Source organism: Dyadobacter sp. CY312 (assembly GCF_021390535.1).
Taxonomy (GTDB): Bacteria; Bacteroidota; Bacteroidia; order Cytophagales; family Spirosomataceae; genus Dyadobacter.
In genome coordinates, this window is sequence record NZ_JAJUXG010000031.1 from 1 (window position 1) to 51,247 (window position 51,247).

Genomic DNA, 51,247 nt, shown 5'->3' on the forward strand with positions numbered 1-51,247 from the left:
ATACGCACCTATAAAAGAGAAAACCGTTACAAGAATAACCTTGCAACGGCTTAATTGTAATAACTTAACGAATCTTAAATCCGTATCGCTATTTTAGGACTAGTCAACATGAAATGCAATTAAGACTCTTCTACTATTAATACGATTCCATCTGCTCTTCGTATAACAACTTTACTTCCAGCGATAATTACCGTATTTGTAAGCGATTTTGCTTTCCATTCTGCACCGCGGTAATAAATTTTCCCGTGTCCGTTATTCGGTATGTCCCTGATCACCAAAGCCGTTTCGCCAACAAACTCATTGTATTCATGGTGTTTTCCACGATTGTCAAGAAGTCTTTTTGCATGCTTACGCAGGACGAACAACGAGACCAGAGATATCACAGAGAAGGCTATCAACTGTGATTCTATTGTGGGCAAAAGCCCAATACTGGCTAAAAGGGCTGTAAATAGAGCCCCAATAGCAAAAAACACAAATACCAACAGTACACTGACCAGCTCGACTAGCAGCATGATCAGGCCAACAATCAGCCATATTTGAGGAAGGGATAAATCCATAAGCTATTTTTTTACTTCCGTAGATTTTACAACAGTTAAAGCAGTAGCGATTAACGACCCCATATCCGCCATGTTTGCCGGAAGAATAAGTGTATTACCAGCCTTTGCCAGCTTACCAAACTGTTCAATATAATTTTCCGCCACTTTCAATTGAACTGCTTCGGAGCCACCTTCTTTTTGAATAGCCTCTGCTACCAGACGAATACTCTCGGCGGTAGCCTCAGCAACTGATTTCAGAGCAGACGCCTCACCCTCAGCCTCATTGATCTGCCGCAGGCGCAAACCCTCTGATTCCAGTACAACCTTTTGTTTCTGTCCCTCCGCCACGTTAATTGCCGCTTGTTTTTCACCATCCGATTGCAAAATCACCGCTCTTCTCTCCCTTTCCGCCTGCATTTGTTTCTCCATGGCGATCAATACACTTTGCGGAGGTGTGATATTCTTGATCTCATATCTCAACACCTTCACTCCCCAACCAATAGCCGCTTCATCTATACTTTCAACAACAGCACGGTTAATCGTCATCCTTTCCTCAAATGTTTTATCAAGGTCAAGTTTACCAATTTCGCTTCTCATCGTGGTTTGAGCCAGCTGTGTCACAGCAAAGGTGTAATCAGCAATACCGTATGCTGCTTTTTTAGGATCAATCACCTGAATAAAAATTACTCCGTCCATCCGTACCTGTACGTTATCTCTGGTAATACAGATTTGCTCAGGAATATCTACCGCAGCTTCCTTCAGTGTATATTTGTATGCAATACGATCGAAAAAAGGAATGATGAAATTGATACCCGGCTGCAAAACGGCATAGAACTTACCAAGCCTTTCAAGGACATAGGCAGTTTGCTGAGGTACAACTTTTACGGTCATCAGGACCGTCAGAACAACGAGAACGAGTAGGACAATTAATGGAGTCATAGTTAGCCAGGTTATGGTTATATGCGAAAATAACCATACCTGACCGGTGTTCCTATGGATGTGGTACCAACGAGCGGAAGTATTGCCTGTCGGCTAATAATGGTGATGAATGGCAGAAAGAGTGCTAACCTGCCAATATCTCTTTTGAAATAACCATCTTCTGAATTTCACTTGTACCCTCCCCGATCGTACAAAGTTTACTATCCCTGTAAAACTTCTCGACCGGATAATCTTTCGTAAAACCATATCCGCCAAAAATCTGAACGGCGTCATTGGCAACCCGCACTGCTGTTTCAGACGAATGGTACTTTGCAACAGCACTTGGAAGTGTTACCTTCTCTCCCCTGTCTTTCAGTTCAGCGGCATGAAAAGTGAGGAGCGACGATGCCTGAATGTCGGTGTACATATCTGCTAACTTAAATTGTATTCCCTGAAAGCCCGAAATGGATTTGCCAAACTGTTCTCTCTGTTTCGAATAGGCAAGTGCAGCTTCATAAGCGCCCTGGGCTGTTCCTACTCCCAGCGCGGCGATTGAAATACGCCCGCCATCCAAAACCTTCAATGACTGGATGAACCCATCCCCGATTTCTCCTATTCGCTGGCTGTCTGGCACGCGACAGTCCTGAAAAATGAGTTCAACAGTTTCAGATGCCCTCATTCCGAGTTTATCCTCTTTGCGTCCGCTGGTAAATCCTGTGGTTCCCTGTTCAATAATGAAAGCCGTCGCTCCATGTTTATCGCCCGGCTCTCCGGTTCTGGTTATCAAAACGGTAACATTTCCGCTCTTGCCATTGGTTATAAAATTTTTGGAGCCGTTGATAATCCAGTCATCGCCATCCCGCACCGCCACGGTTCGCATGTTTCCTGCATCCGAACCCGTATTCGGCTCTGTAAGTCCCCACGCTCCGATCCATTTCCCTGAAGCCAGTAAAGGAAGATACTTTTGCTTTTGCTCTTCGGTGCCAAACATCAGAATATGATTGGTGCACAGCGAATTATGAGCCGCCATAGAAAGGCCGATTGACGGATCTACTTTGGACAAGGCAACAATTGCAGTTACATATTCTTTATAACCGAGACCAGACCCGCCATAGCTTTCTGGCACAAGCATACCCATTAAGCCAAGCTCTCCCAATTGATTAAATACCTCGGTGGGAAAATGCTGCTTTTCGTCCCAGTCGCGGATGAACGGCTTTATATTTATCTCGGAAAAATCGTGTACAGTATCTTTAATTAACTTACACGTCTCTTCTCTATTAAGATCGGTTTCTGATGGTGTGCTATACATAAATGTTGATGATAAAAATTTGAATTGTTCAATAATAATAAGAAATAGACACATTTGAGCTACCGATCACAAACAAATCAGAAATAGTCCGGCAAGGATTCATTTAAAAAAATTACTTTTGCGCAGGATTTAATAAACCGGGCTTGGTTAAATACAATTTCCCATACCCCAGAATTTATATCATCACAGCTATATTGTTTTAATCACATTTATGAAAATTGCAGTTGTAGGAACAGGTTATGTTGGTTTGGTTACAGGAACATGTTTCGCTGAAACCGGCAACCAGGTAAAATGCGTAGATATTGACGTAAGAAAAGTGGAACGTCTTCAAAAAGGCGATATACCTATTTACGAACCAGGACTGGATGTACTTTTTGATCGTAACGTAGCAGAAGGCCGTCTTCAGTTCACCACCAATCTTGCAGAAGGAATCAAAGATGCGGAGGTTATTTTCCTTGCCTTACCAACTCCTCCGGGAGAGGACGGCTCAGCCGATTTAAAATACATCCTTAAAGTTGCTGATGATCTTGGTCACATTCTGGATCACTACGCAGTAATAATTGATAAAAGCACTGTACCAGTTGGCACAGCCGAAAAAGTACATGCAGCCATCGTTAAAAACATCAAAGTTGATTTCGACGTAGTTTCCAATCCTGAATTTTTGAGAGAGGGTGTTGCCGTTGAAGACTTTATGAAACCGGATCGCGTAGTGGTAGGTACCACTTCTGAGAAGGCTAAGAAAGTGATGGAGAAATTGTATGCACCATTGGTTCGCCAGGGTAACCCGGTGATATTTATGGATGAGCGTTCAGCTGAGATGACCAAATACGCAGCCAACTCTTTCCTTGCCATGAAAATCACTTTCATGAATGAGATTGCTAATCTTTGCGAGAAAGTGGGTGCTAATGTGGATGATATTCGTCGTGGTATTGGTACAGATAGCAGAATTGGTAAACGATTCCTTTTTGCTGGAATTGGTTATGGAGGAAGCTGTTTCCCAAAAGATGTACAGGCTTTGGCTAAAACGTCACAAGACTTCGATTACGATTTCAGGATATTGAAATCAGTAATGGAAGTAAATGAAGACCAGAAGAAGAAGTTATTGCCGATGGTAGATAACTATTTTAATGGTGATCTTAAAGGTAAAACAATTGCAGTATGGGGACTGGCTTTCAAACCTTATACCGATGATATTCGTGAAGCTCCGGCATTGGAAAACATCGAAGCGCTTTTGGAAGCAGGTGTAAATATTACGGTTTACGATCCTGAGGCGATGAATAACGTGAAGGATATTTTGGGCGACAAAGTTACTTTTTGTCATACGCCCTATGCCGCTCTTGACGATGCCGACGCATTGATGATATTTACTGAATGGCCGCAATTCCGTACGCCGGAATTTGAAAAAATGAGCAAACTGCTTAAAAACAAGGTAGTTTTCGATGGCCGGAACTTATATGAACTGGAACAAATGCGTGAAATGGGTTACACCTATTTCAGCATAGGAAGAGAAAAGGTTGTTCCAGCCTGATATTTTTAAAACAATTTTTATTTAATCATCTCACTATTAATGAAACGTGTCTTAATAACCGGAGCAGCAGGTTTTTTAGGTTCGCACCTGTGTGAACGATTCTTAAAGGAGGGTATGTACGTAATTGGGATGGACAATCTGATTACCGGCGACATGCGCAACATTGAGCATTTGATGCCAAATCCTAATTTTGAGTTCAATCACCACGATGTAACAAAATTTGTGCACGTTCCGGGTGAGCTCGATTACATCATGCACTTTGCATCTCCTGCCAGTCCTATTGACTATCTTAAAATACCAATCCAGACACTGAAAGTTGGTGCAATGGGAACCCATAATCTATTGGGTTTGGCGCGTGTTAAAAACGCACGTTTCATTATTGCATCGACATCGGAAGTATATGGAGATCCACTTGTGCATCCGCAAACGGAGGATTACTGGGGTCATGTAAACCCAATTGGTCCGCGTGGATGCTACGATGAAGCAAAAAGGTATCAGGAAGCCATCACAATGGCTTACCACCGCTATCACAACCTTGAAACGCGTATCGTTCGTATTTTCAACACGTATGGCCCAAGAATGCGCCTCAATGACGGACGGGTACTTCCTGCTTTTATTGGTCAGGCTTTGCGCGGCGAGGATATTACCATTTTTGGTGACGGATCGCAAACACGTGCATTCTGTTATGTTGATGATTTGGTTGAAGGAATCTATCGTTTGTTACTAAGTGACTACTCACTTCCGGTAAACATTGGCAACCCTTCCGAAATCACCATCAAGGAATTTGCAGAAGAGATTATTAAGTTGACCGGTACAGATCAGAAGGTTGTTTACAAGGATCTTCCACAGGACGATCCGAAACAGCGTCAGCCGGATATTACAAAAGCGAAAGAAATTCTGGGATGGGAGCCAAAAGTTACCCGTGACGAAGGACTACGCATCACTTACGATTATTTCCGCAACCTGCCGGAAGAAAGGCTGTATGAAGAATCAAACCACCGAGGTTTTGAGGGATTCAGCTCTGCCAGCAAGTAATTGATATTTTAAAATAGGTATAAAAAAATCCCGCCTTACAGCGGGATTTTTTTATGATGCTTTTGATTTATAATATTTCTCTAAGAAGCCTATCCAATTCCTGATCAGAAATGTTCTCACTTTCAGATTTGTCATATATAGACAACAAAACTACTTCTTCTTTTACCGCAACAACGAATGTTATAACCCTTGCTCCACCACTCTTACCTTTTCCTTTGCTCTTTATTGCCAGTCTGATTTTATAACAGCTTTTGCCAATTGGAGTCCCCAATGTTGGATGCTCTGTCAACTCTGCTATTAGCGTCCCTATTTCAGACCCTAAGGATTTATACTTCCTAAGCATCTTTTTGGCTTCTTTCTCAAAGTTTATAGAAGTCCGAACACTAGTCATAGATGTCCTTCACGCCTAAGCTCTTCCAAAAACTCAGAAGCTGGTCTGGTTTTTAACGTCCCATTTTGAAGGGCAATATAATCGTCTTTTAATCGGCTGAGAATCTCTTCTTTTGAAGGAGCTTCTTCATCTTCCTGTAATAAATCTGCCAAAATCTGGCGATCCCTTGCCGGCAATTGTTCTTTAAGGATCTGAGCCAGTTTACTTAAACTCACCGATGTATCAAAATGCAGAGTCGTTTCCATGATTATTAAATTTTCATCAGAAAAAATTCATTCGTAATTGTAATACAACGAAAATATGATTTAAGTGCAACCTAAACTTCCATGATCTCCTTTTCCTTGGCAGTATATATTTGTTCCACTTTAGAAACAAAACCGTCTGTAAGCTTCTGAACACGATCTTCGCTCAGTTTGACTAAATCCTCTGCAACACCCTCTTTCGTAAGTTTACGAAGCGAATTATTCGCATCCTGACGAATGTTACGAATGTTTATTTTAGCAGTTTCGATCTCGTTTTTAGCTCTTTTTGCCAATTCACGACGACGCTCTTCGTTAAGAGGCGGAACCGAGATGCGGATCATTTCGCCATCGTTGGACGGAGCAAAACCAAGGTTTCCGTTACGGATCGCCTTTTCAATATCGTTGATAATTTTTTTCTCAAAAGGGCGTATCGCTATTGTCCTTGCATCGGGCGTATTGATGGTAGCCACATTTTGTATTGGCGTCATCGACCCGTAATAATCTATCATAAGCCCTTCCAACATCTGAGGCGATGCTTTTCCAGCACGTATTTTACCCAATTCAATAATCAAGTGTTTAATCGCGCCTTCCATCGTTTCCTTGGCGTCGTCCAGATATAATTCTATTTCTTCCATGATTTAATGTAAGCTATTTATTTCTTTTAGTTTGATATCAATGTTCCTACTTCTGCACCCATCACCAGATCGTACAGGTTACCAGGTTTGTTCATATCGAATACGATAATGGGAACATTGTTTTCTTTACAAAGCGTAAAGGCTGTCAAATCCATTATTTTCAGGTTTTTGGACAGTGCTTCGTCAAAGCTCAGTTGGTTGTATTTTGTAGCGGTAAGGTCTTTTTCAGGATCGGCAGTGTAAACACCATCCACTCTTGTACCTTTCAAAACAACTTCGGATTCAGACTCAATCGCCCTTAATCCCGCCGTTGTATCCGTAGTAAAGTATGGATTTCCTGTTCCTGCTCCGAAAATAACCACACGTCCTTTTTCTAGGTGACGAATAGCCCGGCGGCGGATCAATGGCTCACAAACCTGCTCCATTTTGATCGCTGACATCAAACGGGTGTTGAGATTGTGCTTTTCCAGAGAACTCTGAATGGCCATTCCGTTGATAACTGTTGCAAGCATTCCCATGTGGTCACCTTGCACACGGTCAATTCCGGATTTCTCCACCGATGCGCCACGGAAAATATTCCCGCCACCGATTACAATCGCAATCTGTACGCCCACCTCAGCTATTTTTTTAATTTCTTTGGCATAGTTATCAAGAATATTGAAATCGATAACCTGTGCTTTGTCGCCTCCGTTAAGTGCTTCTCCGCTGAGTTTGAGAAGTATACGTTTATATTTTGGTTCGGGCATGATTGTGATGTAGGTGATTTTGTGCGTAAAAATACAAGTTGAAGGATTAGATAAACAAGTTATTTATTGAAACTCTAACATTACCTGATTTTTTTCAACGGTTTCTCCCGCACTTACTTTTAAAGATTTTACGATTCCGTCTCCCGAAGCCTTGATAACATTCTCCATTTTCATGGCTACCAACACCAGCAAGGTATCACCTTTACTTACCAGATCTCCTTCGGCTACGGAAATGGATTGGATAAGTCCTGGCATGGGTGCCTTAACGTGATTAATTTTTTGAGCTGCCTTTGTATGCATGCCCATTCCTTCAAGCAGGATGTCGATCTGATCTTTTGCAACAGTAGTATACTGCCTGCCATTTATTAGAATATGGAACGTCTTCTCTGTTAAATTCGCCTCTAAAAGCTCGACATTGTATGATTTATTATTCCATATAATGTGGTAATGATTTTCGGACAAACGTTCAATGTCCCCGTCAAAGAGCTTTTTATCTACCAGCCAGCTTTCGCCTTGCTGTTCAACATCGTAGGAATGCTGACCGCCGGGTACCGAATCATTATTTACCGTGATTTTTAACATACCGGCTCGCTGAATTCGTGGATAACCTCATTCAATATTCCATCCAGCTCTTCATATGACATTCCTTCAACAAGTCTCATTCTGAACGGTTTGAAGTTTTCCAATCCACGGAAATAATTGGTATAGTGACGACGCATTTCGAAAACTCCGGCAATAGGCCCTTTCCATCGTATCGAAAATTCCAGGTGCCTGCGGCAAACTTCAACGCGCTCAGCCACTGATGGCGGGGTGAGGCGTTCGCCGGTTTTCATATAATGTTTAATGTCATTAAAAATCCATGGATTACCTATTGTGGCACGGCCGATCATGATGCCATCCACGCCAAACCTGTTACGATATTCCAGTGCTTTTTCAGGCGTGTCAACATCCCCGTTTCCAAAAATCGGAATAGTAATCCTTGAATTTTCTTTAATTCTTGCGATCAGAGTCCAATCCGCCTCGCCTTTATACATCTGAACACGGGTTCTTCCGTGCACCGACAATGCCTGAATGCCTATATCCTGCAAACGCTCGGCAACCTCCTGCACATTCTTTGTGCTTTCATCCCAGCCTAACCTCGTTTTTACTGTAACCGGAAGATTTGTAGATTTTATTACGGCTTCCGTCATTTTTACCATTTTAGGGATATCCTGTAACAAGGCGGCTCCCGCGCCACGGCAAGCTACATTTTTTACCGGGCATCCATAATTAATATCAATCAGATCCGGATTCACCTTCGAGGCAATTTCAGCGCAGGAACCCATTGTTTCAATATCACTCCCAAAAAGCTGGATTCCAACCGGACGTTCGTATTCAAATATATCCAGTTTTTGCCTGCTCTTGGCTGCATCACGAATCAACCCCTCCGAAGATATAAATTCCGTGTACATCAAATCCGCACCATTTTCCTTGCATACTGCTCGGAAAGGCGGATCGCTCACGTCTTCCATTGGTGCCAGTAACAAGGGAAAATCTCCCAATTCTATATTCCCGATCTTAACCATTTATATCCTTTCGATTTTACCTTATAAGTCAATTTTGACAGTAGCTATTGCTCTCAATATCAGCTTATGCAGTTTCACCATTATTTTAAATTGACAATAAACTGTAAATTTACACCAATTATGCAAAAAAGTAATCTCAATTTGGTTGAATCCCGTGTACCAGGCACATGGGGAAGTTTGCTGGTTTTAATTGGTTTCCTGCTAATTGGCATGGCAGTTGGCAACATTCTTGCTCTGGGAATCCTCGCAATTTTCTTCGCTACCGACGCCAACAGTGTTCTGTTGATGCTTAATCAGCTTATATCAGATCCTGCGAGTGTACCCAACGGCTGGAATGCCATGATGATACTTCAGGGAACTGTACATTTCTTCTCATACCTTTTCCCTGCTTTGCTTTACTGGCTTTTCATAGAACGGAAAACACTCTCCGATTTCCAGGTTAAACATATCCCTGCACCAAAAACCTGGTTTTTAGCCTTGATGCTGGTACCTATTTTCATGCCTTTGAATAGTAAATTCATTGAGTGGAATGCGGCGATGACTTTCCCGGATTCCTTATCCGGACTTGAAATATGGATGCGCGAGAAAGAAGATCAACTGGCTATGCTTACCCAATTCCTGACCAATTATACAGGATTTGGCCAGTTACTAATCGCATTGTTTGTAGTAGCCTGGTTGCCTGCATGGGGGGAAGAAACGCTTTTCAGGGGGATAATACAGAGGAAATTAATGCAGAATTGGGGTAATGTGCATCTTGCCATTTGGGTTTCCGCAGCCATTTTCAGTGCCATTCATTTCCAGTTCTACGGTTTTATTCCACGCATGCTTCTTGGTGCAGTGTTTGGTTATTTGTATTATTGGACCGGAAGTTTGTGGATCGCAGTATTCGCACACTTTTTGAATAACGGATTTGTACTGGTCATGATGTATCTGTACAACATCAAAGTACTGACCATAAATATAGAAGAAACCAAAACAATGCCCTGGCTCATCGTTGTTTCTTCGCTTGTGCTTACCGTACTTATTCTTGCGACCATGAGAAAAGAAAATGATAACCGGGAACTCATTGGTTAAAAAATGTTAAAATCTTAAAAATCTAATTGTTGACTGATATGGAGGAAAGTTGGTTAAAAGTATTTCAAAGCGAGCAGATGATACAAGCCGAACTGGCACGAGAAACCCTCGACCAAGGCGGGATTGCAGCGGTAATTGTTAATAAAAAGGATAGCAGTTATCCTGTTTTCGGTGTGTGTGAAGTGCACGTACTTGCAAGTGACCTGGCTCAGGCTCAAACTATTTTAGCAAATGCAGAAGCGTTTAGACAAGCTTAATAATTTACAACAAAGAACAGTAACCGGTCTTGCCGGTGTATTTGTAATAATTGGGTGTATTCTTTACAGCGACTGGACCTGCCTGTTGCTTTTTTGCATGATCAGTTCATTGACCCAACTTGAATTTTACAAACTGCTGGGGCTTGATGGTAATCAGCCACTTACATATTATGGTACCTTTTGTGGCACAGTTATGATGCTTCTTGCGTATCTGATAGAAAAGGACATTGTACCATTTGAAAATTACTTCATCATCAGCCCGTTGCTGTCAATGATTTTTTTCATTAAACTATACAAGAAAAATGATCTTAAACCATTTACCAATATAGGTTTTACATTTTTAGGTATTATTTATGTTGCACTTCCTTTTTCACTTATTGTGGTGATGGCCATGCGGGGCGGAACATACAATTACGAAATCGTACTGGGCAGCCTTCTCCTACTTTGGGCATCGGATATAGGAGGTTATTTTGCAGGAACGAAATTTGGAAAAAGGAAGCTTTTTGAACGTATTTCGCCTAAAAAATCGTGGGAAGGTGCTATGGGAGGAGCAGCTTTCGCAGCATTGGTTGCCTTTGTATTAGGGCAATATTTCCTTACATTCGAGCCCTGGAAGTGGTATTGTATTGGTGCAATTATTGTGGTTGTGGGAACCTACGGCGATCTGGTTGAATCATTATTTAAAAGAAGTATAGCCATTAAAGATTCCGGGAGCAGTATTCCGGGGCACGGTGGTTTTTTAGATCGTTTTGATGGACTGCTGCTTTCGGCACCTTTTATCATTACTTTTTTAAAGTTATTCTCCTGAAAAACAGCCTTGTGTTGCAAAACAGGCAATGCTTCTGTTATAGAGTCGTTATCAATTCAGGAATGATTTTTTGACGGTTTTTGAGATGTTGTGTTTTCACGACAAAATAAGTAAGATAGTTGAATCCTAATAAAGACCGGAATTACTGGTCATCGCGTAACAATCCGGAACGAATGAAAAGGAGTTTTTTAATATTCATATTAGTACTGGCAGGAGTCGTTTTCAGCCTCGACAGCTTTGCTCAAGGTGAGAAGAAATCGATTATTTTCCAGGGGCTCGTTGTTGCCGGTAAAACCAGTGAGCGTCTGCCGGGAGCCTCAATTTACATTCCCAAGGCTGGACGGGCAACCCTGGCCAACTCACTTGGAGAGTTCACAATCGCAGTTTTTCCGGGAGATAGTATTGTTTACAGCTACCTGGGCTATAAAAAGCAGTATCATATTATTCCAAGAAGCTATAATTCCGACACGTATTCGGCCATTATTGCCATGCAGGAAAATGCTACACTTCTTACTGAGGTGAAAATTTACCCGTACTCTACCGAAGAAGAATTCAAAAAGGCGTTTCTGGCCTTACAGTTACCCGATCAGGCTGACCGGGATGCACTCGCGAAAAGTACTGATACCGATTACATAAACCGTATGGCAGCCTCGATGCCTAATAATGCTCAGACCAATTTTCGTAACACGATGGATCAACAGATCTTCGGCAGGGAATCCGCGGGTGGTAAAAACTTTGCAACAACATTCCCTTTCCTGAATCCGTTTGCGTGGAGCCGTTTTATAAAATCGGTTAAAAATGGAGATTTGAAGCAAAAAGATTATCGAAAAGACCTGGGTAACACTCCTCGTGAAACCATTACACAGCAGGATTTCGTACCATTTAAGGAAGAAGAAAGTAACAAGAAAAATTAACCGGGAATATTTTAATAGGATTCCAGGAAATGAGCTTTGACTTCTATTGAAAGATAGAATCAAAGCTTATTTCTTTTTCAGCCTTGAAAACTTCCGCTGGTTACCTTTCAAATTTTGTAAGTGCAAGCTGAACACCGTCAAATGCAGCAAAGGTTTGTAGCGTAACCCACTCTCCCAGATTAATGTAACGGCTATTTTCAGCAACTTTCAGATCCAGCGTCAGATGTCTGTGTCCAAATATATAGAAGTCATAATGACGTTGCTTTTCCACTTCCTTACAGTATTGTAGCAGCCACTCCTTATCTTCTCCCATAAACCGCTCCTCACCCTTGTTCACATTGGCCAACCTGCTACGCTTCGACCATTCCTTGGCTATCCAAATCCCCACGTCGGGATGGACGATCCTGAAAATGAATTGAAAAAAGGAATTCTCGAAGATCCTCTTTAAAAACTTATAAGTTTTGTCGCCGGGCCCCAGACCGTCACCGTGACCAACCAAAACCTGCGAAGTAAAGCCCTGATGATTTACAAATTCAAAATGAACAGGGTTTCTATGTATGGAAGCTCCTAATTCCTCCGTGAGGTAACCCGACATCCACATATCGTGATTGCCTGTAAAAATGACAAGTTCCACTCCACGGTCTGTCAGTTGAGCCAGCTTTCCAAGTAAGCGCACAAATCCTTTTGGAACGGCATGATTGTATTCAAACCAAAAGTCAAAAATATCGCCAACAAGGAACAGTATCTGAGCATCGTGTTCTATTGACTCTATCCATCTCACAATAAGTTTTTCACGTTCCTGGCTTTTGGTAATAGATGGCACGCCAAGGTGATAATCAGATGAAAAATAAGCCTTTTGGCCTTCCTTTAATAGTATTGTCTTTTTTTCGAAATGAAAATTCATGTGCTGTATTCAAATGCACTGCAATTTACGATCTTCCTTTTAAATGCTACTTGCCCGAAGCAACGTAATATTGAATTACCGTTAAATCAATTCATCTGGACTTAACCCAGAATTTAGAGTACGTTTACTTTTTTATGTAATCGTCAAAACAAACTCTAAAATGGAGAAAGCGATAAAAATCTACACGGCTATCCTGCTTGTATTATGCTCATCAATCGCTTACGCTCAGATACGCATTAATGAACCGGGGCGCGTTGTGGAGAGACAAGCAGAAAACCGCGCAAACCGCAAAATAGACCAGGCTGTTGACAAGGGTTTTGATAAAGTAGAAGAAGGTATCGGAAACCTGTTTAAGAAAAAAGACAAGAAGACAAAGGAGACAAAGGACACAAACACCGAACCTGGATCCAAACAGGCAGAAAATAATACAGAAGTCAGTGCAGCAGAACAAGCTACGGAAACCAGTACATCAGCTCCTGCCGGAAAAGCGAGTTTGAAATCATACAGCAAATTCGACTTCATTCCCGGCGAAAAAATTGTTGCCGTGGAAGACTTTGCACAAGATGCAGTCGGCGATTTTCCTGCAAAATGGAACACCAATTCTTCAGGGGAAATAGTGACCATAGAAGGAACCGAAGGCAAATGGCTCATGCTCGGCCCCGAAGGCGTTTTTTACCCTGAGTTCGTAAATAAGCTCCCCGAAAATTTTACGTTTGAATTTAATCTAGCCACAACTTCTGAATTCAGTTTCTATTCGGGACATCTGAGAACCAGCTTTGCACAAGTGGCAAATGCAAGTAAAGAGTTTGCCAACTGGCAATGGTTTGACGGCGCAAAAATAAACGGACTGGAAGTTTCCCTACATCCAAAAAATGCCGGTGGCGCTCAGGGAATGTCAGCCTTTAATGTGTTTGGTAAAGAACTTGGACAATCTCAGATGAAAAATGATAAGAGCTTTCCGGCCTTCCACGTACCAGAACACAATGTGGTGAAAGTTTCGATTTGGAGGCAAAAAACACGACTGCGACTGTATGTCGATGACTATAAGGTTTGGGATCTACCCAGAGCATTTGACCCCGAAACGAATTACAATTTTATTGGATTTGCAACACATAGCTATCACAATGAAAACGATAGATTCTTTATTTCTAACTTGAGGCTTGCCGTTGGCGCTCCAGACACAAGAAGCAAGTTGATCACGGAAGGCAAATTCTCTACGACAGGCATATTGTTTGATGTTAATTCTGCAACAATAAAACCGGAGTCTTTCGGGGTTTTAAAAGATATTGCCAATGTACTTACAGAAAATGCCACCGTTAAAGTGAAAATTATTGGTCATACCGACTCTGACGGTGATGACGCAGCAAATCTTGCATTATCTAAAAAGAGATCCGAATCCGTTAAAGAAGCGCTTTCCAGAGAATTTGGTATTGATAAAAACAGATTGGACACCGACGGCAAAGGAGAAGAAGTTCCCGCTGCTCCGAACACGAACGCGGAAGGCAAAGCCAGTAACCGCAGAGTCGAGTTTGTGAAATTGTAGTTGAACTTTTAATCGCGAGTGTCAGAAACGGTTAGTAATTTTACCTTCCGGTACTTATAGAGTACAGCGGCAAACTAACCAAAACGACTATGTTAAAAAAAGGTATATTTCTGCTAAGTGTTCTGCTAGTTGGAATTACTTATCTATCTAAGGCTCAAATAGTAAAGAAAATAGCACCCGATAAACAACGTGCTTTACAATGGAAGCCGGATAAAGGACAGTATTATTTCAGCCATGCTGTGGTAATGTCGTATGAGAATAAACAGGACAACACGAAGGGTGAAATAAAAATTTATTTGGATCCTGTAACAGGCACCATGTGTTTTAAAAAGGAGAGCAGCTTCAAAGAAAACGAATTTGACTTTATTGTCGCATTTCCGGATGGGCGGTACTTCCACTGTGGCACAGATGATAACGGCAAAAAGATACGGACTTCTGAAAAAGTAACTGATGTGAAACCTGATGCGGAAACGCAGGCGCAACAAAAGGAAAATTTCAGTACCTATTGTTTGCCAACTGGTAACAAAAGAATCGACTTCGGATTTGAAAGTATCGAATATGACTTGTCATACGCCACATCGGAGACCAAAGACAAGGTTTGGATAACTACATTGCCATTTAACGTTTATCCTATTTATGGTTTTGAACTCATTGAAGTTCCTGCAACGCTGCCGGCATCGCTGGATTACCTTTATCTGCTCGGACCAAATCAACTGATCTCCGAGATGAATTCGAAAGATATCTCACTGAAATTAACAAGTATCAATCCCGATCCATTTCTTGCTGTTACCAGAACGTATCAGGAAGTAAAAATGGATTAGACTGATACAACAAAAGGATCCATCCTCATTCTAAAACAATGTCAAGGATGGATCCTTTTGTCATGAATAGTATTTTGTAAAGCCTCTCTACTAAACCGCCTCGCCCGCAGCTTCACGTTCAGCCATTACTTCGGACAGAGGACGCATGTTGGCGGGAATTTCAACTTCTTCTTCCTCTGCCGAATATGGGAATACATCCAGAATCGGAGTCAAATTGATATCAGTAGTTTCGTAAGGAATCAGGAAATTCCGCATACTTTCTGTAATACGCTCCAATGCCTGGTCAATTCCGTCTGCATTCACGAGCATGTAGTTCACCACTTTCTTTTCTTTGCCGCTTTTCTCATCAACTGAAAAATAGATCACTTTACACTTGAACCACTTTTCTCCTTCTTCATAAGAAAAAAGATCAGCCAGACGCATTCTCGTGATACTGGCAACGCTAAAATCGGTGGCACCGGTAACAATTTGCTTGTATAACCTCGCTTCTGATTCTGTATATGAGATGGCATCAACAAGATAGACTTCATTGATCGTTTTAAGGCTTCCAGCCTCATCTTCTTTTTGATAACGTATTTTACCTAAATACCAGCTTGCCATGATAATGTGATTTTGAACAGACGTAAAAAATTAAGGCTGCAAAGGTATGCGCTAGTGATAAGTCATGCAAGCGCATACCGGTCGCTGATGCTTCTTTTAGCAGAAAGCCTGTTAATTGATTTCCTGGGTAAATTTGTGACCAATGGCCTTCTCAACGTCCAACGAAAAATACAACACAACGAATGATCCGCATCAGAAACGGCTGACAGAAAATTATCAAACCGCAAATAATGAAGCAACGCTGACAGCGTTGTGATACCATCTGTTTAACTTTGTAAAAAAATAATCTCCAATAATGAAAAAACATTTTTTATTCGCTGTAATACTATTCACTTCCACAATTGCTGCATCTGCGTTAATTATTAGCTGCGGAGTAGGCAAACAAGTATCCGAAGCAAAAACATTTGGTGAGTGCAAGTACGATCTTGCTTCTGTTGACAGCGTTTATATAGCGGGTATTGATATCCGTGAATTCAAAAACATCAAAAGTTTTAGCGATGTTGACTTGGCCAAATATCCGGGCGTTGCAATTGCACTATTGCGCAAGAATGTTCCCCTTGATCTGCGTGTGAATCTTGACATTACAAACCCAACCAAGAACAAGGCAGCAATTAATCAGCTGGAATACAAAGTTTTGCTAACTAAAAGTGAGATTTTCAGTGGTTTCCTAAGCCAGCTGATTGAAGTGATGCCGGGCACAGCGAGCACACGCGTTCCAATAAAGTTAAACGCAAACGTGTATCAGCTGTTAAACAACAATGACACTCGTGACGAGTTCGTAAATATGATCATGGCGCTGACAGGTAAATCGGGTTCGACACCATCCAAATTCACCGTTAAAGTGAAACCTACCCTTGATCTTGCCGGTAAAAGCATCAACTATCCAGGGTACATCACCTTTGAAAAAGAAATTAGCAGCAGCATGCTGACAGGAAATACCAAATAACATCATTGCCCCGCAAAAGAAGTTTCAATTTGCGGGGTATTTCTTTTTGATCATCCCGAAAATTTACCCCCGGTACCAAGCCGGATATCACTTAAACTCATCGATTTGGATAACGTTCTTCTTTACAACCCTTATTTGTTCGAATATTTAGGATTACTTATTTGCTTACTCCTACTGTTCGGAGCAACTTTTTTTAACGATAAACTATTGGCTATCAAACCATTTATAGGAATTGGTCTGATCATTACACCCATCGTTTATTTCTTTCTGATTCTGAACGCAAATCTTCTGAACATCCCTTTTACCGACGACTACAATCTTTTAGAGACTATACACAACTTTCGAAAAGAAACGGATTTTGTAAAATCCATGGAAATCCTTTTCGAGCAGGTCAATCAGCACCGGTTTCCTTTTGAGCGTAGTATTATGCTTATAATGGTATTCTTTACAGGCACGGTCAACATCAAATTGCAGATTCTGCTTGGTAATCTTTTTATGCTCGGAACGCTTTATCTGTTCTTCCTTTCGCTTAAAAAAGAAAGTATTTCCTGGTACTATTTCATTCCCGTGCCGTATATCCTGTTCAATCTTGTCTATTTTGAAAATGCTTTCTGGGGAATTGCTGCAATTCAGAACACCCCGCTTATTTTCTTCGCGCTTCTATCCGCTTATGGATTGGGTAGAAACGACAGCAAAGGTTGGATCATCGGCCTGCTTGCCGCAATTTTTGTAACATTTGTCAGTGGTAACGGCATGCTCGCCTGGATTATAGGAGGTGTGATTCTTACTCTGCAAACACGATATAAGTTGCTCATTCAGTGGGTCATCATAGCAACAGCAATCCTGTTGTTTTACTTTCTGTTTGACTATCAATTTATTACATCAGAAGCCGAAAAACCCTGGCGTCATCCCATATTCAACATGACGTTTCTATTGGGTTTCTGGGGTAACGCATTGTACCTTGACATCCCGCATCCTTCAATATCAGGGTTTTATACTGACATGATTCTCTGTGTCCTGGCAGGAATCGTGATCGCGCTGGCTTTTCTGGCTTGGTTTGCCCGAACTTTCAGCAACACCCGCCTCCAATGGAATCACTGGCTTATAATGGGTGCCTTCATGTTTATAATGGGCACGGGCTGCATGTTCGTAATTAGCCGCCCGATGAACACCTGGCTCATGCATGGCGGCAATATTTTTTCGAGAAGATACATGATCTTTGGTGTGGTGGCACTGGCAACCGCATACATGGCCATCATCATGCTGTTGAAGAGGTATGAACGTATTCAACTTGTGTCTGCTGTTTTAGGTATGGCTACCTTTCTGAGTTTGCATGTAACAAGCTATTACATGTCGCTGCCACAAATGAGAAGACAATACGAAGAGCTCGCTCTCGACGGTTACTTCTTCAAAAACTTCTCTACCTTTTTAACAACAGGTATAAAATTTGGTGACATTCCGTTTTGGAATCACCCTACCAGGATGAAAGAACTGGTACATACAGTTGAAGACAGCGGCCTAAGCAGGTTATTGGCATCCGATTCGTTTCCGGAACACAAAAAAGTCATTGAACAAACAGGAAACCAGTCTGAAGTATACAAGGGCGGAGCAGATATAAAAGTGGAAATCCGCAGGAATGAGCAGGGAAACCCGCCAAAATCAATCCGGTTTACGGCAGGTGAAGAAAATGGGATTAAGCCATCCTATTTCGTACTGGTTTCTGAAAATCATACGATTTTGCTACCCGCGTTACCTGTTCCTAATAACGTGGAAGATTTCATTAAGAAACGAACTTATTATAGCAAAACCTACCAATACACAGCGTTCAGAACCAAACTTCCGGCGGGAAGTTACGCGCTGTGGGTGATGTCGAAAAAGGATCCGTTTCAAGGGAAATGGGAATCCAAATTGACTGGAAAACGAATGCTTTTATACTGATTCAATTTTTATGCAGATACTTACATACAATCTCAACGGAATTCGCGCTGCCCTGAAAAACGGCCTGATCGAATGGTTAAGTGATAAAAGTTTTGATATACTTTGCTTTCAGGAGGTGAAGGCAACGCCCGATGTGGTAGATCTTTCCGGATTTGAAAAGCTTGGATATGAGCTGATCGGCTGGCATGCGGCAGAAAAAAAAGGTTACAGCGGCGTAGCCATTTTTTCTAAAATAAAACCAGATTTTGTTTCCATAGGTGCTAATCTGCCTGTTTACGACATTGAAGGCAGAATACTCCGTGCCGACTTTGGAGATATTACGCTATTAAATTGTTATTTTCCTTCGGGAACCAGCGGAGAGATTCGCCAGGGAGTAAAAATGAGTTTCCTTGCAGATTTTTACGAATGGGTGAATGAACTCAGAAAAGAGCGTCCCAATCTGATCATTTGTGGTGATTACAATATTGCGCATACCGAAAATGATATCCATGATCCTGTAAGAAACAAAAAGTCCTCGGGATTTTTGCCAGAGGAAAGAGCATGGATGACCAAATGGTTTGATAATGGATACACCGACGCATTCCGTTTCAAAAATCCGGATCTAAAAGAATACTCGTGGTGGACTTATCGTTCGGGAGCAAGAGCAAATAACAAAGGCTGGCGTATTGACTACATTTCAGTTGCCAATACCATTAAAGATCGTATTACAGGAAGCAGACAATACAACGATGCAGTGCATTCGGATCACTGTCCCGTTTGGCTGGAAATTGACTAAAACGGTTGGTGTTATATTTTCTGTATCCTGTTTTATTTTGTATTTTTGATCAGGTCTGTAAATAAACCAGGGAGTTATGAATATTGAAATGCCAGTGACATTGAAAATGGGCGAACTGATGAGCGGAGAAGAGTTTTTTCAGTTTTGCCAGATGAACGACACACTCGAGTTCGAAAGAGACTCAATAGGCAATATCATAGTTATGTCTCCAACAGGATCATTTACAGGAAATTTCAATTCACGAATATCGGGTCATTTGTTCATCTGGAATGAGAGTACAGGTTTAGGCGAAGTTTTCGATTCTTCCGCTGGTTTCACGCTGCCGAACGGCGCCGTTCGTTCTCCTGATGTTTCCTGGATCAAAGAAGAAAAATGGGCTTCACTTAGTCAGGCTGATAAAGAAAAATTTGCCCCGGTTTGCCCTGATCTTGTGATTGAAATCCGCTGCAAATCTGACGATATTAAATATCTGCAGGATAAAATGGGTGAATATATTGACAACGGTACGCAACTTGGCTGGCTGATCGATCGCTTTGATAACAAAGTCTATATTTACAGTTCCAGAAAAACCATGTTTGTCCACGACACACTGGACTTAAAATTGTCTGGCGAGGCTGTTCTTCCCGGCTTCGTACTCGATCTGGGTTCATTAATGAAATAAAAATCAGAGCCAATACGCGCTCCATTCCAGTTTAATTTTGTTCCGATACTTTCTTATTTACAAGCCTTTTGGCATGCTTTCGCAGTTTACCCGCGAAGGCGAGCATACCACTCTTGCTGATCTGGAATTCGATTTCCCAAAAGACGTTTATCCTGTTGGCCGGCTGGATGCCGACAGCGAGGGTTTGCTCCTGCTTACGAATGATAATTTTCTCAAAACCAAGTTGCTCGAACCTCGAAACAAGCATAAACGCACCTATTACGTACAGGTTGAAGGCATGGCAACGCAGGAAGCTTGTCGGGAACTTAGCGCAGGTGTGACAATTTCTATCAACAGTAAGAGTTACCGTACCTTACCGGCAGAAGTTTCTCTCATAGAAGAACCTGCTCTGCCAGACAGAAGTCCACCGATCCGGTTCAGAAAAAATATCCCTACTTCCTGGATGTCGGTGATATTACATGAAGGAAAAAACCGGCAAGTCCGAAAAATGACGGCGGCTGTTAATTTTCCTACGCTGAGGCTTTCGCGCTGGGCAATCGGCAGTCTGTCCATAGCAGATTATCCTGGCAATATCGCTCCCGGATCCGTTTGGGAAATCAAAGGTTCCGAAATAAAACGCCTGCTCCAATAACTGAAATTAGATAGATTTTCAATAAGCTCCCGAACATCTTGACAAACCGTTAAGAAGCGTTATTTTTGCAGATACCCGGTATTTTTAAATACTGACAATGTCCACCTATTGCTGCATTCAGCCTGGCTGTTATCCGGCATACCTTTAACTTAAAAATACTTGGCAAAGGAACGTAAGGAAACCCCGCTTAACAAACAATATAACCAGATCAAAGCCAAATATCCAGGTGCATTACTGCTATTCAGGGTTGGCGATTTTTACGAAACCTTTGGCGAAGATGCCATCCGTGCATCAAAAATTCTTGGCATTGTACTCACACGAAGAAATAATGGAGGTTCGCACGAAGAACTGGCCGGATTTCCTCATCATTCCCTGGATAACTACCTGCCCAAACTGGTGAGAGCCGGCGAACGTGTTGCCATTTGTGACCAACTTGAAGACCCGGCAGCAGCAAAAGGTATTGTAAAACGCGGTGTAACCGAACTTGTAACTCCCGGTGTTTCATTAAACGACAACGTGCTGGATGTCAGAAAAAACAACTATCTGGCCGCGGTTCACATAGGTTCGGATGATCTTTATGGCGTTGCTTTTCTGGACATATCAACGGGTGAATTTATGACATCACAGGGCAATGCTGCCTATGTTGATAAAATGTTGCAGGGATTTGGACCGGCGGAAGTATTATACTGTAAAAAAACCAAACAGGAATTCAACCAGCTCTTTGGAGGAAAATATCATACGTTTCAGCTGGAAGACTGGTGTTTTGGGTATGAATACGGCTATGATCAGTTGATTTCCCATTTCCAGACTACTACGCTGAAAGGCTTTGGTATAGAAAATCTCCCGATGGGGATCATTGCTGCGGGTGTGATCTTACATTATCTGCGGGAAACTGAGCATAAGGAAGTAAGCCATATCAGCCGCGTTACCCGTTTGGAAGAAGAAAAATACGTTTGGCTGGATCGATTCACTGTTCGTAACCTTGAACTGGTGTATCCCCAACAGGAAGGCGGTGTTCCGCTTATTCAAATTCTGGATCAAACGGTAACGCCCATGGGGGCGCGATTGCTCAGAAAGTGGGTGGTTTTGCCGTTAAAGGACAAACTTCCGATAGAAGAACGGCTCAATACCGTTGAACACTTTTTGAAGCGGGAAGACTTTCATGATTCTGTCACTCAGTATCTCAAACAAATTGGAGACCTTGAAAGATTGATTTCCAAAGTTGCGGTGCGCCGTATTAATCCTCGCGAACTGGTTCAACTGAAAAAATCGCTGAAACAAATCGGGCCGATCAAGGATCTTTTGGCCGGACTCGTTGAGCAAGATAAAAAAGCCAAATCAAAAGAATCCGGACTGGCTTACGCCATTCTGAATAAATATTCCGATCAGCTCAATCCATGTAATTTCCTTATCGACCAGATCGAGACGAAATTGCGGGACGACGCGCCTGTACTTTCCAACCAGGGGCGCATGATCAAAAGCGGTGTGGATCCTGAACTGGATGAACTGCATGCCATTTCTTACGAAGGCAAAGATTATTTGCTAAAACTTCAAAATCGTGAAATTGAACGAACCGGTATAGGCTCGCTCAAAATCGCCTACAATAAAGTATTCGGGTATTATCTGGAAGTGACTCATGCACATCAGAACAAGGTACCAGCCGACTGGATCCGTAAACAGACGCTCGTAAATGCTGAACGCTACATCACGCCCGAACTCAAAGAATATGAAGAAAAAATTCTGAATGCCGAGGATAAAATCTCTACCATTGAATTTAGGATTTTCAACGAAATAGTGCTTACAGCTGCTGAATATGTAGGTACAATCCAGCAGAACGCTATCGTGATTTCTACGCTGGATGCATTGGGTTCGTTCGCGGCTATTGCCAGAAAGAATAATTACGTCAAACCTGTCATTACAGAAGGTAAGGAACTGGACATTAAGGATGGGAGGCATGCCGTGATAGAACAACAACTTCCTCTGGGTGAAGCTTATGTGCCGAATGATCTTTATCTGGACGACACAACACAGCAAATCATCATTATTACGGGACCCAACATGGCGGGTAAGTCGGCCTTGCTGCGCCAAACTGCACTGATCGTACTCATGGCACAAATGGGGAGTTATGTTCCTGCAAAAGCTGCAAGTATAGGGCTTGTTGATAAAATATTCACCCGGGTTGGAGCAAGCGACAATTTGAGCAGAGGAGAGAGTACCTTTATGGTGGAAATGACTGAAACGGCCAGCATTCTCAATAATCTAAGTGACAGAAGTCTGGTGTTGATGGATGAAATCGGGCGCGGTACAAGCACCTACGATGGCGTTTCCATTGCCTGGGCAATTACGGAATACCTGCACAACCAACCGAGTTACAAGCCAAAAACATTATTTGCAACTCATTATCACGAATTAAATCAGCTTGCAGATGACTTTCCCCGCATCAAAAACTTTAATGTTGCAGTAAAGGAAGTTGACAACAAGGTGATATTTCTTCGCAAACTGAAACCAGGCGGAAGCGCTCATAGTTTTGGTATTCATGTTGCTCAAATTGCCGGTATGCCCCAGCCCATCGTTTTAAGGGCCAGTGAAATTATGCAGCATCTTGAAAAGGACCATGTAACCGAAGCACATAAAAAGCGGGTGAAAGAAATTCCAAAGAATAATTTTCAGCTTAGTATTTTTGAACCGGCAGACCCAAGACTTGAAGAGTTGAAAGAAAAGCTAACGCTCGTGGATGTGAATACGCTTTCACCGATTGAAGCACTTTTGAAATTGAATGAATTTCAGAAAATGATTAAGAAATAAAAGAAAGATCACAGCAAATTGTAACCAAAGGTTATCTATTAAAAATACCGATTAATTTTAGACTTTTATTAACCTAATCCCGCTAATGAAGAATACAACGCGTTTTCAATTGATGGCTATGATGTTCCTCCTGTATTTTATATGGGGGTCGTGGTATGGCCAAATGAGTAAATACATGTTCACCGCACTTGGTGCAACCGGCGCACAAGTCGGGAATGCTTATGCGGCATTCTCAATCGCTATGATCATTGCACCGTTTTTTGTGGGAATGATTGCAGATCGATATTTCGCAGCCCAGAAAGTGCTCGGTGTATTCAGCCTTGTTGGAGCTGCTTTGCTTTATGTGATAACAGGCGTAACCGATCCGGATACGTTTTTCTGGGTGATACTGGCCTATTGTATCACGTTTGCTCCTACCATGGCACTCACTACATCTATAGCGATGCAGCATGTAAGAGATTCCGAAAAGGATTTTCCACCTATTCGTGTAATGGGAACCGTAGCGTGGATCGTTGTGTCAAATATCGTAGGATATTATGGTTTTGGAGACAGTGTAATGATTTTCAGACTATCCATGTTTGCGGCGGCAATTCTGGGCGTTTATTCTTTCTTTTTACCCAACACCCCGCCAAAGCCAAGCACTAGTACATCATTTTCTGACATTTTAGGTCTCGATGCGTTTAAGTTATTTAAAGACCGGTCATTTGCTGTTTTCTTTTTCTCATCGCTGTTAATCTGCATTCCGTTGTCCTTTTATTATGCAATGGCGAATCCGTCACTCACGGATACAGGTATGACAAACGTTGAAAATAAGATGTCGCTTGGCCAGGCTTCTGAATTTGTATTCATGCTGCTTATTCCTTTTGCGTTCAGAAAATTCGGTGTTAAATGGATACTTATTGTAGGATTGGTAGCCTGGATCATACGTTTTATGGCTTTCGGTTATGGTAGCATTGAAAACGAATGGCTGCTGTATATCGCCATTATTCTGCATGGTGTTTGTTATGATTTCTTCTTTGTTACAGGACAGATTTATACCGATAGCAAAGCAGGCGAAAAATACCGCTCATCTGCTCAGGGTTTGATCACATTGGCTACGCTTGGTATCGGAATGGGAATCGGATCCTGGATTGCAGGTATGGTTGCCGATATGTATACGGTCAACGGCGTGAAAGACTGGACTTCGATCTGGATGATTCCTGCGGCGATTGCAGCAGTGGTACTGGTGTTATTGGTTTTGTTCTTTAAAGACAACAAGGTCAAGGCTACTTCTTAACAAAGCAGGTGGATATAAAATAGAAATGGTCATGAAGCCGGGCTTCATGACCATTTCTATTAAAAGTATATTTTTTACCAATCGTCTCTGTCTCTGCTATCACCTCTTCTGGAACCGCCGCCTTTTTTATATTCACCTCTTCCACCTGAGCGGTCGCGGTCATAATCTGACTTTGGTTTTCCACCGTAGCCACCGCTTCCACCTCCATAACCACCACCACTGTAACCGCCACCGGCTGGTTTGTCTTTACCAAAACTTCTCGGCGCATCGCTGCGAGGTCTGCCACTGTCAGCGGTTCTTGGAGCCGCATCTTTTTTCTGCGATTCATTCACAACCAGTGGTCTGCCATACATTTCCTGTCCATTCAATTCACTTATAGCCAGCCTTGCCTGCTCTTCGTCAGGCATTTCTACAAATCCGAATCCTTTGCTTTGACGCGTGATTTTGTCAATAATTATTTTTGCGGAGCTCACTTCACCAAATTTTTCGAAAGCTTCACGCAACTCGCTTTCCTTTAACTTAAAAGAAAGACTCCCAACAAAAATGTCCATGGAAATGCCTGTTTTTTTAGATTGATTAAGTTATAAATATATTTATTTTAACTGATAAGCAGCAACACTGTTTTTCATAAATGTGGGCACATACACAATTTTCTTGATCGGATCATAACCAATATCCGCAGAGTTAATTTTGTCAGCACTGGTGTCCAGCAATTTCTCTGCTCCTTTATCAGTCACATAGTATACCACACCAGCCCAGCAGGACATAATGTATTCTCCCGGCCTGACCTGTTCAATCCCGTCTGTACTTTTATCCATTCCTTCGGCAATGACCGTGATTTTTTTATCACTGCTCAATCTTTTCAGTGCACCACTGTCTGCGATCAGCAGATCAGACCCGACGGCAAGCAGACCGTTCGGTCTGGTAAGATCTTCAAAATACGTAGAGATTTTACCGTCTTTAATCAGGTGAACTTTCTTCATATCCGAATCAGAAACATAAATGTTCCCTTTCGCGTCGATTGTAAGATCATTCAAAAATTTGGCACCTTCAACCTCATGTTTTTTGATGATCTTACCACTTTTGATGTCAATTTCAACAACCGCTGTCACATCGGCAACATATAGCTTATTGCCAATTTTCCCCATCCCTTTTGGAGCGTCCAGCCCTGTAATCCAGTCTTGAGCAATAATTTTCCCATCCAGACCTACCTTCGCGATACCACCTTTTCCATCCTTCTCTCCCGATTTCCCATCGATTTGAGCCACGTATAACAGTTTATCTGTCGCGCTGTATAGCACCGATTCAGGAATTGGAAGTGATGCTTCTGTTTCCCACAGCTTTACCAATGAATGCTGCGCCTGCGCGTACATGGTGGTGAATGTGGTCAAAGCTGCGCCGAGTAATAAATGCCTGCATTTCATGTTGTATCCTATTTTTTCATTTAAATTAATGAAAGCTACTTCAAGAGAATTTTATACTATCTATTACAGAAAAAAATATGCCCACGATTATTATAGAAGGCCAATATTCAAAACAAAAAGACCCGAACAGTTTTTTAGATCTGCCGGGTCTTTCGAATACAATTTATTGATTCTATTTTTTCTTCTTCGTGTTTTTAGGAGCCTTCATTTGAGCCGGACGTGCAGCAACTTCGTTCAGATCTTTGATGCGAATATTCCTGAATTTGAGTGGCGAGCCATGTCCCAGGAAACCAAGGTGTCCTTTGATTCTGCTCAAACCAGGATGCTCTCTTTTATCAACCGTTCCATTTTTGCTTGCCTCTGCAAGATCACCATCCAGAATTACGGTTCCGTTCAAAGTCACCTTAATTTTTGAACCCTGTACACGCACTTCTTCATAATTCCACTCACCAACTGGTTTTAAGAAACCGCGTTTGGCCGGAATGATGCCATATGCAGATCCATGGTACTGATATTCTTTCAGGTTTTTATAAATATCAGCGTCATTGTCGAGTATCTGAATTTCAGTTCCTACGTAAGCTGCATCCCCTTCCAACGGTGTACGAATTCCCAACCCATTGTTAGCACCCGGGGTTAGCTGGAATTCAAAGCGGAAATCGAAGTCGCCGTATTCCTCTTTTGAGTAGAGGTTTCCGTTACCTCCTCGTTTAGGATCTACCATCATTACACCATTCTCGATAAAATAAGCTTTGGTATTGCCTATCCATTCGTGCATGTTGGTTCCGTCGAAGAGAATTTTGAAGCCGTCGTTCTTCTCGGTCTCAGACAGTATGAAAGGTTCTGCCTGCGGTATTTCTCTAACATAGATATCCCTGTAATTGATCTCATTTCCGTGCGCTTGCAGTTCAATTTGTTCTTTCAGAAAAATTGGCAATTTACGATCCCAATAGTTTTCAAGGATCACATTATCAACCACATTTTCTCCGTTCAAATCAACAGACACGCGGTCTCCGATCATGGTGATATGGAACGTATTCCAGTCGCCAATAGCATTATCGGCAAGTTTGGACGGTTTACTCGGATTCTTTGTATTGTTGTAGAGGCCACCTGAACCAACCTGTGCCCCTACATCAACGCGTGATGTGTCCCAGATCTGCACCTGAGGTGTACCACGCAGGTAAATTCCGGCATCACCGTTTTTCTGAATTTTCCAATCCACATACATTTCAAAATCTCCGTATTGTTTTACCGTACAAAGATTATCTCCATGGCCGGAGAATACCAGCTCACCATCCTTTACAAACCAACCTTTCTGGGCCACTTCATCCGCTTTCTTCTGTTTGTAGGCCAATGAATCGGCACTCATTTTGGCACGTGCAATCGGGTTTTCTACAAGTCCTTTCCAGCCCGTAAGGTCTTTTCCGTTAAACAACGACACAAAACCATCGCCTGATGGCAGTTCGGCAAGATGTTTACGGATAGACTCCTTCTGATATTCACTATCCTGGCCTTTAAGTACAGCTGCTGTTTTACTTAACAAAGCTTTTATTTCTGCACTGTAAAAGTTTTTATTGGCAAGAGCAATGCTCATCACTGCCTGTGCAGCCGCCTGCTGAACTCCTGCTTCATCCAGATATCTGCCGGCAAACAACAGCGCATTAAAGGTTTTATATTTAGAAAGTTCTTTCAATATCAGCTCTTTTTGAACATCTGTTTTTGCCAAAGCCATCACATCCCGTAACATAATTACCTTGTTAACTGGCGTTTTGGTCGACTTCGCAATTGCTGCCACATAGCCAGTTAATGCTGCATTCAGTTCCGCTGCATCTGTTGTTTTTCTTCCAATAGATAGCAGCTCGGTTGCCGCACTCGCATCCGACCAGTTGGACAGTGCATTAATCGCAGCGCTCTTCGTCAACGCATCACCCGTATTGTATGATTTCACAACGGACGTCAAGGCACTTTTACCACCTATACTTGCCAATACGGCCAAATAGCGCGACTGACTTGCCGCAGGGGACCCAGCCATTTGTTTCAAGATAAGATCACTCTGTGCTGATACATTGCCAGAACCTTTGATACCCGCGCTTACTGCTTGTTGAATCGCTGATATGTCTTCTCCTTCCGGTGCTGTGTTAAGCAACGTAAATAACTGTGGCAGATCATTAGAAGTTGCGAGGGACTTTAATGCTGCAAAAGCCGATTTTTTAACGCCGGCGTCACTGCTTTTCAGCAATGAACTTACCAAACCAAATTTTGAACTTGCTGCTCTTGCTGCCAAAACATCAATAACAGCAGGCTGAGCTGCAACTGGCAGTGACGGAAGCGCAGTGGCGATCTTGTCCACAACACCATCCCCTTTCATGGTAAGCAATGCACTTTTCACAGCCTGAATTTCAACCGCATTTCCTTTTTTCAAAACGGGTACCAAGCTACTTACACTGCCTTCCTGACCTATTTTACCAGCGGCCCAGATAGCCGCCAGCCTCACAACCTGATCTTTTGAAGTCAGAGATTTGAGCACCACCGGCAAGGCGTCGGTCGCCTCTGCACGGCCAAGCATGGTAATAATCTCCGCCTGCACTTCTGGTTTTGCTTTTTTCATGCCAGCAAGCCAGGCAGCAGTTCCATTCGCCATGGTATACTTCTGCCCGAGTTTCAGCGCCGCTGCACGATATTCAGGATCGGTACTTTCCATTGCTTTTACCAAAAACGGAACACTTTCACGCTTTTTGCTATCCGAGTAAATTTTCAGAGCAGAAGAACGCGTTGCAGTTTGCTCAGGAGAAGGAGTACTTTTTATCAGTTCCAAAGCTGCTTTTTCTGCCACTGCACCATCACCATTTTGTACCAGTCGAGCCAGATATTTTACATAAACACCAGTGGCATCCGTAACATCATAACGGTATAGCGTTTTTTGCGCGGCAGCGCTCAGAATTTTCTCCGACGACTTCGCTCCTATTTCAGAAAGCGCATACAAACTTACCTTACGGAGGTTTGCATCTTCGCTCAAAGCTGTTTTTTCGAGTTCGGTCACCGCCTCTTTGTATCTGCTTTCTCCCAATGCCTCTGTTATAGCGACCTGAGCAGCTCCTTTTGCATTTCCCAGCGATGCAAGCAAAGCAGCTCCCGAAGCCTGGCTACCTATTCTTGCCAAAGCACGGGAAGCAGGTCCGACCAGGCGCTCATCGGTCAGGTAAGATTTGAGTATGTCAACGGATTCATCCTTACCAACCGTTTGCAATTGATATATCAGGAAATTTTTGCTATCCGGATCGTTTACTTTTGAAAGCGCCTCACCGTATGCCTCGGCAGCCATTTTACGCCACGCTTCTTTTCCTGATTGCGTTGCAGCATAGGTAAATCCTCCCAGCGCATATTGAATTTTGGTATTATCTCCTTTTCCAGGCGCTGTGAGCATGCTGGCAATCTGTACGATTCCCGGCTTGCCCAGGTCAGCTAGCTCCTGCATATTCTTTTTCATTGCCTCTGCATTTTCAGCAGGTACCTGAGCCAGCAAATCGGCGATTCGGGTAGCGGTGGTTCTGTTTTGATCCAATTGTGCAAAAGCCTGCGACACCATCAGGCAGAGCACCAATAAAGTATATAAGTGTTTTTTCATATCAAGCAGCTGTAAGCGATTCATGCTCAGCGATTAGATTTTGTAAATTGGAATTGGCAAATAGCTTTCAGCGAAATGCTAAAAACTGGTCAGCTAGAAATTGAAGGATCGTTCTATCCCCGACTTAATCACATCGTCCAGGGACCACGCATCGGTTGATCGATCAGGCGGTTTGCTCCTTCGTCATCAATAAATTCCTGTTTGTCCGGATCAAATTTAAGAGACCTGCCCAGTCTGAGTGCGATCAGCCCCATGTTTACAATTGTGCATGAGCGATGTCCGTTCTCTTCATTCAGTGCAAATTTCTTTCTGTTTTTAACCGCGTCAACAAAATCAGTTACCTGAGGTTCCGGATCAGGGAAAGCAGCTAGTTTTTTCTCCAAATCCTGAATATCTGATCTGAAATTAGGATACAGCTTGCCTTTTGGTCCTTCAATGTAAGCTACGTTTTCATCTTTTGCCTCACCGTCCAGTACGATCTGGCAGCCATCCGCATAAGTGTATGTAATCCTACGCCATGTACCCACGGCCTCTGTATGCTGCTGAGGCGCGTCTATTTCCACACTTACCGGACTGGTATCGTCCTTGCCCAGAAAATACTGGATCGGATCAATATAATGTTGACCCATATCTCCTAATCCACCACCGTCATAATCCCAGTAACCACGGAAAGTCTGATGTACACGGTGTGCACTATATGGCTTGTAAGGAGCGGGACCAAGCCACATCTCATAATCCAGCTCAGCGGGTACAGGCTGAGGATCATTATTTGTTTTACCAACCCAATAAAACTTCCAGTCGAAACCGGTATGCTTGCTTACTGTCACTTTTAGGGGCCATCCAAGCAAGCCGCTCTGTACCAATTTTTTAATTGGCTTCACAGTGGTTTTCATTCCATAAAAATTATCCTCAAAACGGAACCAGGTATTTAGCCTGAAAACCCTTCCATGTTGTTTCACAGCTTCAACAAGCCTTTTCCCTTCACCAATGGTACGCGTCATCGGTTTTTCACACCATACATCTTTTCCGGCACGTGCAGCATCAGCCGCAATGATACCATGCCAATGAGGCGGAGTGGCCACATGTACTATATCGACCTCAGGAAGCTGTATAAGCTCCCGGTAATCCGAAAACGTTTTAACACCCTTCTCAACCATTCCCACGGCAGTCTGCAAATGCTTTTTGTCGACATCACAAAGTGCCACAACCTTAGTTCCTGCATAAGGAATATGTCCGCGGCCCATTGAACCTACTCCTACAATGGCTTTGGTCAACTGGTCACTGGGAGCGATGAAGCCCTTTCCCAAAACATGGCGGGGAACTATTGAAAATGTGGCAAGCGTAGCAAGAGAGCCTTTAATGAAGCTTCTTCTCGACGCAGATATACCTTCCTTTTCTTTCATTGGTTAAGGTGTTGTTAGGAAATTTAAAAAATATTAAAAAGTAGCCCTGAAATTAGGATAATATTCAGAATGTAACAAAGCCAGCATGCGCAATCGTTGATTTATTTATAGTGTTGTATTTCAAATCTTAGCAGAAGGAATCCGAAGGGTTTTGTGAATACAGATTTCACACAGCACAATGTACATTACTCCCCAAAAATACTTGAGGGCTATAATAGCAGCATTCTTTCGACCTGGCTTATTTCAGTATACACCAAAAAGTACATCGAGCAGGATTTGGGTAAAGTTCTATGATGTACAATACTTATGGAATTACTTACATTGAAGCAATAAGATTTATTATTAAGCACAACTTGATATTGTACAATTATAGAGGAATATTTCCGTGTTTTTTCTTTGGAAGTGTGGCTACTTTGTTTTCGAGCATACTGAAAGCTCTGATTAATTTTTCCCGGGTTTGTTCGGGGTAAATTACTTCATCAATATATCCACGATGTGCGGCTCGATAGGGATTGGCAAATTTGCTGGTGTACTCTTCTACTTTTTCCTGTAATTTTTCAACGGGATTTTCAGCCTCGGCTATTTCTTTTTTAAAAATAATTTCAGCGGCACCACTCGCACCCATTACAGCAATTTCGGCGGTAGGCCAGGCATAATTCATATCAGCACCAATGTGTTTGGAATTCATAACATCATAAGCACCACCGTATGCTTTCCGGGTAATCACAGTTATTCTCGGAACAGTAGCTTCGCAAAAAGCATAGAGCAACTTAGCTCCGTTACTTATGATTCCATTCCACTCCTGATCCGTTCCCGGCAAAAATCCGGGTACATCTTCCAACACCAGCAGCGGCACATTAAAACAATCACAAAACCGGACAAATCGTGCCGCTTTCTGACTCGCGTTTATATCTAAAACACCGGCCAATACCGCGGGCTGATTGGCCACTATACCAATACTCCTGCCAGCCAGGCGGGCAAAGCCTACCACAATATTCTCGGCAAAATTTGTATGTACTTCAAAAAAACTTTCCGTATCAGCCAGTTCGCTGATCACCTCGCGCATATCATACGGCTGGTTCGGATTCGAAGGTATTAAACCCGCAAGAGCCGGCCGAGTCTCATCGGATTCCTGGTAGGGATAACGCGGCGCAATATCCTCACAGTTTTGAGGTATATAACTCAACAGTTTTTTGATAGACAGAATGCACTCTACTTCATTGGGTGAGACAAAATGTGTTACACCTGATTTTACCGCATGGGTCATCGCGCCGCCCAGTTCCTCCGAAGTCACATCCTCATGCGTAACCGTTTTAACAACATTCGGACCGGTCACAAACATGTAACTGGTATTCTCCACCATCAGAATAAAATCGGTAATAGCGGGAGAATAAACCGCGCCGCCGGCACAGGGTCCCATTACAGCGGAGATTTGCGGAATAACACCTGATGCAAGGGTATTCTTGTAAAATATATCGGCATACCCTGCAAGGGAAAGAACCCCCTCCTGAATACGTGCCCCACCCGAATCATTTAATCCTACAACAGGAGCGCCATTTTTCATGGCCAGATCCATAATCCGGATAATCTTTTCAGCATGGGTTTCTGATAAAGAACCTCCAAAAACTGTAAAATCCTGTGCAAAAATATAGGTAAGCCGGCCGTTAATTTTTCCGTAACCCGTCACAACCCCATCGCCCAGATAATGTTCTTTGTCCAAACCAAAATCCTTGCTACGGTGCATTACGAACTTACCTATTTCCTCAAATGAACCCTTGTCTACCAGTATTTCAATACGCTCGCGGGCTGTGAGTTTACCTTTTGCATGCTGGGCGTTAATACGTTTTTCACCACCACCCAAAGCAGCTTCCGCATTTTTTTTATCTAAAAGTTCTTTTTTTGAAGCTGCGGCAGATACTGGTTCCATGTATTACAGTCGATATGGTTACATTTGCTTTTGAACAAGTTATAAATATAGTCTCAATTTTATTGATTAAGGAAATAATTATATTCCAATGAGCCGGGCCGGATTGCGCTTTTCTATTTTACCAATTCTCCTTTTGCTGATGAAAGTTCCGGCAATTGCGCAGCCAACAGGTGGAAGAAGCAAGCTCGATTTTTTACAATTACCATCACAGGCGAAAAGCAATGCGCTTGGTTCCAGTCATTTTACAATATTGGGTCATGATCCTGCCCTTTTCCTTCAAAATCCGGCTCTTCTGGATTCGAGCGTATCTGATAACGTATCATTGAACCTGATGCCCTATCTTGCTGATACCAGATTTGTAAACGTTGCTTATGCGAAAACATTAAAGAGAACCGGAGGGACCTGGGCAACGGGAATCCAATACCTGAACTATGGGACCATGCAGGAGACCGATGACATCGGAAATGTAGTAGGCGAATTTCGGGCGGCGGACTATGGCATTTCAGCAGGTTACGGCCACACCATCGGCGCTTTTACCTTAGGGGCAACGGCAAAACTTGTTGCTTCTTCCATTGAATCGTATACCACCTGGGGCATGGCCATGGACTGGGGCGGCTTATTCAAACATCCACGCCAGGATCTTACAGTTGGTTTTTTAGTAAAAAACCTGGGCTTTTTGAAACAAAATTATAATTCAGCCAGCGATCCTATTCTACCTCTTGACGTCAGAGTTGGCATCAGCCTCAAACCACAATATATGCCCATTCGGTTTACAGCTACCATCCACCATCTCAATAAATTTGATATGGTTTATAACGACCCGAATCTGTTCTTCACCTATGACAATAACGGAGGACGGATTCCCAGGAAAGTAGGTGTTGCTGAAAAACTCGGTCGTCATTTGGCTCTTGGTGCGGAAGCCTTACTCCATCCCAATTTCAGAATTTTACTGGGATATGATCATTTAAGGAGACAGGAACTGAGGCTTGTGGATCGCGGCGCACTGGCAGGATTCTCTTTTGGTGCCTGGTTAAGAGTCAGAAAATTTGAGATCGGTTATGGCCGGGCTCAGTACACACCCGGCTTTGGCAGCAGTTCGCTTTCTATTGTAATGAACCTGAAAAAAGGATTTGCCAGAGAAAGAGTTAATTTTCAAGAATAAGACACCTTCACTAAAACAAACTAGAAAATGAATATATCAGAGATCTGGATTTATCCCGTGAAGTCACTGGGCGGTATCAGACTTAAGGAGGCAGAAGTGGAAGAAAAAGGTCTGAAATATGACCGTCGTTGGATGATTGTCGATGAAGACGGCATCTTTCTGACACAAAGGGCTTATTCAAAAATGGCTTTGATTGACGTTTCTATTGATACAAATGCACTTACACTCACTTCCAGATCAGATCAGCAATCCATCAGCATTCCTTTTGAACCGGTTTCTGCGGAGCAAATTTCTGTGAAAGTATGGGATGATGAAGTTGTAGCTCTTACCGTTAATGACCAAGCAGACGTATGGCTTAGCCAGCAACTTGACAAAAATGTAAGACTGGTTTTAATGCCCGAATGGTCTGAGCGCAAAGCGGATCCGAAATATGCCAAAAATGATGAAAACGTGAGTTTTGCAGATGGATTCCCCTTCCTGATTATATCGCAAGCTTCACTGGATAACCTGAATAGCAAATTATCAGAAAGCCTGGAAATGAAGCGTTTCAGACCCAATTTTGTGGTAGCCGGAACTGCACCACATGCCGAAGACGAATGGAAGGAAATCAGAATTGGCAATTTGGAATTTGAGATCGTAAAGCCTTGTGCACGCTGTGTACTCACTACCATTGATCCCGAAACAGGAAACAAAGGGCCTGAACCTTTGAAAACATTGGCGACATACCGCAGACTGAACAACAAAATACTTTTCGGACAAAATGTGGTCGCAAGAAACTCAGGGGCGATTAGCGAAAACGATACCGTGGCTATTTTACAAACTCAATGATAAAAAAATAACCCGCCATTAAAGCGGGTTACCAATTGTATAAAAAGATCTTGTTTAAGCCTGTGCCTCCGACTCACCTGCACCGTTGCTGGACTGGAATGGGCTTTTCATAATACCACGTTCCGAATTCCGAATGAAATTGATAATTACATCACGTTCGTTTGAAGGTGGTAATTCAAGTTCAATCTTCTGCAATGCCTCCGCGTTATTAAGGCCGCGCATGTATATGTAACGGTAAATATTTTGTATTTCAATGATCTTATCATTGCTAAAACCCCTTCTGCGTAATCCCACAGAATTGATCCCTGCGTAAGAAATAGGTTCTCTTGCCGCTTTTGTAAACGGAGGAACATCTTTCCTTACCAGCGAGGCGCCTGAAACAAAAGCATGCGCTCCGATTTTAACAAACTGATGCACAGCGCTCAATGCACTCACAATTGCCCAGTCGCCCACATGTACGTGACCGGCCATTTGCACATTATTCCCAACGATACAGTTGTTACCAACCCGGCAATCGTGTGCAACGTGTGCATAAGCCATAATGAGACAGTCCGAACCAACTACTGTTTTCCAGTGCTCTTCGGTTCCCCGGCTAATGGTGGCATACTCACGGATGGTTGTATTATCACCAATTACCGTTAGTGTGTACTCATTGTTATATTTCAAATCCTGCGGAGTAGCAGAAATAACGACTCCGGGATAGATACGGCAATTTTTCCCGATCCGGGCTCCCGCGTTAATTACGGCGTGAGAACCTATCCAGGTACCTTCTCCAATCTCCACGTCTTTGTGAATCATGGCAAAAGGCTCAATTTCTACATTCTGAGCAATCTTAGCGTCAGGATGGATATATGCTAACGATTGTGTCATTTTTTCTTTACCAGGCTGGCGATCATATCAGCTTCACATACGAGCTGTCCGGCTACATAACCCCGGCCACTCATTTTTACAATACCTCGTTTCATCGGTGAGGTGAACTCGCATTTAAATATTACCGTATCTCCCGGAAATACATTACGTCGGAAACGACAAGCATCAATTCCAATCAGGTAAGGCCAGTAGTTATCAGGATCGGGCACACTTGTTAAAACGAGGATTCCGCCAGTTTGTGCCATTGCTTCCAATTGCAATACACCCGGCATCACCGGATTGCCAGGAAAATGACCAACAAAGTACTCTTCATTGATCGTCACGTTTTTCACACCCACAACGCTATTCTCATCCAGTGCGATGATCTTGTCGATCATCTGAAATGGATATCTGTGTGCCAAAAGCTCGCCAATCTGATTGATATCAAAAACAGGCGCTTTGTTCGGATCGTACTGAGGAATGTTTCCCTTACCCGATTTGATCAGTTTTTTAATCTTTTTAGCCAAAGCCACGTTTGCTGCATGTCCGGGACGTGCAGCCAATATCTGCGCTTTAATTGGGCGACCAATCAAAGCCAAATCCCCGATCAGGTCCAGCAACTTGTGCCTCGCCATTTCATTAGGATAATGCAGATCTACATTATTGAGTATACCCTTAGATTCGTCTACACTTACTTTCGGCTTATTGAGCAATTGAGAAAGGTGATCCAATTCACCGTCTTCTACTTTGCGATCAACGATGACGATTGCATTTGTGACATCTCCTCCTTTAATCAAATTTTGCTTGTACAAAGCTTCCAGTTCATGCAGAAAAACAAATGTGCGGCAGGAAGCGATGTCATCTTTGAACAAAGTAATGTCATTCAAAGATGCATGTTGGCTGCTGATTACAGTCGAATTATAATCGACCATAACGGTAAGCCTGTAATCAGAAAGCGGCAACGCCACCATCTCCGTGCTTGTGTCCAGGTTTTTATAATGAACATATTCCGGAACTTCGAAATAGTTACGATAAGCATTCTGCTCCTCGGTACCAGCTTCAATAAGGGCATCCACAAATTTGATAGAACTTCCATCCATAATTGGAGGCTCAGGTCCGTCTAGCTGTATCAGCACATTATCAATTTGCAAACCTACAAGAGCGGCGAGTGTGTGCTCAACGGTGTGGATACGTGCACCATTTTGCTCAATGGTTGTACCTCTCGACAAGTCTACAACATTGTCAACATCAGCATCAACAATAGGCTGACCCGGTAAATCGACACGCTGAAATTTATATCCATGATTTGCCGGTGCGGGCACAAATGTCATCGTAGCCACTACTCCGGTGTGCAAACCTACGCCGGTTACGGATACTGACTTGGAAATGGTCTGTTGTTTTTCGTTCATTATATTCTCCTTATCTACTTAAAGGCGACGGGGATTGCTTATGCAAATTGCGGATATCTTAATCTTTGCCTTTTATATAAAATATGTATTAATCTCTTTCGTCAATTACACTTGCCTGCTGTTTACTTTCCAGTTCTTTAAGCCTGGTTTCAATTTCAGGCAATCTTCGCATTTGCGCCATTGCACGTAAATGTTCGGTCAAATCTCTTGCAGGCGAGCCCGAGAGCGACAAACCTTCTTTCTTTATGGATTTACCCAATCCGCTTTGCGCACCAATTTTGGTATTATTAGCCACTGTCAAATGGCCGGAAATACCTACCTGACCAGCAATGACACACTGCTCACCAATTTGAGATGAACCAGATACTCCCGATTGCGCCGCAATAACAGTATTTATTCCTACCTCAACGTTGTGGGCTATCTGTACAAGGTTGTCAATTTTAGCTCCTTTTCTGATAATGGTCGATCCCATTGTAGCGCAGTCGATTGCCGCATTCGCTCCAACACTGACATTGTCTTCCAGAACCACATTTCCTAATTGCGGAATGGTTTTGTACGATCCGTCCTTCTGAGGAGCAAAGCCAAATCCGTCGCTTCCTATAACTGTGTTGGCAAAAATAGTACAGTTTTGACCTATCACCGTATTATCATAAATACGCACTCCGGGATGTATTGTGCTATCGTCTCCAATAGTTACATTATCACCGATATAGGTTTGGGGATATATTTTTACGCGATTACCAATCTCACAATTTTTACCAATGTATGAAAAAGCTCCTCGGTAAACATCTTCACCAATCTGGCCTCCTTCGCCTAAAAAACTGGGTTGTTCTACTCCTCGTTTTACATTCGCAAGGCGCTTCTGATATTCTTCCAAAAGAATGGTGAAAGCCGTGTAGGCATTTTCAACATATATTAATGTAGCGGAAATATCTTTCTTAGGGGTAAAATCCTTATTAACAATTACTGCCGATGACTGCGTGGTGTATATATAAGGTTCATATTTACTGTTGGCAAGAAAAGAAATACAACCGGGCCGCCCCTCCTCTATTTTAGCAGCCGAATCAATCGCAACTTTTTCATCACCAACAATAGTTCCATCAAGCATTTGTGCAATCTCGCTGACAGTAAATTTCATATTTTACGGCTAATTTCTGGTATTGTTGTTGGACGCTGTTAAAGCATTTTTTTCAAAAACACTTATTTTTCATCAGAAACGAATTTACATCCTGACTAACCACGCAAAGATACATTTTTACCCCAACATACATAATACTTACGCACAATCTTGGTCAGGGCATCTATCGTAGGAATGTCCGATGCCGTTGCAATATCAAGCAGATTTCCATCCTTCATTTTTACACGAATAGGATCATGATCTTTTTCATAGGCCCAATTGGCTGTTTCTCCGGTTACCAGAAAATACTCTTGTTCCTTTTCTGTTAGTCCAGCTTCTTCAAGCTGCCGGCGTAAAGGATTAAGTATTTCTTCACTTGGAGGCGTATCCAGAAAAATAATTTTGAACAGATTCCGACCTAAAATCATGCGGCTCAAAGTAGAAAGAACCGGGTCAGAGTGCTTTACCCAACCTTTTATTGATGCCCAGACATCGTTGTCATCCAGGCCATTGAATGAACTGAGCAAATCGTCCTGCCTTTCGAAATCAGCAAGCGAAAACCGGTTCTTCAAAAAACGCGAAAAATCGGGCGTCGCAAACAATTCCTCTCCTGCGGCAGACAATTCACGGGCACGATAAAGTACCTGAGTAAGCATCGCCTGAGCGCTGAGCAAAGTTTTATGAAGATATACCTGCCAGTACATAAGCCTTCTTGCATGCAGAAAATTTTCAATACTCAGTAATCCTTTCTCTTCCACCACCAATTGATCGCCACTAAGATCAAGCATTTTAATCAGTCGATCCGCACCTATTGAGCCTTCAACAACACCAGTATAAAAACTATCTCTTTTCAGGTAATCCATCCGGTCCATATCCAATTGACTGGAAATCATCTGATGGAAAAATTTCCGTGGATATGTTCCCTCAAACATTTGAATAGCCATGTCCAGCCTGCCGTTCATCTGCCGGTTCAGATCTTTCATCATTACCAGCGTAATGGATTCATGTGCTACGCCCGGCATAAGTACACTTTCCAAAACATGTGAAAATGGCCCGTGACCAAGGTCATGCAGTAGGATTGCCGCCTGAGCTGCTTCCAGTTCCGGCTCCCAGATCAGATGTCCTTTTTCCTGCAACGACTTCAAAGCCAGACTCATCAGATGCATAGCACCCAACGCATGATGAAACCGCGTATGCAAGGCTCCGGGATACACCACATCCGCGAGCCCAAGCTGCTTAATACGTCTCAGTCTTTGAAAATAGGGATGTTCGACCAGGTCAAATAACAGATCAGAAGAGATTGTTATAAATCCATAAACCGGGTCGTTGATTATTTTTCTTTTGTTCAAAACGCTTTTTTCTACAAAAATAACAAACTTGTAATTGAGAAAAGCAGTTATTCTCATCAATATGATTTGGAGAATTAATCTGTTTTACTAATTTTGCACTCCAAACTCTGTTACAGAGAGGGCCTATAGCTCATTCGGTTAGAGCAACTGACTCATAATCAGTAGGTGCCTGGTTCGATTCCAGGTGGGCCCACTTGAAAATCAAGGACTTAGCTTCAAAAACTAAGTCCTTTTTTATTTGGTTGCAATAATAGTTGCAATAGTTTTTGAAGTCTGGAATTGCTTGCAATGGGGCTGAGTCTGTTACTTTAAGAGCACTCACATTTATTGCAAGTGCCCTCAAAGTTTTGGATGTTTATCAATCAACAAAGACAAATCCATTGATTTCGGTATAGCTTTCAAGAAATAAATCTCTTCCGAAGGCTTCGTAGTCAAAATATCTTTCAAGAATTTCAGGTGTTTCCGAAAGCATTCCGGTATCCTCAACATACTGGTAAGTAAACTCTGTTTTCGGATCTTTCATAACTCCTCCAAAGTATCCCTGATAGGACTGTTCAAAACCTTCCTGCGTCGCTTCCAGATCATTTCCGCTCGCTGGCCAGGATACAATATCTGAGCAGTAAATCTCAAATGCTTCCGCTCTGTCATCATCCATTTTAGAAACTGCTTCAAAGTATTTGAATGTGTCCTGATGTAAACTGCTTTCGGAGATCAGAAAAGATGGGATATACTCCCAGTCCTGGAACACTAACTCCGGATCAGATTCATTCCGGTGGTACTCATAGCAGTCTTTGTAAAATTCCTGTGCATCTGAATAGTCTGAAAGATCAAACCATTTTCCGAAAAGCGATCCGGCATTGTACATCCCGTAAGTGCGTACGTAAATCTTTGGAGTGTTTTTTGAATTTTTCATCAGTGAAAGACATTTGAAGTAGCTAAGCCCGGCTCTGTGCCAAAGGGCAATCGCATGTCCCACTTGAAGGTAAAATGACGGGGTTTATCCCCTTTGGGTTCAAAGCTCAGACGGCGGTTTAAGAAGCGGCCGCCAGCCGCGGTAAATAGCCGGCTGACGAAGTGAAGGTCTGAAGCCGTCATTTTTCACTTCGTAACTTTCGTTTGCACTGACTGGTAAACGTGCGGCTGGTTCGCTTCTTAATGGCCATTGAACTTAACAAGTAGTTATACAACAAAATATTATTTGGCGGAAATCTCATTCTCAACCGTAGACAGAACATATAATTTTGGGCTCAACATATGATGTTATAGAATCAAGCGTTTGAAATGGTCTCTATATCAGGTCCTTCATTAAGTAGGTTGGTTCCAAAATCAGCTTTACTTTTTCGAGTGCCGTTGCGATCGATTTATCTGCAATTTTATGGTAAAGGATACTGGCCTTGAACGCCCGTCCTTGATTTTTGTATGACCGAAATATTAACCAAAGAATAATTCCTGGCCGTAATAATGCTGATAGCGCATCAAAGTTGATTAGTCCTTTATCCACCGCAGATATTGTGTCTCGTGAATAAGGATTAAATATTTCATCAATTCCAATCGCAATAATTCTCTTTCCCTTGAAGTCCCGGTGTTGAGTTACCTTTTCCTTGACTTTTCCTTGAATCCTTTTGTTAACATCTTGGTCTGTTTCTTTTAAAGAAACAGCACCCTCAATACTTAGCAAATTTTTTTCAATATCACCATATAGTCGGAATTTGAAAAAAGCTGGATATTGGGTTGACACCGATTCATAAAGGCTGTCGTAGTGATTGAGATAGGCTGTGTCTATTTGTAGTCGATAGTTCTCATTGTCACGGGGCATCGGAATGTAGATTGTATTGTCTCGTTAATTGTTCATAATTTTTTATCTATATTCCTTCAAGCCTAAGATAAATAATAAAGCCTGACCTTACTATCAACTGTCAACGCTCATGACCACGCTGTGGCCCTTATGAACCAGCGCATTTGCGGCCAATGGGCAAGCCAATCTACCGAACCTGTAACAAATATCCCTGCCATAAATAAATTTCTTCTCAGATCTGTACTAGGGTATGTGAAAATCTTTAAAAAGATTGCCAAAACTGTTACTGGCAAGCTTACCAACAATCCATTATCTTTGCCCCTGACTAAATTCATTCCATTGGTAAAACTTTGAACAACCAATTAAAGGGCCATACCAGAGAATAGCGTTTCGAGCAAAGCCCCTTTTAGAGTAAACATCGGGCAAAAAATAACTATCAATGATTATAGAATTTAGTAGTTTGCCTCGAAATTCGCGGCATTTATGAATATCCAACTATTGTGGAAACTTCCTGTCGACCAGTTCAATGATTGGCGAAGAAACAACGATCTAAAGCAACTCTTTGATCATTTCGAAGATGTATTGCCCGAATTTACTCAGTGGCGGAATACATTTTCTCTTTCAATGGAGTACATTCTTTCTACAGACCAACCCGGTAAGTTTTTCTCTGGGAAGCACGAAAAAGCCATTCTTCAAGAAGATATTGAAGGCTTCCCCAAATACATTTTCGTGGATTTATGGCGAAAACAGCTGAAAGCAGAGCTAATGCGCGATCAAAAAGGCGCTATCTTTTTCGAGCCTTATATTTGTTGGGAGGCAAAAAGGAAAAACAAACTTAGGTTTATTCCTGGTGGATTGGCAGGTAATCGAGAAGACTTCATGTATGGCATCTACACGGATAATTCGCCGGAGTTATCCCAGGCAATTCTTTGTACTGGATTTCAAGTATTGAAGATGGGCGGAGTGTCCCTAGACGGATTTATTTATCTTCAACAAAAAAACCTTGATTTTTGTAATCTTGATTTCTTAGAGATCAAAGGATCCGGGATCTCTTTTAGTCGGCAAACCGAAATTTATTATGCTTCTGTCCGTTATTTGGACATTGAAGCCAAGGGACAGTTCTTTCAATTCGTCAAATGTCAGTTTGAAAAATTACAAGTGCATCAATCGAATCTTTATGGCTTCACATTTGAGCAATGCAATATTTGGGGAATGGATGTCCGTGACTCCCGGCTTTCGGATTTTACGTTTCGGAGAAGCCCTATGAGCTTGCTAAATTTTGTAGATGTTAGTATTGCAAGATGGGAATTTACACCAGCCAATGATGGTTACGGTAGTGGCAAAGGAGGGGCACATGAATCGAATGCTGAAATTTTTAAGGCGCTGCGCATCCTTTTTCAATCAAACGGCATGAGAAGGGAAGCCGCCGAATCCTACTACGGAGAAAGAAAACACGAAATGCTCGCCACCCGCCACCATCTGAAATTTCTTTCCGGTTTCCGAAGCCTGAGTTGGGGACATCGTTGGTACCACATCAGGTTCTTTAAAGACCAAATGGCCGAAACATTCACTTTTATAGGCGCTATTTCTTCTTATGTTATTTGGGGCTTTGGTGAACGGCCAGGCAGGGTAGCTATATCTGCCTTGGTAACGATATTGATATATGCAATCCTGTTTTTCAGCAGCGATATCGCTCAGGCATCCGGTAACTTTTTCAACTCTTTATACTTGTCCATCGTAACCTTTACTACACTAGGATTCGGCGATATAACGCCAAAGGACAGTTCAACGATCAGCAAAATGATCGTCGCATCGGAGGCTCTTTTCGGCGCGTTTATGACGGGGCTTTTTGTTGCCGGCTATTCAAATAAATCTAAGTATTGATCCTACTATCACTATTGCAGTTTAGTGATAAGAATAGGCGGCATGCCGATAAAATTCCTTTAATCAAGAATACACTCACGCTTGGGTTTTCTCAAGGCCAGCTTGATCGGCCGACCAACTTTAATTCGAATATGAAAATTATCATTGTGGTATTAAGGCATCGATTTTAGACCTTCATAAATTAGGCGCCAGACGTAATAGTAATCTTCAATGATACTGATCATGTCACCTGTTATACATCAAAATATTATTTTGGCGATCCCACCGAGGAAACCCCATATTTAATTGTAAATCAGACCAATACCTTTCCATTAAGCAAAACTTACAAATCTAAATCTTCCTCAGAAAATATCTCTGGCCTAATACCAATTTTATTTATACTCATGTTGCTGAGAATCTGGATCAAGTCCTCCGGGGCTGCCAAATAACTAGCAAGGGCTTTTCGCAGGGCTATAACATTCGAATCTCCAAGGTTATACCCTCGTATATGTGGTAATATATTCGTACCCATAACATATATACTATTAATCACATCGTAAAAGTCGGTCTCACCAAGCCAATCTTCCATTTTTTCGGAGCTAACAAGAACATCAACATCTATCGGAATGTCGCTACTGGTCGGGATCCAGAAAACTCGATTAATCCGATACTGGGACAATAGCGTAGCAATAAAGCTGAATGAATTGGTGAAGATTGGATCTTTCCTCAGACTTATGATTTGATCAAAACATTGAATCTTAAATCTATTCCTTCTAAACTCTGCTCTATTATCAAAATATATTTCAAACAAAATTCCATTCAATACGTGGTTTTCCTTTCCAGATTGAAATCGTTTTAGATTTACTTCGATTTTTTCAAAAAAGTTTGTCGCCGCGTAGGCGAACCCTCCAGCCTGAAGGAGGTTTCTACCTAAGATAAATTGTTGATTACTAGTTAGATTTGACGAATGAATCCCCAAAATCTTAGCAATTGCGGGATTTTGCCGATTCCAATCCAATGATTTGATTTCAAATATCGCTTTCGAAAACTCGTCAGGCTTCAACATATAAGTAACTTCTCTTACTACATCTTCACTATATAGTAAGTTTTGAGAGTAAGTGAGCTGCCCTATATTAAAATAAAAATCTCCAATTAATGAAGTGTGTTCCCATGGAGTTTGTCGACCTTGAGTTAGATTGTTGACCGTTTTTCGAACTTTTTTGAAGAGCTCTTCAACCGAAAGTTGCTCCCTACCGATATAGGTTAATAATGCACCGGTGTAAACGCTGTGCCCGCCTTCAAAGCCACCATCACTAGATCCATCCTCGGGAGATGTTGAGAATGCAATTAGAGTTCCCCTTGGAGCTCGAACAGGAGCAAATACATTGCCAGTGCCACGAGCAAAACTCTTCCTGCACGCATCAATAATAACAATATTTATCTTGTTCGGATAGAGCTTGTAAATGTTAAGCAATTCCGAAATCGAAATACTACTTCGGCTCACGGCATATTTAGTAGCTGGTGGAATCTGACAGTCGATTGATGTTAGGAAGTTTTCTCCATCAATTTCAAATCCATGTCCCGCAAAAAAGAAGATTGTAGCATCAAAATCGCTTATTTTGGATTCAATTTCCGCTAATAGTTCGACACAGCCTTCCGAGGAGCAATTGAATTTACTTATTACTTCATATCCGAGTCGGTTGAACACCTCTGCAATCGCTTTAGCATCTGCAACTGCGTTCGAGAGGATGGCAGTGCCATGATAGTCATTATTGCCGATTACTACTGCTAAGGTTTTCATGAGATAAGACAAGCGCAAATTACTTAGAATACCAATTTAAGTGAAAGATGGTAATCACGCCGTAATTTACGCCAAGGTTGATCAATTATTTACAAAATTATGAACACACTCCAATTAAATATTCATAACATGCTGATTATCAATATACTATAAATGTACTTTAAACATTTTCCAGATTTATTTTCTTTAGTTCAAATAGTAAAAAGACTTATCAACCACAACATCTTTAAAAAGTATAATCCATACTTATTTCCAGAACCTGATAATGTTGGTGATTGGATTGGGCAAAAGCTCATTTCCTGAGGATAACTATGTAAATTTCGGTTATGGTTTAATCCATTATAGTAACCACAAGATACTAATACATGACGGTTCAAGAATTAAATGATACCCTGGAAGGGGATGATATTGTAGTACAGATAGAACAATTTAAAATGGGCCTTATGGCCCAAGCAACAGATGGTAGCATTGATTCTACTGAATACGGGAGAGTACGAAAGCTTCTTTTAAATATCACCTACCTAAATGATGTTATTCCTCAATCAATTAAAGTCTGCAGAACTCCGGGAGAATTTCGAAAATGGATGCAAGACAAAGCGGCCTCATATGCAGAAAGAAGAACTATAATAGTAAATGAAATAAATCCGATCCTCGAAATTTTAGAATATGAAAGTGAAGAAGGCGGACTCGAGTTCAAAAAGAACTATGACGAAAAGCAAATTATTGGAACTGGTGGTTTCGGTCAAGTCTATTTGTATGAGCATCGCTTATTAAACTTACCCTTCGCAGTAAAAGTATTTGCACCTGCATTCTATGAGGGAAACACAAATGAATTAGATCGTTTTTTCCAGGAAGCCAGGATGCTTTTTAAACTAAATCACCCATCCATCATAAAGGTATACGACGCTGGAATGATTGGCAAACGGCCATTCATTAGAATGGAATATTTTGAGGGTTTAAATCTAAACGAGATTTTGATAAAATTCGGTCCCTTGTCACCACAACAAGCATTAAACATGATGCGAGGGTTGACAAGCGGTATGAGTCATGCTCATGACGAAGCAAAAATTTTACACCGAGATTTGAAACCTAGTAATATTATGGCATCACGTCCAAATCAGTTCAGAATAATAGACTTTGGATTAGGTGCATTCATTGAAAACGAACTTTACTCGCGGATTACTAAAACCGACCAGCACGTTATAAGTGGCTATTATAATGCCCCTGAACTGCTAGCTAATCCAAAATTGCTTGACAAACGAACGGATATTTATTCTTTGGGTGCAATATGGTATACAATGCTAACTGGTCAACCACCAGCTGGAAGCTCTTTTATGGATAATTTGACTGAAATACCTGAAATAACCGATGATTATATATCTTGTATTAATGGCTGTTTGAGGAATATGGACGCTCGAACTGAAAGTTGTAGTGTATTATTCGAGCAAATGAAGACACTGTAATTCTCCATTTGCTGTATTCGATCTATCTTTGCAGGTGGTACTGAGATTTGTATTCATGGTGAATGCGCATCGAATTGTTGTGCAAACCCATAGCGGTGAAACCCCCATTGTCAATGCCCAAAGGCCACTCGTCGACAATAGCCGATAGCATTTACCAAAGGTGCGAAGGTTTAGCTCCAAACCCATTGAAGAAATGAACTGTCACCTTGCACAAAAGTATCTGCTGAGTGCGGAACTGCCGCCATCGCATACCCATTCTTAACAAGGATAATACTTTTCAGTATAAGATTTGTCCGTCAAAATTTATTGTGCATCCCTTCCGTAAAACTGATCTTCAAGCCACTCGTTTATTAGCGTTTGTGATTTAAAAAACGACACTACAAAACCGAACAAAGCTTTGAAAGAAATTTGTTCTATCCGCAGTAAGTGTGTCCTGTATGACGCGTCAGTAGTAACTGTTCCAGAAGCAAGATTGTCGTATAATCTTTTTTTAGCTGCATCACCTTCATAAATATTAATTGCTAAGTCAAGATGGTTAAGAACAGAGTTTTCAAAATCAGTCCCAAACTTTGAGTCAGTGTCCAAATGAATGCAGCGTCCGAAAAGTAACCCGTGATTGTCAATATCCGTAATCTCCTCTATCATCATTGACAGGTTCCCGTTGTTACTCCGTTTTACGATTACCTCCAGTCGTTTAATTTTCTTGATATGCAACTCCCAATACTGTTGAATGTTGTCTTTAGGAGAACAATCCTCAAGGATGTAAGATGCTCCTTCCTTTGTCCTGTTGTGAATGGTGAGTTTACGCCACCAACTTGGATTGGCTGGCATTAAAACTGATTCTGAAATCGATTGAAGCGGTTGCTTGTCAAAATATTTGTGAGGATTTGCTCTTAAATAAATTTTCTTATCTGGGAAATTGCTAATCGCCCAAGAAGCAATTAAAGGATTAAGAGCATAATCTAAGTAAGTAAATCCGCTTGTGATTTGCAAAATTTCACTGTCGTCAATTTGTGTAAGGGCAACTCTATCAATTAAATCGTGATTGAGAACATGCTCAAAGAGATGTGGAGCTTTGGTAAATAGGGTTTGAGAAGGAGAGTAAACTTCGCATCGCTGTTTCCAGCTTTTTTGTGTTGCCGCTTCACCCAACTCAAAGCAGATTACAAAGCAAGTTGCTCTCTCAATGCCTTTATATTCTCTAAATAAACCAATAACTAAGTAACCTCTAACTTCGTCCAACTCCTTAGCGCCGACAAATGACTTTCTGAAAGCAATCAACTCGTCAAAAAGGTTGCGGTTTGTCTCAATGATGTTCTCTAAGAAATGATGTGTCGCCAAACCGGATTTTGCACAATCGTCTGCTAACTGATCAAGTGTCTGATAGTATTTGTCAATTTCCATTTTTTTTTGTTTATGCAGTTAGTTGACGTTTTCACTGTCCGAAAAATTATAGCCATTAACTTGCCGATTGACTGACCTTTAATACGAAATGTGTAATTTGTATTGAGGTAGAAGAAGCCAATCAGAAAATATACCCATGAACCCAGCTTAGCACCTTTACAAACCTCCAAACACACTTTTCACATATACGTCAGAGTAGGGCCCAAAGTACTATTATTGAATGTTCACCAATCCAGTTGCGAATATTTAAGGTTCATTATTAGCCGGATTAGGGAATAATTCCTTTCACATCTGGTTCATGGTTATAAATTACGACAACAACTTTCAAAAGTCTAATATTTTCTTTATTTGCGACTATGATTAATATCATTACGTAATTACATACGTCCATATCTCCTCGTAACTCAGATTATAAGATTAATGAAGGACACGATTTTTATTAGCCATGCTACCCCAGAAGACAATGAATTTACCATATGGCTTGCTTCCAGGTTAGAGCTGATGGGCTATAAGGTGTGGATTGACAAAAAGGAGCTCCTAGGCGGAGAGACATTCTGGAAAGATATAGAAACGTCAATCACGGTTCATTCGATTAAATTCCTTTTAGTTTATTCAAAAAACATTTGTTACGACGGTCAAAAGGATCAAGTTAAAAGTGGTATTCAAAAAGAGATCAATTTTGCAAGATCTGTTGTTTCGGACAATCCCGCACTGAAGGATTTTTTCATTATACTTCATCTGGATGATTCTCCGTTTGACCTTTTCCCCGGCGCAATTGACGTCAATCAGATTCCTTTTAGTTCAAACTGGGCAGACGGCTTAACAGCATTGCTTAAAAAGCTTCAAAAAGACGAAGCTCCAAAATCCTCTAAACGTATTACAAGTACCGCTGCAAACTGGTATCTCGATCATTATCTGATTAAAAACCCTGTCATTAAGAAGAAGGAACTCTACTTTACTAACTGGTGGAACACGGAAAGTTTACCGGAGTACTACTTTATTCTCCGATTTGCTAATGAGAAACAAGCGCAGGCAGTTTTGGAGGTAAATGACAAAATATTGCTAACACGTAATGCCAACTGTATTGTCAGCTTTAAAGTTGATCTTAACTTCGTAGTTCCTATTGAAACAGAGACTTCTAATGTCAAACCACTCGAAGTCTTTAAAATAAAAATTAGTGAACTGCTACTTGGTTTTGGAAGCGAAAGTTTCCCTACTCAAACCGACGCAGAGAACTATTTCAAAAAATTACTAAAACGAGGGCTGCATAACCTACTAAAAAAGAATGGATTACGAACATATGAGCTGTCTAGTAAAAATCTAGCATATTACCACACCCCTTCGAGCTTGCCTACTCTGAAGGTAGCTTTTAAATATCCCTTTAAAAACGATGGCAAAACAAAGAGGAAAAACCTGTTTGGTAAGCATTTGACCATTGGTAAATGGCACTATGCGGTTTCTTTTAAGGCTGTACTTCAACCTTTCCTTGGTTTTAAACTTGCCAGCCACATCATTTTCACATCAAATGGCTACCGAGCCTTAAAAGATCCAGAATTACAACATAGTCATCGAAGAAAAAAAGGGAAAAGAATGTTCAATGAAGAGTGGCGTGATTTACTGGTGGCATTTATTAATAGTCTAAAAGACTCAAATGAAAAAATCGAATTCATGTCTAATGTTGAAGAAAAGTTAACTATGAAAAATATGGTAGAAATGTTTTGGTCAGACTTCGGATACATCGACCCCAAAGATGCCGAGCGACAAGCTTTATTTATTGACGTTGATAAAGACGAAGAAAACTAAAAACTAAGACATGCTAATAGAACCAGAATTATTTTTCCTTTCCGAACCACAGCTCTCATTCGGCTTTAATCAGAAAACAGCAGATCCCCGGGATGGCCTAATGCTATATGGTCCCTATGATAGAGAGAAAATCAAAGGCCAGATAAATATCGGTATTATTGGTTGTGAGAAACAGAGGTCCTACGTTAGAGAGTATTTACATAGATTACATACCCCAATATTTAGTAATAAAAAAGATGTTGCCAGACCATTTTTTCCAGGTTTAGAAGCTTTGTTTGGAATTCACATTAATTTCGAAAACATCGCTGAAATTGATATTTCCGAAAATGAAGTCAATAAATTTCTCCATTATGCGGACGGACATCAACGAGTATTTAACTTATCAAATTTGTTTGCAGATGAATTAATCAAATACACAAGGCAAGAAGAGAAGCCCGTCACAGTTTGGTTCGTCGTGATACAGGACGACATTTTCAAATTTGGTAGACCTAAATCAAAACTCCCCAAATCGGCGGACAACATAAAGATTGGTCTGAAAAAAAGTGATAGAAATCCAGCGGCGCCCTTCCTATTTGACGATTTAACAGAACTACAAGACGCATATGAATATGAAATCAACTTTCACAACCAATTAAAGGCAAAGCTGCTGAGTGACAAGATTGTAACCCAGATCGTCAAAGAAAGTACCATCGCATATGAGGTACTTTGGTCAGATGAAGACAAAGTAAATAGCCAAAGACTATTCGATAGCGCAAAAGCATGGAACATTGCAACAACACTTTATTATAAAAACGGTGGGTTACCATGGAGGCTTGGAGAAATTCGAGAAGACGTCTGTTATCTTGGTTTGGTCTACAAAAAACTTGACGAAGACCCTAATAATCGAAGTGCATGCTGTGCCGCTCAAATGTTTATCGATTCCGGAGACGGAATGGTATTCCGCGGTAATATTGGAAATTGGTTTAATCCGGAGACCAGCGAATTTCATATTTCAAAGAAAGATGCTGTCAATCTGATTGAGCATTCATTAGAGGCATTCAAAGAAAAGCTGGGAAAAGGCAAGTGGATATTCCGTTGATGCTGACCCCGTACCGGGCATACTGCCCCCCTTAATTTAGGTTCTGATCTGAGAGATTCTGATGGGCTGACAATTTTACCGTTTTTTTCTTA

45 protein-coding genes and 1 tRNA gene are annotated in these 51,247 nt (G+C 41.7%); 22 read left to right on the top strand and 24 right to left on the bottom strand.

All coding sequences use genetic code 11. The features are described from left to right. Positions 1-119: 119 nt before the first annotated feature. From LZG71_RS28460 to LZG71_RS28470, 3 genes are all read right to left on the bottom strand, one after another. Positions 120-557 (bottom strand): NfeD family protein, encoded by a 438-nt coding sequence (locus LZG71_RS28460; RefSeq protein ID WP_233826351.1) that lies wholly within the window; start codon positions 555-557, stop codon positions 120-122. 3 nt (positions 558-560) lie between these two features. Continuing rightward, positions 561-1,475, bottom strand: a complete 915-nt coding sequence (locus LZG71_RS28465; RefSeq protein WP_233826353.1) for an SPFH domain-containing protein — start codon at positions 1,473-1,475, stop codon at positions 561-563. A 124-nt stretch (positions 1,476-1,599) separates the two neighbouring features. Then, on the bottom strand, positions 1,600-2,763 hold the full coding sequence (locus tag LZG71_RS28470) for an acyl-CoA dehydrogenase family protein (protein WP_233826355.1): 1,164 nt from the start codon (positions 2,761-2,763) through the stop codon (positions 1,600-1,602). Between the two features lie 211 nt (positions 2,764-2,974). Here LZG71_RS28470 and LZG71_RS28475 point away from each other — a divergent pair, with 211 nt between their 5' ends. Further along, the gene (locus LZG71_RS28475; RefSeq protein WP_233826357.1) at positions 2,975-4,291 is read left to right on the top strand and encodes a UDP-glucose/GDP-mannose dehydrogenase family protein; all 1,317 of its coding nucleotides are present in this window, start codon (positions 2,975-2,977) and stop codon (positions 4,289-4,291) included. Positions 4,292-4,330: 39 nt separating this feature from the next. After that, complete coding sequence (locus LZG71_RS28480; RefSeq protein WP_233826359.1) at positions 4,331-5,326, top strand: UDP-glucuronic acid decarboxylase family protein; 996 nt, start codon at positions 4,331-4,333, stop codon at positions 5,324-5,326. A 67-nt stretch (positions 5,327-5,393) separates the two neighbouring features. Here LZG71_RS28480 and LZG71_RS28485 read toward each other — a convergent pair whose 3' ends face one another. The 6 genes from LZG71_RS28485 to dusB form a co-directional block, all read right to left on the bottom strand. Continuing rightward, complete coding sequence (locus LZG71_RS28485; RefSeq protein ID WP_233826361.1) at positions 5,394-5,669, bottom strand: type II toxin-antitoxin system RelE/ParE family toxin; 276 nt, start codon at positions 5,667-5,669, stop codon at positions 5,394-5,396. Between the two features lie 44 nt (positions 5,670-5,713). Then, positions 5,714-5,962, bottom strand: a complete 249-nt coding sequence (locus LZG71_RS28490; protein ID WP_233826363.1) for a hypothetical protein — start codon at positions 5,960-5,962, stop codon at positions 5,714-5,716. Positions 5,963-6,033: 71 nt separating this feature from the next. Continuing rightward, complete coding sequence (frr, locus tag LZG71_RS28495) at positions 6,034-6,594, bottom strand: ribosome recycling factor (protein ID WP_233826365.1); 561 nt, start codon at positions 6,592-6,594, stop codon at positions 6,034-6,036. 26 nt (positions 6,595-6,620) lie between these two features. Next, the gene (gene pyrH, locus LZG71_RS28500) at positions 6,621-7,340 is read right to left on the bottom strand and encodes a UMP kinase (RefSeq protein WP_233826367.1); all 720 of its coding nucleotides are present in this window, start codon (positions 7,338-7,340) and stop codon (positions 6,621-6,623) included. A gap of 63 nt (positions 7,341-7,403) precedes the next feature. After that, positions 7,404-7,922 carry a biotin/lipoyl-containing protein gene (locus LZG71_RS28505; RefSeq protein WP_233826369.1) on the bottom strand — a complete coding sequence of 173 codons (519 nt, stop codon included), beginning with the start codon at positions 7,920-7,922 and terminating at the stop codon, positions 7,404-7,406. Next, positions 7,916-8,905 carry a tRNA dihydrouridine synthase DusB gene (gene dusB, locus LZG71_RS28510; RefSeq protein ID WP_233826371.1) on the bottom strand — a complete coding sequence of 330 codons (990 nt, stop codon included), beginning with the start codon at positions 8,903-8,905 and terminating at the stop codon, positions 7,916-7,918. The genes LZG71_RS28505 and dusB overlap by 7 nt, the downstream gene beginning before the upstream one ends. Positions 8,906-9,025: 120 nt before the next feature. Between dusB and LZG71_RS28515 the strand changes: the two genes are divergently transcribed. The 4 genes from LZG71_RS28515 to LZG71_RS28530 all read left to right on the top strand — a co-directional run bounded on the left by LZG71_RS28515 (position 9,026) and on the right by LZG71_RS28530 (position 11,958). Then, positions 9,026-9,979 carry a CPBP family intramembrane glutamic endopeptidase gene (locus LZG71_RS28515; protein ID WP_233826373.1) on the top strand — a complete coding sequence of 318 codons (954 nt, stop codon included), beginning with the start codon at positions 9,026-9,028 and terminating at the stop codon, positions 9,977-9,979. A 38-nt stretch (positions 9,980-10,017) separates the two neighbouring features. Further along, the gene (locus LZG71_RS28520; RefSeq protein WP_233826375.1) at positions 10,018-10,236 is read left to right on the top strand and encodes a DUF2007 domain-containing protein; all 219 of its coding nucleotides are present in this window, start codon (positions 10,018-10,020) and stop codon (positions 10,234-10,236) included. Next, the gene (locus LZG71_RS28525; protein ID WP_233826377.1) at positions 10,211-11,044 is read left to right on the top strand and encodes a phosphatidate cytidylyltransferase; all 834 of its coding nucleotides are present in this window, start codon (positions 10,211-10,213) and stop codon (positions 11,042-11,044) included. Before LZG71_RS28520 ends, LZG71_RS28525 begins: the two co-directional genes overlap by 26 nt. 173 nt (positions 11,045-11,217) lie before the next feature. Next, positions 11,218-11,958 carry a carboxypeptidase-like regulatory domain-containing protein gene (locus tag LZG71_RS28530; RefSeq protein ID WP_233826379.1) on the top strand — a complete coding sequence of 247 codons (741 nt, stop codon included), beginning with the start codon at positions 11,218-11,220 and terminating at the stop codon, positions 11,956-11,958. Between the two features lie 100 nt (positions 11,959-12,058). Here the strand turns inward: LZG71_RS28530 and LZG71_RS28535 are convergent, their stop codons facing one another. After that, positions 12,059-12,862 carry a UDP-2,3-diacylglucosamine diphosphatase gene (locus LZG71_RS28535; protein ID WP_233826381.1) on the bottom strand — a complete coding sequence of 268 codons (804 nt, stop codon included), beginning with the start codon at positions 12,860-12,862 and terminating at the stop codon, positions 12,059-12,061. 160 nt (positions 12,863-13,022) lie between these two features. Between LZG71_RS28535 and LZG71_RS28540 the strand changes: the two genes are divergently transcribed. Next, positions 13,023-14,405, top strand: coding sequence for an OmpA family protein (locus LZG71_RS28540; RefSeq protein ID WP_233826383.1), 1,383 nt, complete (start codon positions 13,023-13,025; stop codon positions 14,403-14,405). Between the two features lie 89 nt (positions 14,406-14,494). Further along, positions 14,495-15,226 (top strand): hypothetical protein, encoded by a 732-nt coding sequence (locus tag LZG71_RS28545; RefSeq protein ID WP_233826385.1) that lies wholly within the window; start codon positions 14,495-14,497, stop codon positions 15,224-15,226. A 90-nt stretch (positions 15,227-15,316) separates the two neighbouring features. Here the strand turns inward: LZG71_RS28545 and LZG71_RS28550 are convergent, their stop codons facing one another. Next, positions 15,317-15,826, bottom strand: coding sequence for a DUF4494 domain-containing protein (locus tag LZG71_RS28550; RefSeq protein WP_233826387.1), 510 nt, complete (start codon positions 15,824-15,826; stop codon positions 15,317-15,319). 295 nt (positions 15,827-16,121) lie between these two features. On the opposite strand from LZG71_RS28550, the gene LZG71_RS28555 reads away from it, so the two are divergent. The 7 genes from LZG71_RS28555 to LZG71_RS28585 all read left to right on the top strand — a co-directional run bounded on the left by LZG71_RS28555 (position 16,122) and on the right by LZG71_RS28585 (position 24,858). Beyond that, positions 16,122-16,772 carry a hypothetical protein gene (locus LZG71_RS28555; protein ID WP_233826389.1) on the top strand — a complete coding sequence of 217 codons (651 nt, stop codon included), beginning with the start codon at positions 16,122-16,124 and terminating at the stop codon, positions 16,770-16,772. 105 nt (positions 16,773-16,877) lie between these two features. Beyond that, positions 16,878-18,710 (top strand): hypothetical protein, encoded by a 1,833-nt coding sequence (locus LZG71_RS28560; RefSeq protein ID WP_233826391.1) that lies wholly within the window; start codon positions 16,878-16,880, stop codon positions 18,708-18,710. Positions 18,711-18,720: 10 nt separating this feature from the next. Further along, the gene (locus tag LZG71_RS28565; RefSeq protein WP_233826393.1) at positions 18,721-19,485 is read left to right on the top strand and encodes an exodeoxyribonuclease III; all 765 of its coding nucleotides are present in this window, start codon (positions 18,721-18,723) and stop codon (positions 19,483-19,485) included. A 76-nt stretch (positions 19,486-19,561) separates the two neighbouring features. Next, on the top strand, positions 19,562-20,146 hold the full coding sequence (locus tag LZG71_RS28570) for a Uma2 family endonuclease (protein ID WP_233826395.1): 585 nt from the start codon (positions 19,562-19,564) through the stop codon (positions 20,144-20,146). Positions 20,147-20,219: 73 nt separating this feature from the next. Further along, positions 20,220-20,777 (top strand): pseudouridine synthase, encoded by a 558-nt coding sequence (locus LZG71_RS28575; RefSeq protein ID WP_233826398.1) that lies wholly within the window; start codon positions 20,220-20,222, stop codon positions 20,775-20,777. A 159-nt stretch (positions 20,778-20,936) separates the two neighbouring features. Continuing rightward, positions 20,937-23,582, top strand: a complete 2,646-nt coding sequence (gene mutS, locus LZG71_RS28580) for a DNA mismatch repair protein MutS (RefSeq protein WP_233826400.1) — start codon at positions 20,937-20,939, stop codon at positions 23,580-23,582. Between the two features lie 85 nt (positions 23,583-23,667). Continuing rightward, positions 23,668-24,858 (top strand): nucleoside permease, encoded by a 1,191-nt coding sequence (locus LZG71_RS28585; RefSeq protein ID WP_233826401.1) that lies wholly within the window; start codon positions 23,668-23,670, stop codon positions 24,856-24,858. A gap of 74 nt (positions 24,859-24,932) precedes the next feature. On the opposite strand, the gene LZG71_RS28590 is transcribed toward LZG71_RS28585, so the two are convergent. The 5 genes from LZG71_RS28590 to LZG71_RS28610 all read right to left on the bottom strand — a co-directional run bounded on the left by LZG71_RS28590 (position 24,933) and on the right by LZG71_RS28610 (position 33,234). After that, positions 24,933-25,409, bottom strand: coding sequence for an RNA-binding protein (locus LZG71_RS28590; RefSeq protein WP_233826403.1), 477 nt, complete (start codon positions 25,407-25,409; stop codon positions 24,933-24,935). Positions 25,410-25,451: 42 nt separating this feature from the next. Next, a complete protein-coding gene (locus tag LZG71_RS28595; RefSeq protein WP_233826405.1) occupies positions 25,452-26,282 on the bottom strand; it encodes a strictosidine synthase family protein in 831 nt (276 codons plus the stop codon). Positions 26,283-26,454: 172 nt separating this feature from the next. Continuing rightward, positions 26,455-29,904, bottom strand: a complete 3,450-nt coding sequence (locus LZG71_RS28600) for a DUF1080 domain-containing protein (protein WP_233826407.1) — start codon at positions 29,902-29,904, stop codon at positions 26,455-26,457. Between the two features lie 128 nt (positions 29,905-30,032). After that, entirely contained in the window at positions 30,033-31,307 is a 1,275-nt protein-coding gene (locus LZG71_RS28605) for a Gfo/Idh/MocA family oxidoreductase (protein ID WP_233826409.1), read from the bottom strand. Positions 31,308-31,674: 367 nt separating this feature from the next. Then, positions 31,675-33,234, bottom strand: coding sequence for an acyl-CoA carboxylase subunit beta (locus LZG71_RS28610; RefSeq protein WP_233826411.1), 1,560 nt, complete (start codon positions 33,232-33,234; stop codon positions 31,675-31,677). Positions 33,235-33,322: 88 nt separating this feature from the next. Here LZG71_RS28610 and porQ point away from each other — a divergent pair, with 88 nt between their 5' ends. Next, entirely contained in the window at positions 33,323-34,396 is a 1,074-nt protein-coding gene (gene porQ / locus LZG71_RS28615; protein ID WP_233826413.1) for a type IX secretion system protein PorQ, read from the top strand. A gap of 27 nt (positions 34,397-34,423) precedes the next feature. Then, complete coding sequence (locus LZG71_RS28620) at positions 34,424-35,224, top strand: MOSC domain-containing protein (protein ID WP_233826415.1); 801 nt, start codon at positions 34,424-34,426, stop codon at positions 35,222-35,224. 54 nt (positions 35,225-35,278) lie between these two features. Here the strand turns inward: LZG71_RS28620 and lpxA are convergent, their stop codons facing one another. From lpxA to LZG71_RS28640, 4 genes are all read right to left on the bottom strand, one after another. Beyond that, complete coding sequence (gene lpxA, locus LZG71_RS28625) at positions 35,279-36,094, bottom strand: acyl-ACP--UDP-N-acetylglucosamine O-acyltransferase (protein WP_233826417.1); 816 nt, start codon at positions 36,092-36,094, stop codon at positions 35,279-35,281. Continuing rightward, the gene (locus tag LZG71_RS28630) at positions 36,091-37,482 is read right to left on the bottom strand and encodes a bifunctional UDP-3-O-[3-hydroxymyristoyl] N-acetylglucosamine deacetylase/3-hydroxyacyl-ACP dehydratase (protein ID WP_233826419.1); all 1,392 of its coding nucleotides are present in this window, start codon (positions 37,480-37,482) and stop codon (positions 36,091-36,093) included. Before LZG71_RS28630 ends, lpxA begins: the two co-directional genes overlap by 4 nt. Before the next feature lie 88 nt (positions 37,483-37,570). Then, positions 37,571-38,620 (bottom strand): UDP-3-O-(3-hydroxymyristoyl)glucosamine N-acyltransferase, encoded by a 1,050-nt coding sequence (gene lpxD / locus LZG71_RS28635; RefSeq protein WP_233826421.1) that lies wholly within the window; start codon positions 38,618-38,620, stop codon positions 37,571-37,573. 95 nt (positions 38,621-38,715) lie between these two features. After that, positions 38,716-40,005, bottom strand: a complete 1,290-nt coding sequence (locus tag LZG71_RS28640) for an HD domain-containing protein (protein ID WP_233826423.1) — start codon at positions 40,003-40,005, stop codon at positions 38,716-38,718. Positions 40,006-40,067: 62 nt separating this feature from the next. Here LZG71_RS28640 and LZG71_RS28645 point away from each other — a divergent pair. Beyond that, positions 40,068-40,141: transfer RNA gene (locus LZG71_RS28645), tRNA-Ile, on the top strand. 165 nt (positions 40,142-40,306) lie between these two features. Here LZG71_RS28645 and LZG71_RS28650 read toward each other — a convergent pair. Together LZG71_RS28650 and LZG71_RS28655 are read right to left on the bottom strand one after the other, a co-directional pair. Next, entirely contained in the window at positions 40,307-40,861 is a 555-nt protein-coding gene (locus tag LZG71_RS28650; protein WP_233826425.1) for an antirestriction protein ArdA, read from the bottom strand. A gap of 375 nt (positions 40,862-41,236) precedes the next feature. Then, entirely contained in the window at positions 41,237-41,764 is a 528-nt protein-coding gene (locus tag LZG71_RS28655; protein ID WP_233826427.1) for a hypothetical protein, read from the bottom strand. A 462-nt stretch (positions 41,765-42,226) separates the two neighbouring features. Here LZG71_RS28655 and LZG71_RS28660 point away from each other — a divergent pair, with 462 nt between their 5' ends. After that, complete coding sequence (locus LZG71_RS28660) at positions 42,227-43,627, top strand: potassium channel family protein (protein WP_233826429.1); 1,401 nt, start codon at positions 42,227-42,229, stop codon at positions 43,625-43,627. A gap of 322 nt (positions 43,628-43,949) precedes the next feature. Here the strand turns inward: LZG71_RS28660 and LZG71_RS28665 are convergent, their stop codons facing one another. Next, positions 43,950-45,407, bottom strand: coding sequence for a caspase family protein (locus LZG71_RS28665; RefSeq protein ID WP_233826431.1), 1,458 nt, complete (start codon positions 45,405-45,407; stop codon positions 43,950-43,952). Between the two features lie 365 nt (positions 45,408-45,772). Between LZG71_RS28665 and LZG71_RS28670 the strand changes: the two genes are divergently transcribed. Next, complete coding sequence (locus LZG71_RS28670) at positions 45,773-46,870, top strand: serine/threonine-protein kinase (protein ID WP_233826433.1); 1,098 nt, start codon at positions 45,773-45,775, stop codon at positions 46,868-46,870. A gap of 303 nt (positions 46,871-47,173) precedes the next feature. On the opposite strand, the gene LZG71_RS28675 is transcribed toward LZG71_RS28670, so the two are convergent. Beyond that, entirely contained in the window at positions 47,174-48,274 is a 1,101-nt protein-coding gene (locus tag LZG71_RS28675; RefSeq protein ID WP_233826435.1) for a hypothetical protein, read from the bottom strand. A gap of 420 nt (positions 48,275-48,694) precedes the next feature. Between LZG71_RS28675 and LZG71_RS28680 the strand changes: the two genes are divergently transcribed. Next, positions 48,695-50,077, top strand: a complete 1,383-nt coding sequence (locus LZG71_RS28680) for a toll/interleukin-1 receptor domain-containing protein (RefSeq protein WP_233826437.1) — start codon at positions 48,695-48,697, stop codon at positions 50,075-50,077. A gap of 10 nt (positions 50,078-50,087) precedes the next feature. Beyond that, on the top strand, positions 50,088-51,155 hold the full coding sequence (locus LZG71_RS28685; protein WP_233826439.1) for a hypothetical protein: 1,068 nt from the start codon (positions 50,088-50,090) through the stop codon (positions 51,153-51,155). Positions 51,156-51,247 lie beyond the last annotated feature (92 nt).

Coding starts and splice junctions, on each gene's coding strand:
- LZG71_RS28460 (WP_233826351.1), bottom strand. CDS start 557: ATGGATTTATCCCTTCCTCAAATATGGCTGATTGTTGGCCTGATCATG.
- LZG71_RS28465 (WP_233826353.1), bottom strand. CDS start 1,475: ATGACTCCATTAATTGTCCTACTCGTTCTCGTTGTTCTGACGGTCCTG.
- LZG71_RS28470 (WP_233826355.1), bottom strand. CDS start 2,763: ATGTATAGCACACCATCAGAAACCGATCTTAATAGAGAAGAGACGTGT.
- LZG71_RS28475 (WP_233826357.1), top strand. CDS start 2,975: ATGAAAATTGCAGTTGTAGGAACAGGTTATGTTGGTTTGGTTACAGGA.
- LZG71_RS28480 (WP_233826359.1), top strand. CDS start 4,331: ATGAAACGTGTCTTAATAACCGGAGCAGCAGGTTTTTTAGGTTCGCAC.
- LZG71_RS28485 (WP_233826361.1), bottom strand. CDS start 5,669: ATGCTTAGGAAGTATAAATCCTTAGGGTCTGAAATAGGGACGCTAATA.
- LZG71_RS28490 (WP_233826363.1), bottom strand. CDS start 5,962: ATGGAAACGACTCTGCATTTTGATACATCGGTGAGTTTAAGTAAACTG.
- frr (WP_233826365.1), bottom strand. CDS start 6,594: ATGGAAGAAATAGAATTATATCTGGACGACGCCAAGGAAACGATGGAA.
- pyrH (WP_233826367.1), bottom strand. CDS start 7,340: ATGCCCGAACCAAAATATAAACGTATACTTCTCAAACTCAGCGGAGAA.
- LZG71_RS28505 (WP_233826369.1), bottom strand. CDS start 7,922: ATGTTAAAAATCACGGTAAATAATGATTCGGTACCCGGCGGTCAGCAT.
- dusB (WP_233826371.1), bottom strand. CDS start 8,905: ATGGTTAAGATCGGGAATATAGAATTGGGAGATTTTCCCTTGTTACTG.
- LZG71_RS28515 (WP_233826373.1), top strand. CDS start 9,026: ATGCAAAAAAGTAATCTCAATTTGGTTGAATCCCGTGTACCAGGCACA.
- LZG71_RS28520 (WP_233826375.1), top strand. CDS start 10,018: ATGGAGGAAAGTTGGTTAAAAGTATTTCAAAGCGAGCAGATGATACAA.
- LZG71_RS28525 (WP_233826377.1), top strand. CDS start 10,211: ATGCAGAAGCGTTTAGACAAGCTTAATAATTTACAACAAAGAACAGTA.
- LZG71_RS28530 (WP_233826379.1), top strand. CDS start 11,218: ATGAAAAGGAGTTTTTTAATATTCATATTAGTACTGGCAGGAGTCGTT.
- LZG71_RS28535 (WP_233826381.1), bottom strand. CDS start 12,862: ATGAATTTTCATTTCGAAAAAAAGACAATACTATTAAAGGAAGGCCAA.
- LZG71_RS28540 (WP_233826383.1), top strand. CDS start 13,023: ATGGAGAAAGCGATAAAAATCTACACGGCTATCCTGCTTGTATTATGC.
- LZG71_RS28545 (WP_233826385.1), top strand. CDS start 14,495: ATGTTAAAAAAAGGTATATTTCTGCTAAGTGTTCTGCTAGTTGGAATT.
- LZG71_RS28550 (WP_233826387.1), bottom strand. CDS start 15,826: ATGGCAAGCTGGTATTTAGGTAAAATACGTTATCAAAAAGAAGATGAG.
- LZG71_RS28555 (WP_233826389.1), top strand. CDS start 16,122: ATGAAAAAACATTTTTTATTCGCTGTAATACTATTCACTTCCACAATT.
- LZG71_RS28565 (WP_233826393.1), top strand. CDS start 18,721: ATGCAGATACTTACATACAATCTCAACGGAATTCGCGCTGCCCTGAAA.
- LZG71_RS28570 (WP_233826395.1), top strand. CDS start 19,562: ATGAATATTGAAATGCCAGTGACATTGAAAATGGGCGAACTGATGAGC.
- LZG71_RS28575 (WP_233826398.1), top strand. CDS start 20,220: ATGCTTTCGCAGTTTACCCGCGAAGGCGAGCATACCACTCTTGCTGAT.
- LZG71_RS28585 (WP_233826401.1), top strand. CDS start 23,668: ATGAAGAATACAACGCGTTTTCAATTGATGGCTATGATGTTCCTCCTG.
- LZG71_RS28590 (WP_233826403.1), bottom strand. CDS start 25,409: ATGGACATTTTTGTTGGGAGTCTTTCTTTTAAGTTAAAGGAAAGCGAG.
- LZG71_RS28595 (WP_233826405.1), bottom strand. CDS start 26,282: ATGAAATGCAGGCATTTATTACTCGGCGCAGCTTTGACCACATTCACC.
- LZG71_RS28600 (WP_233826407.1), bottom strand. CDS start 29,904: ATGAAAAAACACTTATATACTTTATTGGTGCTCTGCCTGATGGTGTCG.
- LZG71_RS28605 (WP_233826409.1), bottom strand. CDS start 31,307: ATGAAAGAAAAGGAAGGTATATCTGCGTCGAGAAGAAGCTTCATTAAA.
- LZG71_RS28610 (WP_233826411.1), bottom strand. CDS start 33,234: ATGGAACCAGTATCTGCCGCAGCTTCAAAAAAAGAACTTTTAGATAAA.
- porQ (WP_233826413.1), top strand. CDS start 33,323: ATGAGCCGGGCCGGATTGCGCTTTTCTATTTTACCAATTCTCCTTTTG.
- LZG71_RS28620 (WP_233826415.1), top strand. CDS start 34,424: ATGAATATATCAGAGATCTGGATTTATCCCGTGAAGTCACTGGGCGGT.
- lpxA (WP_233826417.1), bottom strand. CDS start 36,094: ATGACACAATCGTTAGCATATATCCATCCTGACGCTAAGATTGCTCAG.
- LZG71_RS28630 (WP_233826419.1), bottom strand. CDS start 37,482: ATGAACGAAAAACAACAGACCATTTCCAAGTCAGTATCCGTAACCGGC.
- lpxD (WP_233826421.1), bottom strand. CDS start 38,620: ATGAAATTTACTGTCAGCGAGATTGCACAAATGCTTGATGGAACTATT.
- LZG71_RS28640 (WP_233826423.1), bottom strand. CDS start 40,005: ATGAGAATAACTGCTTTTCTCAATTACAAGTTTGTTATTTTTGTAGAA.
- LZG71_RS28650 (WP_233826425.1), bottom strand. CDS start 40,861: ATGAAAAATTCAAAAAACACTCCAAAGATTTACGTACGCACTTACGGG.
- LZG71_RS28655 (WP_233826427.1), bottom strand. CDS start 41,764: ATGCCCCGTGACAATGAGAACTATCGACTACAAATAGACACAGCCTAT.
- LZG71_RS28660 (WP_233826429.1), top strand. CDS start 42,227: ATGAATATCCAACTATTGTGGAAACTTCCTGTCGACCAGTTCAATGAT.
- LZG71_RS28665 (WP_233826431.1), bottom strand. CDS start 45,407: ATGAAAACCTTAGCAGTAGTAATCGGCAATAATGACTATCATGGCACT.
- LZG71_RS28670 (WP_233826433.1), top strand. CDS start 45,773: ATGACGGTTCAAGAATTAAATGATACCCTGGAAGGGGATGATATTGTA.
- LZG71_RS28675 (WP_233826435.1), bottom strand. CDS start 48,274: ATGGAAATTGACAAATACTATCAGACACTTGATCAGTTAGCAGACGAT.
- LZG71_RS28680 (WP_233826437.1), top strand. CDS start 48,695: ATGAAGGACACGATTTTTATTAGCCATGCTACCCCAGAAGACAATGAA.
- LZG71_RS28685 (WP_233826439.1), top strand. CDS start 50,088: ATGCTAATAGAACCAGAATTATTTTTCCTTTCCGAACCACAGCTCTCA.